Origin of the sequence: Humibacillus xanthopallidus (assembly GCF_006717145.1) — a bacterium.
GTDB lineage: Bacteria > Actinomycetota > Actinomycetes > Actinomycetales > Dermatophilaceae > Humibacillus > Humibacillus xanthopallidus.
The window spans coordinates 344742-401298 of record NZ_VFQF01000001.1; the positions used below are offsets into that span (position 1 = coordinate 344742).

Below are 56557 nucleotides of genomic sequence, written 5' to 3' on the forward strand. Positions count from 1 at the left end.
GTGCCGCTGGGGTTCGCACCGGAGACCGCGTCGGCATCCGCGCCCCGTCGGGCACGCACGACCTCTACGTCGCCATCCTCGGCATCATGCGGGCCGGCGCGGCCTACGTCCCCGTCGACGCCGACGACCCGCAGGAGCGGGCCGACCTCGTCTTCGGTGAGGCGGAGGTCGCCGCAGTCGTCGGCGCCGGACGCTCCGTCACGAGCCCGCCGTCACCCGCACGACCCACCGAGCCGTATGCCGTGACGCCCGGCCCGCTCGCCGACGTCCAGCCGAGCGACGACGCGTGGATCATCTTCACCTCCGGCTCGACCGGTGTGCCGAAGGGCGTCGCCGTGACCCACCGTTCGGCTGCGGCGTTCGTCGACGCGGAGTCTCGGATCTTCTTGCGGCAGAGCCCGATCGGGCCCGGCGACCGGGTGCTCGCGGGCCTTTCCGTGGCCTTCGACGCGTCGTGCGAGGAGATGTGGCTCGCCTGGGCACACGGCGCCTGCCTCGTGCCTGCTCCCCGGGCGCTCGTCCGCACCGGCATGGACCTCGGCCCGTGGCTCGTGGCCCAGGGCATCACCGTCGTGTCGACGGTGCCGACCCTGGCAGCACTGTGGCCGGCCGAGGCGCTCGAGCCGGTGCGCCTGCTCATCTTCGGCGGGGAGGCCTGCCCGCCCGAGCTCGCCGCCCGCCTCGCGACGCCGGACCGCGAGGTGTGGAACACCTACGGCCCGACCGAGGCCACGGTCGTGGCCTGCGGGGCCCTGATGACGGGCGAAGGGCCCGTGCGGATCGGGCTGCCCCTCGACGGCTGGGACCTCGTCGTCGTCGACGAGCACGAGCAGCCCGTGGCGCCCGGTGCCACGGGGCAGCTGATCATCGGGGGAGTGGGGCTGGCCCGCTACCTCGACCCGGCCAAGGACGCCGAGAAGTTCGCGCCCATGCCGACCCTCGGCTGGGAGCGGGCCTACCGGTCGGGCGACCTCGTCGTCAACGACCCCGCGGGGCTCGTCTTCATGGGACGTGGCGACGAGCAGGTCAAGCTCGGCGGCCGACGGATCGAGCTCGGCGAGGTCGACGCCGCCCTCCAGTCGCTCCCCACGGTGACCGGAGCTGCTGCTGCGGTCAAGACGACCCCGGCCGGCACCCAGGTGCTCGTCGGCTACGTCGTGCCCGACGACGCCACGACGTTCGACACGGAGGCAGCCCGCACGAGACTGCGCGAGGAGCTGCCTGCCGCCCTCGTGCCGCTTCTCGCGCTCGTCGACGAGCTGCCGACGCGCACCTCGGGCAAGGTCGACCGGGCCGCCCTGCCCTGGCCGCTGCCCGGAGCCGAGGCGGGCGGCGACGAGGACGACCTCCAGGGCCTCGAGGGCTGGCTCGCCCAGCAGTGGACGAGCGTGCTCGGCGCCCGGGTCGCCTCGACCGACGCCGACTTCTTCTCGCTCGGTGGCGGCAGCCTCTCGGCCGCCCAGCTCGTGTCGCTGCTGCGTCAGCGGGTGCCCACCGTGACGGTCGCCGACGTCTACGACCGCCCCCGCCTCGGCGCGCAGGCCGAGCTCCTCGAGGCCGCTGAGCCGGCGGCCGACCCGCAGCCGCCGCGGCACGTGCGCCGCATCCCACGCCACATCCAGCTGCTCCAGACGGTCGTCTCGCTCCTGCTGCTCACCGTCAAGGGGATGCAGTGGGTCGTGGGCCTCGTCACCGCGACCGAGCTGCTGCGGGCCCTCGGCCTCGCACCGTGGGCCCCGCCGACGTCGTGGTGGGTGCTCGGCATCGGCTGGCTCGCCTTCATCACCCCGGTCGGACGGATGGGCATCTCGGCCCTCGGCGCCCGCATCCTGCTCGCCGGCGTGCGGCCCGGCACCTACCCCCGGGGTGGCCACGTTCAGCTGCGGCTCTGGGCGGCCGAGCGCTTCACGGAGTCGATGGGCGCGGTGTCCCTCGCCGGCGCGCCATGGATCCTCGCCTACGCCCGGGCCCTCGGCGCCAGTGTCGGCCCCGGCGTCGACCTGCACAGCGTGCCGCCCGTGACGGGCATGCTGACGATCGGCGACGGCGCGAGCGTCGAGCCCGAGGTCGACCTCTCCGGCTACTGGATGGACGGCGACGTGGTCCACGTCGGCACCATCTCGATCGGAGCCGGGGCCACGGTTGCCGCCCGCAGCACGATCGGACCGGACGTCTCCATCGGGCACGACGCCCTCGTCGAGGCCGGCGCCACCGTGCTGTCCGACGTCGCCGCAGGCACGACCGTCGCAGGGTCCCCGGCCACGCGCGTGGGCTTCGGCGGCAGCGGCTCCGGCCGGTGGCCCTCGCAGCGTCCGGCGCGCCGCTCGGCCTGGGTGCCCGTCTACGGGGTCTCCTCCATCGTGCTGGCCGTCATCCCCCTCATCGCCCTCCTGCCCGGCCTGCTCGTGCTCGCGAACAGGCTGCGCGACGCAGCGTCCTACGGCGACGCGGCCCGGGCGGCATACCTCGTCGTGCCGGCGGTGACGGTGCTGGCCCTCCTCAGCCTCGCGCTCCTGACGATCGTCGTCGTGCGCCTGCTCGGCCTCGGGCTCAGCGAGGGGTTCCACCCCGTGCGCAGCCGCGTCGGGTGGCAGGTGTGGGTGACCGAGCGGCTCCTCGACCAGGCGCGCACGCTGCTCTTCCCGATCTATGCGAGCCTGCTGACCCCGTGGTGGCTGCGGGCCCTCGGGGCGCGGGTCGGCTCCGGCGTCGAGGCCTCGACTGTGCTGCTGCTCCCGAAGATGACGACCGTCGCCGACGGCGCCTTCCTCGCCGACGACACGCTCGTCGCCGGCTACGAGCTCGGTCGCGGCTGGATGCGCATCGCGAGGGCGAAGGTGGGCAAGCGCGCCTTCCTCGGCAACTCGGGCATGACCGCTCCCGGCCGCCGGGTGCCCCGTGACGGTCTCGTCGCCGTCCTCTCCGCGGCGCCGCAGAAGTCCAAGGCCGGCACGAGCTGGCTCGGCAGCCCTCCCGTCCGTCTGCGCCGCGCCGCGCCCAGTGGCGACCTCGAGCGCACCTACGCCCCGCCCATGCGGCTCAAGGTGATTCGCGGACTCGTCGAGCTCTGTCGCATCGTCCCAGTCATGGTGAGCGTCGCCCTCGGAGTCACCGTCTTCCTCGCCCTCGCGTGGGTCGTCGACCGCTTCGGCCTCTGGCAGGCCGCCGCGCTGTCGGGCGTCGTGCTCGCGGTCGTGGGGGCGCTCGCGGCAGCGATCACCACTGCCGCGAAGTGGGTCGTCGTCGGCCCGATCCGCGCCGTCGAGCATCCGCTGTGGAGCCCCTTCGTGTGGCGCAACGAGGTCGTCGACACCTTCGTCGAGATGGTCGCCGGCCCGTGGTTCGCGTGGACGGCGACCGGCACCCCGGCGATCAACATCTGGCTGCGCAGCCTCGGCGCCCGCATCGGCCACGGCGTCTGGTGCGAGACGTACTGGCTGCCCGAGGCCGACCTCATCACGCTGGGCGAGGGTGTCACGGTCAACCGCGGCTGCGTGCTCCAGACGCACCTCTTCCACGACCGCATCATGTCGATGGACACCGTCACCCTGGCCGACGGCGCCACGCTGGGGCCGAACGGCGTCATCCTGCCTGCAGCCTCGATCGGCCAGGGAGCCACGGTCGGCCCGGGCTCGCTCGTGCTGCGTGGGGAGTCCGTGCCGGCCGGCAGCCGCTGGACCGGCAACCCGATCGCACCCTGGCGCCAGCCCGCGAAGCGGTCCAAGGACAGGGTGGCCCCATGACGCGCCACGCCGCCGCGCTCCGCGGGCAGGCCGGGTGCGGCATAGTGTGGCCCCGTGCCCGTGACCTCTGGTGACCCCTATGTGCCCGGCCGTGGGGACGCCTCCTACGAGGTGCGCCACTACGACCTCGACCTCGACTACAAGGTGTCGTCCAACCGCCTCAGCGGGCGCGCCCGGCTCGACGTGGTCGCCACCGCGCACCTGACGCAGCTGCGCATCGACCTCGTCGGCCTGCGCGTCTCGAAGGTGAGCACGGGGCGTCTCACCACCCGTTGGACCCAGCGCGGCGGGCACGTCCTCGTCACGCTGCCCCGCCCCCTCGACCCCGGCGAGACCGCGAGCGTCACGCTGACGTATGCCGGCAACCCCGGTCCCGCGCGCTCCGTCTGGGGCGAGGTCGGCTGGGAGGAGCTCGACGACGGTGTCCTCGTCGCCAGCCAGCCGACGGGGGCTCCGACGTGGTTCCCGTGCAACGACCACCCGCGCTCCAAGGCCACCTACCGCATCGCGATCGAGTGCGACTCGCCGTACGCCGTGTGCGTGACGGGCACGCTCACCGGTCGCTACGTTCGGGGCAGCCGCACCCGGCACGTCTTCGACGAGGCCCACCCGATGGCGACCTACCTCGCCGCCGTGCACGTCGGCCAGTACGAGCAGGCCGTGCTCGCCGAGGCGCCGGTGCGCCAGGTCGTCGTGGCGCCCCCGCGCCTGCACCGTCAGGTGCTGGGCGAGCTCCAGCTCCAGCCGCGGATGATGGACCTCTTCGTCGAGCTCTTCGGGCGCTACCCGTTCGCCGACTACACGGTCGTCGTCACCCCTGACGAGCTCGAGATCCCGCTCGAGGCGCAGGGCATGGCCACCTTCGGGCCCAACTGGCTGAGCGGCCGTGGCGCCCACCAGCGCCTCATCGCCCACGAGCTCGCCCACCAGTGGTTCGGCAACAGCCTCACCGTGACGTCGTGGGCCGACATCTGGCTCAACGAAGGCTTCGCCTGCTACGCCGAGTGGCTGTGGTCGGAGGCGTCGGGGGGGCCGACGGCTGATGTGCTCGCGACGCAGCACAGGACCCGTCTCGCGGGGCTCGCCCAGGACTTCGTGCTCGCCAACCCCGGCCCCGACACGATGTTCGACGACCGCGTCTACAAGCGCGGCGCCCTCACCCTGCACGCGCTGCGCCTGCACCTCGGTGACGAGGCCTTCTGGTCGATGCTGCGCGCCTGGGTGTCCGACCACGAGCACGGCTCCGTGTCGACCGCCGAGTTCGTCGCGCACGTGGCGCAGTTCGAGCCCTCGGGTGAGGCCGAGCACCTGATCGAGGGCTGGCTCATGCAGCCGGCGCTGCCGGCGCTGCCCCGCCCGGCACGGCGCTGAGCAGGCTGACGGGGCTCCGGCGCTGTCAGGCGTCCGGCGCCTCGTGCGTGGTGATGTCGACCCTGCCGTATGCCGCCGCGAGCGCGAGCGCTGCCACGTGGTCGCTGTCACCGAGCGGGACGTCGACCACCGTCACCGGCGACCGGTCCGGCAGGACGAGGCCCGTGCGACCCGCTAGCGGTGTCGTGAGCGCGGCCGGGTCGACGACGAAGCCGGTGCCGAGCGCCTTGAGGGCCGCCTCCTTGCGCACCCAGCTGACGGCTCGCGCCCGGTCGTCGAGGTCGGGCGACCGCTCGCTCGGGTGCATCGCCACGCCGTCGAAGCCCTCGAACCGCGTGCCCGCCACCCGCTCGGCGTCGATGCCGACCGGCGCGTCGGTCGACACGGCGACGGCGACGAGGTCGGTCGTGCGCGTCAGCGACACGTGCAGATCCGGATGCCCGACGAGCCGTGGCGGGCCGTGCTGCTCACCGCACCGCGCGCACGTGCGGTCGACGACGAGCTGGTCGGGCCGGCAGCCGACCACCTGCCCGAGGACGTCACGAGCGAGCAGGTGGAGCACGGCATACGCCCTCGCCGTCGTGGGCTCCACGAGAGCGTCGAGACGGCGCCGCTCGTGCGCGTCGAGCGAGCCCTGTCGCTGCTCCCACCCGGCGGAGCGGGTCGGCCACGCGAACCACGCCTCGGCGCGGCCGACACCGGAGGCCGGGCTCGCATCAGGCGCCGGAGGCGGCACGGAGGGTGGCACCGCACCAGAATGGCGCACCGCCACTCGCGCGCCCGGGGTGACACGGCCGGTCGGGACGGGCAGTCTGTGAGGGTGCTTCGCCAACGTCTCCCCGTGCGGCCGCTGACGACCGCAGACCATGACGCTGCCCTGGAGTGCTGCGCCCGCGACCGCGCGGCCAACGTCTTCGTCGCGGCGCGCATCGTCGAGGGGTCGCTGCGGACCTCCCCGGGCGCCGTCCTGGGTCACTGGAACGGCAGCGAGCTGGCCGGGCTGGCCTGGGTCAGTGCCAACGTCGTGCCGGTCGAGCTCGACGACGACGGCGTGGCCGGGGTGGCGCAGAAGATCAGCCGGATGCGCCGTCAGGTCGCCTCGATCTTCGGCCCGTCGACGCAGGTGACCGGGCTGTGGGAGCGACTCGGGCCCGGGTGGGGGCCGGTGCGGGCGGTGCGCACGCACCAGCCCCTGCTCTCGACCTCCAAGCGCCCCTCGGACCTCGGGCTCGCGCTCGACGAGGGAGTGCGCCCAGCCACGCCCGGCGAGGTCGACATCGTGCTGCCCGCCGCGGCGCACATGTTCACCGAGGAGATCGGCTACCCGCCCTTCTACGGCTCCGACCGGGGCTACCGGGCGAGCATCGCGAGCCTCATCCGGGCCGGCCACACCTTCGTCAAGGTCGAGGACGGCGAGGTCGTCTTCAAGGCCGACGTCGGCTCGCTCGCGCTCGGCTGCGCCCAGGTGCAGGGCGTGTGGCTCCACCCGCGCCTGCGCGGGCAGGGGCTGTCGGTGCCGGCCATGGCGAGCGTCGTCGAGCAGGTGCTCGGCGGCGCCGCCGACGAGGTGTCGCTCTACGTCAACGACTTCAACGTGGCCGCGCGGGCGACCTACGCCCGCTGCGGGTTCCGCGAGGTCGGTGCGTTCACGACCGTCCTGCTCTAGGGCTCGCGGCCCCGCCTAGTGTGGGGGCATGAAGACGACGACGAACGCCCCGCTCGGCAAGGACGCCATCGCGCTCGCCGGCCTCTTCCTCGCCTCCGGCACGATGCACTTCGTCAAGCCCGAGCCGTTCGAGTCGATGGTGCCCCGGCAGCTGCCGCAGCGGCGGTTGCTCGTCTACGTGTCCGGCGCGGCTGAGCTCGCCTGCGCGGCCGGCCTGCTCTTCCCGCGCACGCGCCGCGTCGCTGGCATCGCGTCGGCCGTGCTGCTCGTGGCGGTCTTCCCGGCCAACGTCACGATGACGGCCAAGGCGGGCCGGCGCGTGTCGCGCGACCCCGAGAGCACGGCCAAGCAGGGCTACCTCGCCGCGACGGTCGCGCGGCTGCCCCTCCAGTGGCCGATGATCCGCACCGCCCTGCGTGCCGGTGGGGTCATCCGCTGAACGCGATGTGGACGGAGTCGCCGACGCGGCGATAGCCGATCGCCTCGTAGATGGCGTTGGACGTCGGGTTGGCGAGGTCGGTGTAGAGGATGCACTGCTCGCAGGCATCGAGCCGCGCGGTGCTGAGGGCGGCGACGACGCCGCTCGCGTAGCCGTGCCCCCGAAGCTCCGGGGGAGTCCAGACGCCCGAGATGCGGGTGACGCCGCCGTTGGCGGGCGATGCGTAGGCCATCGACACCGGTCGGCCGTCGACCTCCCACAACCCCACCCGGCCGGCAGCGACGTGCTCGGCCAGTGACGGGGCGGCTCGCCCACCACCCTCGATGACGTCCACGAAGTCCTGGTGCCACCCGTCGACGAGGCCCAGGTCCTCGCCGGTCGCCACGCGGAAGCGACCCTCGACCGCGAAGACGAGCCGCGGCGGCACCGGCAGGTCGAAGCGGCCCATCTCCATGGCGACCCGGGCCTGCCGACCCGTGCGCTCCACCCACTCGTCAGCGAAGGCCACGGCCGGTCCCCGCAGGCCCCCGACGCCCGGCAGGACGTCGTGCTCGCCGGCGAGACGGGCCGCGAGGTCGCGGGCCTGCGCCTCCGTGGCGAGCGCGATGTGGAGCGGGTGGGGCGGGGTGTGCATGAAGGCGGCGACCGCCGCACCGGCCGGGTCGGTGCCGACCCACCACCGCGCGCCGGGATACCGGCCGGGGTCGGCGATGATGCCGTCGGTGACGCTGGCGACGACGCTGAGGGCAGCCGGCTCGCGGGCGACGAGCCCGGCGAAGGCGGCCCGGGCCTGCGGGGCACGCGTGAGGAGCGAGAGGACGGTCGGCTGCGGCGGCATACGGCCACTCTGGCAAACCCCGCCCGCCCGGTGCGAGCCGATTGTCCGGAGGCTCCGACGATGCTGTGAAGGTCCTGCACTCCGGCGCCGAAGCTCCTCGGGGCGGCGGCTCGGCTGTCACCATCGACAGGTGCCCTTCACCCCGAGCCATGCCGTCGTCGCGATCCCGCTGCGCCGGCTCGGGCTGCCCCTCGGGGCCGTCGCCGTGGGTGCGATGTCGCCGGACACCGCGGTCTTCCTGCCGTGGGTGTTCGACTACATGCAGACCCACTCGCTCGTCGGGGTGGTGACGACCGACCTCGTCGTCGGGGTGCTCGTCGTGTCGGCGTGGTGGGCATGGCTGCGCGCGCCCGTCGTCGACCTGCTGCCCGACGACGTTCGTCGCCGGCTGCGGCTCGACCCGCCGCTCTGGCGCAGCGCGCGGTGGTGGCTCTCGGTCGTCGTCGGCGTGGCCCTCGGCGCGTTGACCCACGTGTGCTGGGACGCCTTCACCCACCCGGGGCAGTGGGGCTCGCAGGTCGTGCCCGCGCTGCGCGGCTCGTTCGGACCCTGGCTCGTGACGTCGTGGCTGCAGTATGCGTCGGGCGTGGTGGGCCTCGTCGGCATCGGCCTGTGGTGGCGCAGCGTGCTCCGGCAGCGCTCGCCCGACGACTCGGCTGCGCGTGTCCCTCGCCTCCGCTGGCCCCTCGGACTGCTGCCCGTCGCGGGCGCCGCGGCCGGCCTCGTGCTCTGGCTGGCGTCGGTCTCCTCGGGGGCCCTGCCCTCCGTGGTCATCGTGCGCGCGGTGACCCTGGGCGGGCTGGGCGCCGCGGTGGGGCTCGTCCTGCTCGCGCTCACCTGGCACGTCACCGTGCTCAGACGTGCGCGAGCACCTCGGCATGGGTCATCGCGAACCACGCGTCCGGGTGCGTCGACCACGCCCGCCAGGCCGCGCTGACCTCGGCGAGCTCCTCCGGTGTCGCGAGACCGCGCTCCATGGCCTGGGTCGCGAAGGTCGACTCGAGCGTGCGCCGCGCCCACACCCCGCCCCACCAGGCGGACTGCTCGGGTGTCGCGTACGTCCACAGCGACGCCGACGGTGTGAGCCGGGTCAGACCAGCGGCGTGTGCCCACGCGACAAGCTGGCGGCCCGCATCCGGCTCGGCATGGTTGAGGCGCGCGAGGCGACGGTAGAGCTCGAGCCAGCGGGTCATGCCGTCCGAGGCCGGGTGCCACACCATGGAGGCGTAGTCGACGTCGCGCACGGCGACGAGGCCACCCGCCCGCGTGACGCGCGCCATCTCGCGCAGCGCGCCCACGGGGTCGGTGAGGTGCTGGAGCACCTGGTGGGCGTGGACGACGTCGAAGGACCCGGCGGCATACGGCAGCGCCATGACGTCGGCGAGCTCGAACCGCGTGCGGTGGTCACCCCGGGCGGCGGCGCTGCGGCGGGCCTGCTCGAGCGGCCCCGGCACGTTCTCGACGCCGAGCACCGCACCCGACGGGCCGACCGCCTCGGCGAGGTCGAGGGTGATCGTGCCCGGCCCGCAGCCGACGTCGAGGACCCGCTGGCCCGCGCGCAGGTGGGGGAGCAGGTAGGCAGCCGAGTCCGCCGCCGTGCGCACGCCGTGCGAGGCGAGAACGCTCGTGTGGTGCCCGTGCAGGTAGACGTCGGCCATGGGGCGACGCTACGCCGACGACCTCGCGCCACCCGCTGACGTCCGCCTCGCGGTCGGCTCGCGGTCGCTCCGGACCGGTTGCGCGCACAACTGCGTCGCGTCACCCCCTCCGGACCCGGATATCCTTCCGGGGTTGCACAACCCCCAGCCGAAAGAGGAGTCCCCGGTGGCCCTGCACCTGTCGTCCCTGTTCCTGCGAACCCTTCGTGAGGACCCGGCGGACGCAGAGGTCCCGAGCCACCGCCTGCTCGTGCGCGCCGGCTACATCCGGCGCGTCAGCCCCGGCGTCTACACGTGGCTGCCGCTAGGCCTGCGCGTGCTGCGCAACGTCGAGAAGATCGTCCGCGAGGAGATGGACGCCATCGGCGCCCAGGAGCTGCTCTTCCCCGCCCTGCTGCCCAAGGAGCCCTTCGAGGCGACCGGCCGCTGGACGGAGTACGGCGACAACATCTTCCGCCTGAAGGACCGCAAGGGTGCTGACCACCTGCTCGGTCCGACCCACGAGGAGATGTTCACCCTCACGGTCAAGGACCTCTACAGCTCCTACAAGGACCTGCCGCTCTCGATCTACCAGATCCAGACGAAGTACCGCGACGAGGCACGTCCGCGCGCCGGCGTGCTCCGCGGCCGCGAGTTCGTCATGAAGGACTCCTACTCCTTCGACATCGACGCCGCGGGCCTCGACAAGAGCTACCAGCTCCACCGCGAGGCCTACATCCGCATCTTCGACCGCCTCGGCTTCCACTACGTCATCGTCGAGGCGATGGCCGGTGCCATGGGCGGCAGCAAGAGCGAGGAGTTCCTCGCGACCGCTGAGGTCGGCGAGGACACCTACGTCCACTGCACGAGCTGCGGGTATGCCGCCAACGTCGAGGCCGTGCGGGTGCCCACTCCCGACCCCGTCGGGTGGGAGGGCACCGCCGCGGCACACGCGGAGGACACGCCCGACACGCCCACCATCGAGACGCTCGTCGCGCACCTCAACGAGCGCTTCCCCCGTGAGGACCGGCCGTGGGCCGCCGGCGACACGCTGAAGAACGTCGTCGTCACGCTCGTGCACCCCGACGGCACGCGCGAGCCGCTCGCCATCGGCGTGCCCGGCGACCGCGAGGTCGACGAGAAGCGCCTCGGTGCCCAGGTCGAGCCGGCCGAGGTCGAGGCCTTCACCGAGGCTGACTTCGCCGCCAACCCGGCGCTCGTCAAGGGCTACATCGGCCCCGGCGCGCTCGGGCTCGAGGGCAGCTCGGGCATCCGCTACCTGCTCGACCCCCGCATCGGCCAGGGCACGCGGTGGGTCACCGGGGCCAACGTGGCCGGCCAGCACGTCATCGACCTCGTCGCGGGCCGCGACTTCACCGCCGACGGGATCATCGAGGCCGCCGAGGTGCGCCCCGGCGACGCCTGCCCCAACTGCGACCACACCCTCTCCGCCGCCCGCGGCATCGAGATGGGCCACGTCTTCCAGCTCGGCACGAAGTACGCCGAGGCCCTCGACCTCCAGGTCCTCGACCAGAACGGCAAGCTCGTCACGGTCGTCATGGGCTCCTACGGCGTCGGCGTCTCGCGCGCCGTCGCCGCCGTCGTCGAGGGCAACCACGACGGGTCCGGCATCATCTGGCCGCGCGAGCTCGCCCCTGCCGACGTGCACATCGTCGCCGCAGGCAAGGACGCGACCCTCTTCGTCAAGGCCGAGGAGATCGCCCGCGAGCTCGAGATCCAGGGCCTCACGGTCATCGTCGACGACCGCAAGGGCGTCAGCCCCGGCGTGAAGTTCAAGGACTCCGAGCTCATCGGCGTGCCGACGATCCTCGTCATCGGCCGCGGCCTCGCCGACGGTTTGGTCGAGATCAAGGACCGCCGCACCGGTGAGCGCCGCGAGGTCGCGGTCGACGACGCCGTGGCAGTCCTCACCGCCGAGGTCACCGCGGAGGTCGAGCGCTCGTGACCTCCGCCGACCGCGGGGCAGGCCTCCCCGTGCGGGCGGTCCTCTTCGACTGGGGCGGCACGATCACGCCCTGGCACGAGGTCGACTTCCGCGCCACGTGGGGGGCGTATGCCGCCGCGCTCGGTCACACGGGCGACGCGCACACCGCCTTCGTCGCCGCCATCTGCGCGGCAGAGGACGCCGCCTGGAAGCGCGGCCGCAGCGGGGGCGGGAGTGCTCGCCTTCACGAGCTGCTCGAGTCGGTGGGCGTCACCGACGGCCACCCGGGTGCGGAGGAGGCGCTGACGGCATACCGTGAGCTGTGGGAGCCCCACACGCTCACCGCGCCGGACATCCGCCCGCTCTGGGAGGGCCTGCGCGACAAGGGGATCCGGGTCGGCGTCCTCTCCAACACGATCTGGGACCGTGACTACCACCGGTCGATCTTCGAGCGCGACGGCGTGCTCGACCTCATCGACGTCGATGTCTACTCCAGCGAGACCCCCTGGGTGAAGCCGCAGGCCGAGATCTTCGCCCACGCCGCCCGTGAGGCGGGGCTCGAGCCGCAGGAGTGCGCCTACGTCGGCGACCGGTCCTACGAGGACGTGCACGGCCCGCAGCAGGTCGGCATGCGCGCCATCTGGGTGCCGCACTCGACGATCCCGCAGGCCCAGCAGGTGTCGCACGACGCGACGCCCGACGCGGTCGCGCACGAGATCGGCGACGTGCTCACCATCGTCGAGTCCTGGAACGCGCGCGCGGGCGCTGACGGTGCAGGCGCGTGAGCGACCCGGCGCTCACCACCCTCCTCTTCCTCGGGCTCGCCGCCTTCGCCGCCGGCTGGATCGACGCCGTCGTCGGCGGGGGAGGGCTCATCCAGCTACCGGCCCTGCTCGTGGGGCTCCCCGGTGCCTCGCCCGCCCAGCTGCTCGCGACGAACAAGTTCGGCTCGATCTTCGGCACGGCGACGAGCTCGGTCACCTACTACCGCCGGGTGCACCCCGACCTGCGCACGGCGCTGCCCATGGCGGCCGTCGCCTACGTCGGGTCGATCGGCGGCGCGGTCATCGGGCTGCACATCCCGAAGTCGGCGTTCAACCCGATCATCCTCGTGCTGCTCGTCCTCGTCGGCGCCTACACGATCTTCAAGCCCGACCTCGGCAAGGAGTCGATCCGGCGCTACGACGGGGCGAGGCACACCGTCTTCGCGATGCTGACCGGCTTCGTCATCGGCGTCTACGACGGCGCGCTCGGGCCGGGCACCGGCAGCTTCCTCGTCTTCGCCCTCGTCGGGCTGCTCGGCTACAACTTCCTCGAGGCGAGCGCCAAGGCCAAGATCACGAACTTCGCGACGAACCTCGGCGCACTGACCGTCTTCCTGCCGATGGGGCTCGTCCTCTTCAAGGTCGGCTTCGTCATCGCGATCGCCAACCTCGTCGGCGGCTACGTCGGTGCCCGGACGGCGGTCGCGAAGGGGAGCGGCTTCGTGCGCGCCGTCTTCGTGCTCATCGTCAGCGCCTTCATCGTCAAGATCACCGGCAGCCTCCTCGGCTTCTGGGCCTGACTGCTCGGGGCTCAGACAGCGCGGCGGACGACGAGGCTGCGGTAGGTCGGGATGAGGACACGGCGGGCGGCCTGACGGTCGACGACCGTCCACGGGCCGGCCGCGGCGAGGGCGGCGATCACCTGGCGCAGCTCGGCCCGGGCGACGGCCGCGCCGAGGCAGAGGTGTCGGCCCGCGCCGAACCACAGGTGCCGGTTGCCCGGGAGGTAGGGACGGTCGAGGTCGAAGGCGCCCGGTGCGGTGTTCGCGACGTAGGTCAGGGCGAGCACCCGGTCGCCCGCCCTAAGGGTGCGGCCACCCACGCTGACATCGCGGGTGATGTGCCGGCCGATGACGGGCGCCGGTGTGGTGACGCGCAGCCCCTCGCGCACGGCGACCTCGACGAGGTCGTCGCGATCGCTCCCCGTCGCGGCGGCGAGGCGCGCGGCCTGGCCCGTGTCGGCGAGCAGGGCCGCGGTGCGGGCGATCGCACTCGCCGCCGTCTCCGTGCCGGCCACGAGAAGCAGGGAGGCGAGGCCGGTCGCCTCCTGCTCCGTGACCCCCAGCGCACGGCAGCGTCCGAGCACCGTCGACTCCGGTGCGGTGCGGTAGGCCCGGGGCACCCCTGCGGTGAGGTCGTCGAGGATCTGCCGCGCCCGGTCGATGGTCTCGGGCTGCAGGGTCGTGTCGGACTGCGTGCCCAGGGCGAGCGCAGCCAGCTCCTCACCACGGGCGAAGACGAGCCGGTAGGCGCCCCAGCCGTCGTCGTGGTCGAGCCCGGCCGCGCCGGCCGCGCCGGCCGCGTCGGTCTCGGCGGTCTCGGCGGTCTCGGCGGCGAGTGTCGTGACGTCGATGCCGAGCATGGCGACGACGATGCGGCCGACGAGCACGCGCGCGAGGTCGGCGACGTCGACGGTCGTCCCGGCCGTGAGCCGCTGCGTCATGAGGGTGGTGACCGGCGACGCCGCCGGGGCCACGAGGTCGTGCGCCGCCGCCTCCGTGAAGAGGTCGCGCGCCCGCGTGCGCAGGGAGTGGTGCCCGGCCCCGTCGAAGAGGTCCTCGACCCAGTCGCCCAGGACCTGCGACCACAGGTGCCCGACCCCGCCTTCGCCGAGCAGGGACGTGGAGCGGTGGTCGACGAGCAGCTCGCGGATGAGCAGCGGGTCGCGGACCACCCAGCCGAGCCGCGGCACCCGCACGATGCGCGGGCCCAGCCGGGCCGCCGCGACGAGCGCGCCGAGTGCCGGGCTGGCGGACCGGATGACGGCGCGTTCGTGGCGACCGGCGACGCCCGCTTGAGTACCTCGGCTCACCGCGGGCGTCATGGCGTCACCGTAGACTGCGCGGACCGAGTGCAGGGAGAGCCTCGTCGCCGAGCCAGGGAGGTCGCGGCCCCATGTCGCACCAGCGCATCGCCAGCCGGGTCACCGGGGTCAGTGCCCATGTCGCCGAGCACGCGATGACCGTCGAGCAGGTCGAGGCCCGCGTCGTCGCGTCGAGTGACGGCTTCACCCCTCCCACCGGGGTGCTCGGGCGCCTCACCGGGGTCCGACGCATCCACCATGCCGGCGCCGGCACGCAGGCGTCCGACCTGGCGGCCGCCGCAGGCTGGCGCACCCTCCACCACCTCGGACTCGAGCCTGCCGACGTCGACCTGCTCGTCTTCGCGTCGGCCTCGCAGGACCTCGTCGAGCCCGCCACCGCGCACATCGTCGCCGACCTGCTCGGCGCCCGCTGCCCCGTCATGGACGTGAAGAACGCCTGCAACTCGTGGCTCAACGGGGTGCAGGTCGCCGAGGCGCTCATCGGCACCGGCGTCTACCAGCGGGTCCTCGTCGTCACGGGCGAGATGCCCTCGCGCGCAGCTCGGTGGTCGGTGCGCGATGCCGCCCAGTTCGTCGAGTCGGTGCCCGGCTACACGATGAGCGACGCCGGTGCCGCCGGACTCGTCGAGCGCGCCGAGTCCGGCGCCCGCGGCGAGATCCTTCACCGGTGGTTCGGTGCCGAGTCGCGGCACTGGTCGGTGGGTCAGCTGCCGGCCGGGGGCACGCGACACCCGCGCGACCTCGACAAGACCTACTTCGTCATGGACGGCACCCGGTTGCGGCAGGCCTTCGACAGCGTCGACGTGGAGGAGATCCACCGGGCCCTCAAGGCCGACGGCCTCGGCGTCGAGGACTTCGCGGCCGTCGCCGTGCACCAGGTCGCGATGCCCTACCTCGACGTCTTCGCAGGCCGGCTCGGGCTGCGCCGTGACCTCGTCGTCGAGACCCTGCCCGACCACGGCAACTGCGCCTCGGCCACCCTGCCGCTCCAGTGGCAGCAGATCGAGCAGCGCGACCTCGCGCGCCCGGGTGACCCCGTGCTCCTCGTCGGCCTGGCGGGAGGCATCAGCGTCGGCACGATGGCGGTGCGCTGGTGACGCCGACCGCAGGTGCTCCTGCCTGTGGGCCAGGCTCCGACGCCGGCGGCATACGGCTGTGGGTCGTGGTGCCGGCGTTCAACGAGGAGAGCGGCATCGCCGCGACGATGAAGGCTCTCGCGGCCCAGCGCGACCGTGACTTCACGCTCCTCGTCGTCGACAACGCCAGCACCGACAGCACCATGGTCGAGATCGAGCGCGCTTGTGCCGCAAGCAGTCTCGCCGTCCAGATCATCACCGAGCCGCGCAAGGGCACCGGTGCGGCGGCGGACACCGGCGTGCGGCACGCCATCGCGCACGGGGCGACCCACGTCCTGCGCACCGACGCCGACACCCTGCCCGCCCCTGGGTGGAGTGCCGCGGGTCGGCGCGCCTTCGCCGGCGGAGCCGACCTCGTGACCGGCCCGATGCGAGCCCGCTCCGACGAGGTGCGGCTCAAGCTGTGGGAGCGAGCCGTGCTGCCTGCCGTCATCGGCGTCTGCCAGACGTTCGGCCGTCTGCGGCCGAGCAACCGGGCCCCCGGGCTGCACGGCCCCTACCGGATGAGCCCAGGCTGCAACCTCGGTGTGAGCGCGCGTGCCTACCTCGCGTCGGGCGGCTTCCCGCGAACGGCGATCGAGGAGGTCCACGAGGACCGCGAGCTCGTCAACCGCGTGCGGCGCGTCTCCGGCCGGGTCGAGCTGCACCGCGACCTCGTCGTGCACGCGTCGGTGCGCCGACTGCGGGCCTACGGACTCGTCGGCACGCTGCGGTGGTATCTCGACCACGGCCACCACCCCGACGTCGTCGACGTTCGAGGTGTTGCGTGAGGGCGCCCGCCCTCACGCGCCGCCCGGCGGCGACGGACGTCGGCCGTGCCTGGGAGTCGCGGCTCATCCGGTCCGCGCACCCTGTGGTGGCCCGCGTCGTCGACCTCGCCGTCGCCCGCCGATCGGTGACCCGGCTGCCGGGCGTGGGGCTGCTCGTCGCCGACCCCGAGGCGGCCCGCCGGGTGCTCACCGACACCGAGCACTTCACCAAGCAGGGCCCGGGGTCGTCCGGGGCGCTCTGGACCCCGGTCCTCGGCGAACGGGTCCTTCTCAACATGGACGGCTCCGAGCACGCCCTGCTGAGAAGGTCGCTCGCCGACCTCTTCTCCCCGCGAGTCGTCGACGAGGTATGCCGTGAAGCTGCCCAGCCCATCGTGGCTCGGGCGGCCGAGCAGCTGCGGGCAGGCGAGCCGGTCGACGTCGTGCGCCTCGCCCGTGAGGTCTCGGCTGCCGTGATCGGACAGGTGGTCGGCCTCTCGAGCGATGCCGACCTCGCCGACCTCCTCCGGTCGAGCGACGACATCGAGTCGATGGTCACCTGGCGCACGCGCACCTTCGACGAGGCGGGCGTCGACCACGCCCGCCGGGCGCTCGCCGTCGTCCAGGATGCAGCCGAGTCTGCTCACCGCGCGGCGCAGGCCGACACCGTGATGGGGCGGCTTGCCCTGCAAGGCGTTTCACTCGACGAAGCGCGTTCGCTCGCGGCGGCCCTCTTCCTCACCGGCGTCGGCACGGTGAGCAGCGCCCTGCCTCGCATCGTCGGCCAGCTCGCCGACGCAGGCTTCCTCGACCGGCCGGGCGCGGCGACCGCCGACCTCGACGCCGTCATCGCCGAGGGCCTGCGCATGACGACCCCCAGCCTGGCCACGCTCCGCCGCTGCGCGCGGCCGACCGAGCTGAACGGCATACGGCCGCGGCAGGACGAGCGGGTCGTCGTGCTCCTCTGGTGGGCCACACGGCTGTCGGGCGGCTTCGACCCCGGGCGCCGGGCGCCCGTCGCGATGCGCCACCTCTGGTTCGGGGCGGGATCACACTTCTGCCTCGGCGCGCCGCTCGCGCTCGCCGAGCTGCGCGCCATGACGGGCATGGTGCTCGAGGTCGCCGCCGAGCGCGGGCTGGTCGTCACGCGTCGGGTGGCCGCTCGGCGGGTGCTCGTGCCGCGCTATGCCGAGCTGTGGGTCAGCGCGGGAGCGCCCGGATGACGCTCACCTCGGCGCCCGAAGTCGTCAGTGCCCTGCTGGCTCGTGCCGACGACCACCCCACCCGCGTGGCGATCCGTGACCACCACGGACGCTCGGTGACCTACGGCGACCTCGGACGCGGCGTGAGGGCTGTCGCGGCGCACCTCGCCGGCGCGGGCAGCGCTCCGGGCGACGGGGTGCTGCTCGCGGTGCGCCCGTCGCCCCGCGCGGTGATGGCGGCGCTCGGCGTCGTGCTCGCTCGCGGGGTCGTGGTCGTCGCCGACCCCGGGGCGGGTGCAGCGCTGCGCGACGTGAGGCGACGCATCGTCCCCGTGCGTGCCGCGGTCGCCGACGCGGTGGTCCACGCGGCGACGAGGCGGCCGCTCTCGACCCTCCTGGCGCGCTGGCCGTCGACTGCGGGTCTCCAGCTGCCAGACCTGTCGGAGCCGCACCTCGTGCACGTCGTCACCGGCCCACGACTGCCGGGCGTGCCACGGCGGGCGACCCGGTGGGAGTCCCTGACCGAGGGAGAGGTGGTCCGGGCCCCCGGTGACCCGTCGCGCGACGCCCTCGTCGTCTTCACCTCCGGCTCGACGGCTGCCCCGCGCGCCGTCGTGCACAGCGTGCGATCGCTCTCCGCAGGGGTGCTCGCGGCCGTCGACGCGCTCGGCCTCGACGAGCACGTCGTCCTGCACACCGACCAGCTGATGATCGGCCTGCCCACCCTCGTCGCCGGTGGTCGGTGGTCGCTCCCGCCGGTGACCGCGACGACCGCCGGCTGGGTGCGCCAAGCGGCCCGCGAAGGCGCCACGCACCTGTATGCCGTGCCCGCCAAGCTGCTCGCGGCAGCCGAGCTCGGCCTGCCGCCGACCGTCTGGCACGTCGCGATGGGTGGGGCGCCGGTGCTCCCGACGGGCGTCCGTCGGATCATGCAGCTCGCCCCCGGGGTGACGGTGCGCGCGGTCTACGGGCTCACCGAGGCGCTGCCGGTCGCGGTCGCAACGGGGGAGCAGGTGCTCGGCTCGCCGCCCGGGCGCATCTGCCTCGGGTTTCCCCTCCCCGGGGTGTCGGTGCGCATCGACGGCCTCGACGAGAACGGCCCTTTGGACGGCGACGGCGAGGTCGTAGCTCGGGTCGGCGAGATCGTCGTTGTCGCTCCGCAGGGCCGGGACCGGATCGCCGGCGAGGAGCCGACGCGTGAGGTGCACACCGGCGACCTCGGGTCGCTCGCGCCCGACGGCTCGCTCCTGCTCGCGGGGCGCTCCAAGAGCATGATCATCCGCGGCCAGGCCAACATCTATCCCGACCTCGTCGAACCGCTCCTGCGCGAGCACACCGGGCTCGGGATCCACGACTGCGCCCTCGTGGGGATGGCCGACCCCGTGTCGGGCGACGAGCGCGTCGTGCTCGCCGTGGTGCCCGAGCACACGCCGGCGCGCTGGGCCACGGTCCAGGCCCTCGCGAGGGCGGTGCACCGGGCGTGGCCCGACCTCGCCGACGAGGGTTGGCGACCCGACGAGGTGGTCCTCGTCCAAGAGGTGCCGCGCCGCGGCCGCTCCGCTGCCGTCGACCTCGAGGCCCTGCGTGATCTCGTGGCCGCCGCGCGAGCGGCCGACAGGGCGTGAGGCCCAGGTGAGGGTCGCATGAGGGTTGCCGTGACCGGCGCCAGCGGCTTCGTCGGCGGGGCAGTCGTCTCGCACCTGCTCGAGGCAGGTCATGAGGTCGTCGCACTGTGCCGCCGCCCGGTCCGCGAGCGGGCCGGCCTCGTGCACCGGCCGTGGGACCTCACCACGGGCCGTCTCACCGATGCCCCGAGTGTCGACGCCGTCGTCCACGCCGGTGCCCACGTCGACGAGTGGGACCCGTGGTCCGTGCACGAGGCGGTCACCGTGTCGGGCACGAGGGCGGTGCTCGACACGTGGCCGGCGACGCAGGTGGTCCTCATCTCCTCCGCCAGCGTCTACCCACTGCGCGGAGCCGGCCGACCTCGGTGGGTCCTCACCGAGGACGACGCACCGACCCGGCGCCCGCTCTCGGCCTACACCCGGGCCAAGATCGCGCAGGAGCGCATCGTGCTCGCGCGGGGCGACGCGGTCGTGCTCAGACCGCACGCCGTGCACGGCACGGGTGACACGACCCTGCTGCCCCGACTCGCCCGGGCGCGCCGGGGTGGGCGACTCGTGTGTCCGGGGGGCGGCCGCACGCTCGTGCACCTCACCGACGTCCGCCTCGTGGCGTCCGCGGCCGCAAGGGCCTGCGAGAGCGACTGCGGCGCAACGGTGCTCAACGTCGCCGACGAGCGCCCGCTCGAGCTGCGCGACATCGTCGCCGGTGTCGCCGCGGCCAACGGCTGGCACGAGCGGCCCCTCTTCACGGGAGCGCCCGCCGCCTGGGCGGCAGCGCTTGTGTCGGAGGGCACCGCACGACTCCTGCGCTCGCGCACGGCACCACTGCTCACGGCATACGGCGTGTCCCATCTGGCGGTGAGTCGTGCCTTTGCCACGTCGCGGCTGCGCGAGCACCTCGGGATCACGCCGGCGGCCACCGATCTCACGAGGTGGACTGGCGGCGGCTGACTCACACGACGGTGCTGACGCGGCCACAGGTGACGCACAGCAACCGGCAGAAGGGTGAGACTCATGAGCGCAGCTGTCCTCCCCGAGGCCCATGACCTCCCGTCGGCCGGCACCACTGCCGCGCCCGCGATCGCCCGCCGGCTGCAGCCGACGCCGCGCTGGTGGCGCGACGCCACCGCCGCGGCCGGGTGGGCCCTCGTGCTCTTCGTCGTGGCGCTCTGGGTCGCCGGTGGCGGCATCAGCGACTTCACCTCGGTGGGGGAGTCGCTGACCAACGTCGGGCGCCTCACCGGGCTCGTCGCCTCGGTGCTCATCCTCATCCAGGTGCTGCTCATGGCGCGCATCCCGGTTCTCGAGCAGGCCTGGGGTCAGGACGAGCTCGCGCGCGTGCACCGCCTCGTCGGCTTCACCTCGTTCAACCTCATGATCGCCCACATCGTGCTGACGATCCTCGGCTACAGCGCCGGGACCGACCTCGGCGTCATCGGTACGTTCATCGACGAGACGCTCCACGCCCCGGGCATGCTGCTCGCCCTGGCCGGCACCGTCGCGCTCGTCATGGTCGTCGTGACGTCGGTCAAGAAGGCGCGGCGACGGCTGCGCTACGAGTCGTGGCACCTGCTGCACCTCTACGCCTACCTCGGCGCCGGGCTCGCCCTGCCGCACCAGCTGTGGACCGGGGCCGACTTCCGGTCGAGCACCGTCGCGACGGTCTTCTGGTGGGGCCTGTATGCCGCCGCGCTCGCGAGCGTCGTCGTCTACCGCGTCGCCCTGCCGCTCATCCGCTCCCGCAGGCACCGCCTCGTCGTGTCGCACGTGCAGGCCGAGTCGCCCACCGTGACCTCCGTCGTCGTCACGGGCCGACGCCTCGACCGTCTGCCCGTCCGCGCCGGCCAGTTCTTCCAGTGGCGCTTCCTCGACGGGGAGGGCGGCTCGCGGGCCAACCCCTACAGCATCTCGGCCGCGCCCGACGGCCGCAGCCTGCGCATCACGGCCGAGTCAGTCGGCGACTCGAGCAGCCGGCTCGCGACGCTCCGGCCGGGCACGCCCGTCCTCGTCGAGGGACCGTATGGGCGGCTCCACTCCGGGGTGCGCACCCGCGAGCGCACCGTGCTCATCGGGGCCGGCATCGGCATCACCCCCCTGCGCGCCCTCCTCGAGGAGCTGCCCCCCGGGCCCGACGCCACCGTCGTCATCTACCGCGTCGGGAGGCAGTCCGACATCGTCCTGGCCGACGAGCTGCTCGCCCTAGCCCGCGCCAAGGGCGCCCGGGTCGTCGCCGTCGTGGGCCATCGCCGCACGGATCGCGACAGCTGGCTGCCCGCCGACTCCGCCCACCTGGGCGAGGCGGAGGCGCTGCTGCGCATCGTGCCCGACATCGCCTACCGCGACGTCTACGTCTGCGGCAACCCTGCGTGGATGGACCACGTCATCGAGGCTGCCAAGGACGCCGGTGTGCCGACCGAGTCCATCCACCACGAGCGCTTCAGCTACTGACCCCGACCCTAACCCCCGACCCGAACCCCCGACCCCAGCTCCAGCCACGAGAACCCGAAACGAGACCCCCATGCGTCGCATCGTCACCTGGGCCATGAGCACCCTCACCGTCATCGTCCTGCTCTTCAGCTACCACACGTCGCGGTCCTCGGTCGTGGCCACGGCAGAGACCCGCCCCGCCACCACGACGTCCCAGAGCGCCCCCGGTACGACGACCGACTCGGCGTCGGGCTCCTCCGGCGGCACGGGTGGGAATGGCGACAGCTCCTCGTCCAGCAGCTCCAGCAGCTCCGGTAGCTCGTCGGGGTCCTCAGGGTCCTCAGGGTCCTCGGGCTCGTCGGGCTCGTCGGGCTCGTCGGGCTCGAGCGCATCGAGCGCCGCGAAGACGATCGCCGGTGACGCCGTCGACACGCGCTACGGCCCGGTGCAGGTCCAGATCACCGTCGCGAGCGGCAAGATCACGGCCGTCGACGTGCTCCAGGTTCCGATGTCCGACCGCCACGACCAGATGATCAACTCGCAGGCCGTCCCGATCTACAACGACGAGGCTGTCCAGGCGCAGTCGGCGAACATCGACGTCGTCTCCGGCGCCACCTACACCTGGGAGGGCTACACGCAGTCGCTCCAGTCCGCCATCGACCAGGCAGGTCTCTGAGGCGTTTCCGAGCCACACTGGGAAGCACGAAGCAAGGAGCCACGATGAACCTCGAGACGAGGACGCCCCCCGCGCGCAAGGCCTGGGTCGAGCAGATCATGGGTATGCCGATCAGCATCCACCTGCGCGGGGCATCGGCCCTCACGCCGGAGGGCGAGCAGGCGGTGCAGGAGGCCTTCGCGGTCCTGCGCGAGATGGACCGGATCTTCTCGACCTACCGCGACGACTCGGACCTCATGCGGCTGCGCCGAGAGGAGGTCGACGTCAGCGAGGTCAGCCCGCTCATCCAGGAGGCGCTGGCGATCGGGGAGCGCGCCGAGCGCGATACCCGTGGCGCCTTCACGACCCTTCTGCCGACGGGGGAGGGCGACCTCGCGTTCGACCCGACCGGGCTCGTCAAGGGCTGGGCGGTCGACCGAGCGGCGCAGTGCCTGCTCGACCTGTCGGGCACATCGTCGTGCATCAACGCCGGTGGTGACCTGCTCGTCGTGCCGTCCGGTGACCTGCCACGCGAGGGCGAGGGCAGCATCGCCTGGCGCGTCGGCATCGAGAACCCCCGCGACCGCTCGCAGATCGCGAGCACGGTCTCGCTCACCCACGGGGCCGTGGCGACCTCTGGCACTGCAGCGCGAGGCGCCCACCTCTACGACCCCCGCACCGGCGAGATGGTCGGCCGCAGCGGCTCCGTGACCGTGGTCGGCCCCACCCTGCTGTGGGCAGACATCTGGGCGACCGCCCTCTTCGTCGGCGACGCAGAGACGGCCGACGCCTTCGACCGTGCGGCCCCCGACTACCTCTCCACCGTGCTCTGAGCCGGACGGCATACTGTGCACTTGACTTAATTAAGTAGAAGCGCAAACAATAAGCGGGTGCACGCCTTCGACGTCCTCGGTGACCCGGTCCGTCGCCGCCTGCTGACCCTGCTCGCCGACGGCGAGCGGTCGTCTGGCGAGCTGGCCGAGGTCATCGCCGCCGAGTTCGGCATCTCGCACCCCGCGGTCTCGCAGCACCTCAAGGTCCTTCGCGACGCCGGCTTCACGTCGGTCCGCGCCGACGGCCAGCGGCGGCTGTATGCCGTGGAGCCCGGGCCGCTCGAGGAGGTCGACGCGTGGGTGGCGCAGTTCCGCCACTTCTGGACCCAGCGTCTCGACGCCCTCGGCACCGAGCTTCACAGGGGTGCGAGGGGCCGGGGGGCGCCGAAGCGTGCCGGAGCACCGTCCAGCACCTCACCCCACAGCAGCAGGAGGACCACCACATGAGCAGCACGAGCAGCACGAGCGCCACAGGGCCCGCAGAGCCGGCCCGGCACGCCGACCGTCTCGGGACCGTCGGCCGCACGGTGGCCAGCGGGAGTCGCGACGGCGCTGACACGAAGACCGTGACCGTCTCGCAGAGCTACCCGGTCGGCATCGACGAGCTGTGGTCGGCTGTCACCGACGGTGAGCGGATCTCGCGGTGGCTCATGCCGATCAGCGGCGACCTCCGGCTCGGTGGGCACTACCAGCTCGAGGGCAACGCGGGCGGCAGCATCGAGGAGTGCGTCCCCGGGGAGCGGATCGCCGTCACGTGGGAGTTCGCCGGCGAGGTGTCCTGGGTGGTCGCCACGCTCTCCGGCGGCGACACCGAGTCGGCCCTGCGCGTCGAGCACGTCGCTCATGTCGACGCCCAGCGGTGGGCGGAGTACGGACCGGGCGCCGTCGGCATCGGCTGGGACTCGATGCTGCTCGGCCTCACGCTGCACCTCGAGTCGGGCAGCGGCATGGACCGTGAGGAAGCGGCAGCCTGGGTCGCGAGCGACGACGGCCGCGCGTTCATGCGTGGCAGTGGCGAGGCGTGGTGTCGCGCCCAGGTGGATGCCGGCGAGGACGAGGCGGCGGCGCGCGCTGCGGCGGACCGGTGCATCGCGGCATACCTCGGGTGATGCGGCAGGGTGCCTGCGAACGGGCCGGCGTCAAGCCCGGGCGAGGGCGGCTTCCAGGTCGCGAACCGTGGTGACGGGGAGGTCGCACACGAAGCCATGGCATACGTATGCGGCCGGGCTCCCTTGCACGAGAGGGCGGTTCGCGAGCAGTGGTATGCCGTCCGCATCCGGGGAGCCGGCGACCACCACCGCGCCCGGGCTGGTGCTGCGCCGAGCGGTGGAGAGCAGCTCGTCGGCCTGCGGGCCCTCGCCGACGACGGCGACCTGCACCGGACCAGCGGCGATCGCCTCTGCGACGGCGAGCGACCACCCTGCGAACCGTGGGTCGCGCGCGGCGAGACCCAGGCCGGCCTCGGTGGCCCGGCGGCCCCTGTCGATCACCGAGGTGTCACCGGTGAGGGCGCCGAGCGTGACGAGCGCGCCGGCCAGGGCCGACTGCCCTGACGGCTCGGCGTTGTCAGCGGCGCTCCGGGGTCGGAGGTAGAGCGTTTCGGCATCGTCGGCCGTGTCGTGGAACCCGCCGTCGTCGGCGCCGAAACGGTCGACGGCGGGGTGCAGGAGACCCTCGGCCTCGCGCAGCCATCGGGCGTCGCCGGTGGCCTGGTGGAGGGCGAGGAGCCCTTCCGCGAGGTTGCCGTAGTCGTCGGCGACGGCCTCGGCACGACCTACGACACCGCTCCGGGAGGCCCGCCGCAGCCGGCCGTCGACGACGTGGACGGCGAGCACGTGGCTGGCGCACCGTTCGGCGGCCGTGACCCACTCGTCACGTCCGAGGACGGCGCCGGCTCCGGCGAGCGCGGCGATGGTGAGGCCGTTCCACGACGTCACGACCTTGTCGTCGCGTCCGGGCTGGGGCCGGGTGGCGCGGGCGGCCACCAGGCGTTGCCGCACCGCGTCGAACCAGGCCCGGTCGTCGGGATCCACCGGCAGCTGGAGCGTCGACGCCCCGTGCTCGAAGGTGCCCGCATCGGTGACGACGAGGAGCTCGGCTGCGCGGGCGCCCTCCGAGGCGCCGAGGACCTGCTCGAGCTGAGCCGGCGTCCATGCATAGGTGAGCCCCTCGACCCCTGCCGCATCGGCATCGAGGGAGGAGGCGAAGCCGCCCTCGGCGGTGGAGAGGTCGCGCAGGACGAACTCGGCCAGCTCCTCGACGACCCGGTGTGCCAGCGCCGAGCCGGTCGCACGCCACCAGGACGTGTAGGCCCGGAGCAGCAGCGCGTTGTCGTAGAGCATCTTCTCGAAGTGCGGCACGACCCAGTCGGCGTCGACGCTGTAGCGCGCGAAGCCACCGGCGAGCTGGTCGTACATGCCGCTCCGCGCCATGGCCTCGAGGGTGCGGTCGGCCATGCGGGCCGACAGGTCGTCACCCGAGCGGGCGTGGTGACGGAGCAGGAACTCGAGCACCATCGACGGAGGGAACTTCGGTGCGCGTCCGAATCCACCTGCGCGCGAGTCGAACTGGCTGGCAAGCGTTGTCACGGCACGGTCGAGCGCCGTGGTGTCGACGGTGGCCGCCGGCGGGGGAGCGAGCGCGTCGCACAGGGCGGTGGCGATGTGCCGCCCCGACTGGCGCACCTCCGCCTCACGGGTCCGCCAGGCGTCGTCGAGAGCAGTGAGCACCTGGAGGAAATGCTCGCGAGGGAAGTAGGTGCCGGCATAGAACGGGTCGCCCTCGGGCGTGAGGAAGACCGTCATCGGCCAGCCGCCGTGGCCGGTCGTCGCGGTCACGGCTGACATGTAGACGGCGTCGATGTCGGGACGCTCCTCGCGGTCGACCTTGACGGAGACGAAGTGCGCGTTGAGGGCCGCCGCCACCTCGTCGTCCTCGAACGACTCGTGCGCCATGACATGGCACCAGTGGCACGCGGCATACCCCACCGAGAGCAGGACGGGCACGTTGCGACGGCGCGCCTCCTCAAACGCCTCCGGCCCCCACTCCTGCCAGTCCACGGGGTTGTCGCGGTGCTGGAGGAGGTAGGGACTCGTGGCGGCGCCCAGGCGGTTGGTCATCGGTGGTCTCTCCGAAAGTGGTCGTGGTCGGGGGAGTAGGGGCGGCTTGGCACCACCTCTTGGCTACGTCAGGTCGGCGTCCAGCTCCTCATCCATCGCTTCCTCGCTCACGCTTGCCGCGTGCGATCTCGGTGTGCAGGGCGTCCAGCCGTTGGTCCCATGACGACAGGTACCCGGTCAACCAGTCGTTCACCTCGACCAACGGTTCGGGGCGGAGGGAGTAGATGCGGCGTTGGGCCTCCTGCCGGACCTCCACGAGGCCCGCCTCCCGCAGCACCCGCAGGTGGCGCGAGACGCCGGGGCGTGCGATCGGCAGCAGAGCGGCGAGCTCGCCCGCAGTGGCGGGGCCATCAGCAAGAGCCTCGAGCATGGTGCGCCGGCTGTCGTCCGCCAGCGCTCTGAGGGCTGCTTCCATGCGCTATGTGTATCAATCCAGATACATAACGGTCAAGGTACACAGGGAACCCTCACCTCCCCGCAATCGAAAGAGCAGTCCGTCGGCCGTCCGTCGACCCTCACTTCCCCAGCAATCGAAAGAGCAGTCCGTCGGCCGGCCGTCGACCCTCACCTCTGATCGGGAGCGGTCCGTCGACCCGCAGGAGGTGGGGCGGACTGTGCGACGTGGTCCGTGGTGACGTCGAGAGTCAGCTCGCGGCCTGCTGCGGGCCGAGCGTCGTCAGGAGCTAGACGAGCACGTGGACGCGCTCACCGCCAACCATCCGCCATCGGTTCGGAGGACTTCGACTCCCCAGCTCCCCGAAGCGTAGATCCGCCTTCCTGCATTGTCGTCGCTGAGCAGCTGCCACCCCGACCTCGGAAGACCGGGCAGATCGGCGTGCTCGGCAGCATGTTCCAGGGCCCGCTCAGCAGTGGCGAACGGCTCCACGCTCGGGACCCACTCCATGCTGCGCGACGGCTGGCATCCGATGGTGTACGGCGCGAGAGCGGCAGCCTCAGCAGGAGGCTCCTGGGGCGCCGAGCACGCCGCAAGGACCCCGACGGTGAGCATGGCGGCTGCCGCTGGCCACTTCATGGCAACGACGGTAGGGCAGGTGCCGCCGGGACCGGGCTCACGTGGCGAGCCGATCTCGGTTCACGTGTGGCAGGCTGCCCGGCGTGCCAGCCGACACCGTGGTTCTTCGCGACGATGATGAGCGCTACCCGTCCTTGACGACTCATGGCTGGTCGGTGACGGCCCGCTCGTGGGGTGCCCGCCTCGAGCTGACGGATGGGCACGAGCAGTGCTGGGTCGCGGCTCTCGATGGTCTTCCGCCCGAGGACGTGTGCCGGGAGCTCAGCGCTGCCGATGTCACTGCCGCACTGGCTCTGGATTCCGCAACGGCCCGCGACTACCCGGGAGGCGTGGCGACGGCACACGAGCGTCTGACGGCCGTGCGCGCGTCACCGGCTGCCGGCCGGCGCGGTTTCGGCGTTCTGGATGCAGATCAGAACCTCGTCGCGATGACCTTCGTCGACGTCGTCGACGTCGTCGGCGCTGAGGCGGAGGTGGACTTCACTGTCGTCGCCCGGCATCGGCGCGGCAGGGGGCTGGCCACGGCGGTCAAGGCGGCGTCGCTGCTGGCCCTGAAGCGCGCCGGCGTCACGACAGTTCGCACAGGTGGCTCCGACGAGAACTCCGGCATTCTCGCGGCGAACCAGGCGCTCGGCTTCCAGGTGGACGAGCACTGGCCCACCCTCACTGCCGCGAACGGCCCTGCCTCGGTGCCGTCCCACCCATGAGCAGCTCGCACGCGGTGACGATCCGTCGGGCAGTGCCCGATGACGCCGAGGCGCTCGCCCACCTGCACGTCCTCGTGTGGGAGGAGGCCTACACCTCGCTCATGCCGGCCAGCGTCTTCGAGGCGCGTCGGGCGACCCTCACGGATCGCATCGAGCGGTGGGGCGAGAACATCACCGGCTCCCCGGCTCGCACCATCGTCGCCGCCGACCCCTCCGGGCTGGTCGGGTTCGCGAGTGCCGGCCCAGCTCGAAGTGACGATGTCGATGTCGACGACGAGCTGTGGGCCCTGTACGTGCGGGCCTCGCGCTGGGGAACAGGCGTCGGCCATGCGCTGCTCACCGACTCGCTCGGGGACAGGCCCGCCTGCCTCTGGGTGCTGCGTGGCAACGACCGAGCCATCACCTTCTACGGCAGGCACGGCTTCGTCGCGGACGGCACGGCGCGGTCGGACGAGTACGGCACCGAGCTCCGCATGGTCCGCACGACGCCAGGGCTGGGACCCAGCCGTACGCCGTAGGCGCTCAGGGCAGGTCCCTAGAGCGCCTTGTACACGTCGGAGCGACTGGGGCGCGACGGCACTGCCGACTCTGTAGGAGACGTGGTCTCGGTCGCTGCGGCCATCCCGTCTGCGACCGGCCCCCTGCCCGAGGCGCTCGGACGGCCGGACGGCACGCCCTGGGGCGGGGCTGGCGCCCGCAGCGCCACGTGGTCGACCACCACGGACTTCTGCTCGCGGGTCGGGTAGAACCAGAGCTCGCGCGTCTGCATGTACCAGAAGGCGATGAACCCGACGATGACCACGAGCTCGACCACGAGGATCAGGTGCCGGCCACTGCGGAAGATCACGACGGCCGCCACGATCATGGCGATCGTGGCCCCCGCCGTGATGCCGTATCTGTTGGTCCAGACGTTCGAAGGCTGACCATCGGCTGCCCGAGTGGCGCGCTCGAAGCTGTAGGCGTTGGCGACCATGACACCGAGCACGCCCAGGACCATGGTCCCCGCAGAGATCCCGTGCGCGCTGTCCTTGAAGGTGTCCGGCCAGAAGATGAACAAGGCCAGCTCGACGAGCACGATGAACAGTGTCACCAGGCCAAGAACCCCTGCGAGCCTCAGCTTGCGGTGCCGGACGTCACGGAACCACGTGGCAAGCGGGCCGGACCAGCCCTCGTGTTCCTCGCTGTCCGGGGTAGCCGCCTGCAGTCCTCTCCGCGACGTGGAGCGGTGAACCTGCCGGGGCATGAAACCGTAGAGCAACAGGAACGCCACGGACACGATCAACAGGGTCAGCACGTTGTTTCGGACTGCGTCCGCGGTGTTGGCGTCGGCGACGACGTGTCCGTACTTCGTCGGACAGCTTCCATCGACCGTGGTCGGCACGAGGGCCACGAGAAACGCCATGAACCCGGCGAAGTTGAGCAGCACGTCCTCGACGGGGTCGTTTCCCTTGTAGACGATGAGGCACGCGCCAAGAGCAGCCAACGAGAACACGAACGCCCCCCGCACGGGCGTGTGGTAGTAGGCACTGATGGACCCCAGAAGGCAGTCGGTCCCACGGGTCGACTCGAGGGCCGTCGCAACGACCAGAATGAGGAGCAGCGGGATCATCGCCACCCGGAGCGAGCGATAGGTGGTCAGCACGTTGTGCTCGAAGCTCTTCGACATCTTTCCTCCCGGACGAGAAACGTCTCCTCACGTCAGACGCCGAAGGTAGGACCGTGATACTCGAGCGGTGAGTCCCCGCCAGCCGCTCACGGTCAGAGGAACGGGCGCACCTCGATCTTGCGGTTGCAGCACTTCGACGCCTCGGCGCCGAGCCTCAGCGCCACGTCGAGGTCCGGTGCCTCGATGATCCAGAAGCCGGCGAGGTACTCCTTCGACTCGAGGTAGGGGCCGTCGGTGATCAGCACCGTCTCGCCCCGGTTGTCGATGGTCGTCGCAGGGTCGGGCGAGCCGAGGCCGCCCGCGAAGATCCAGTAGCGCTCGGCGCGCAGCCGGTCGTTGAACGCGTCGATGTCGGCCTCCTCGGTGGGGGTGGCGCGGCCGGTGCCGTCGTCGATCACGGAAACCAGGTACTGCATCTCGGACCATCTCCTGTGTGTCGGGCTTCGGGCCGTCCCTCGTGGATGGCCGCTCACCTCTACGACGAACGCGTCGAGTCCGATCCGACACCGCGGTGGCGCGTTCTTCAACCCGGACCCCGCGCAGGCCCTGCTTCGTACGTCACAGCCGACCGGACGGCATACCCCCTGGGGTGTAGCGTCGACGACGTGGCACCGCAACACGCAACCGTCCGCGCCCTGCGCCTCACGCTCGCCGTCGCGGCGTCCGCAGCGCTGCTGGCCGGGTGCACGACGACCACCGTCATGGGGCGCGGCCCCATGGACGGCGGCTCCACCGCAGTGGGCGGGATGATGGGCGGCAACGGCAACGGCAACGGCAACGGCTTCGGCAACGGCGCAGGCAATGCGATGCTCGCGCCCCTGACCTGTGCCGCTCCGACCGACCTGCCGGGTGCGCGCGTCACCGTCACCCTTGCCGACATGGGGATGTCGCGGATGATGGGTGGCACTGCCCCGATGGGGGCCCGGATGTCGCTCACGGCCGAGCCGACGACGGTGCCGTCAGGGCAGGTGAGCCTCGTCGTGGACAACCGCGGATGGCGCACCCACGAGCTCGTGGTCCTGCCGCTGTCGGCGGGTGCCGCCGTGGGGGAGCGGGTGCCCGGTGCCGACAGCAAGGTCGACGAGGCGGGCAGCCTCGGTGAGGCGTCGAACTCGTGCGCCGCGGGCGCGGGGGAGGGCATCGCCTCGGGCGCCGCGGGCTGGGTCACTCTCACCCTCGCGCCCGGGCACTACGAGCTCGTCTGCAACCTGACGAACCACTACGCGAACGGCATGCGTCAGGAGCTCGTCGTCACCGGCTGACCCTGCTCAGGCCGGCAGGGGTGCCGTGCTGTCGACGAGGGCGTGCCAGCGGATACGGCGGGCGCGCCAGGTGAAGATGGCGAGCTTGACCGCCTCGTCGGCGATGCGCGCGAGGAAGATGCCCGCGAACCCGAGCGGGGTGTGCAGCCCGAGCACGATCGCGAGGGGGAGACCCACGACGAAGGCGCCCACGGCATCGCCCATGATGACGCCGCGCACGTCGTTGCCGCTCGGCAGCACCCCGGCGCCGATGATCATGTTGCGCACCTTGATCACCTGGAAGGCGGCGTTGATGAGGATGCCGACGCTCGCCATGACCCGCACGTCTCGGCCGGCCTCGCCGAACAGGGTGTCGAGGAAGAGCACCGACGTGGCGAAGAGCACGCCGAAGACCGCGGCCGTGCCGATGCCCGCCCGGGTCACGCGACGCACCCACGCCATGGCCGCGTCGACGTCGCCGCTGCCGACCGAGCGCCCGACGAGGGTCGTCGTCGCCGCCATGAGCCCGATGCTGCCGACGATGAAGATGCCCTCGAGGGTCGTGACGATCTGTGCCGCCGCGAGCGCCTCGTCGCCGAGCTGCTGGAAGACGACGTTGTAGAGGAAGGTGCCGACCGTCCAGAAGAGCTCGGTGACGCCGAGGGGCAGCGCGAGGACGAAGAGCGGCACGACCACGGCGCGCCACTGGCGCAGGCTGTCGGGCAGGCTCCAGCCGATCACCTTGCGGCCGTAGGCCATCCACAGCAGGATCAGCGTCTTGGCCACGGCCGTGATGAGGGTCGCCCAGCCTGCGCCGGCCACCCCGAGCGTCGGGAACGGGCCGAAGCCCGTGACGAGGGCGTAGGCGAGGACGGCGTTGGCGACGACGGTGATCATCGTCGCCACCATCGGCCGCGTCGGCTGGCCGACCGAGCGGAGCACGCCCGACATGATCGCGCTGAGCATGATCGGCAGCGTGGCGAGCACCGTGAGGCGGAAGTAGTCCGTGCCCGCTGCTGCCACCGCGGGCGACGCGCCGACGAGGCCCATGATCCGGTCGGAGAAGAACCAGGGCACGAACGACACGACGGCGCCGAGCACGAGCGCCGTGAGGACGGCCGCCGTGACGGTGTGGTCGAGATCCCCGCGCCGGTCGGCACCGTACGCGCGAGCCACGAGGATGCTCACCGAGGTGCCGAGGGCGCCCAGGGTGACCGCGAGGATGAAGGTGAGGCTGTTCGAAAAGCCCACGGCCGCAATGGCCGTCGCGCCCAGGCCGCCGACCACGATCTGGTTGACGAAGTTGAGCACGAGCATGAGCACGAACTCCATGCTCACCGGGACGGCGATGCGCGCGATCTCTCGGCCAGGGGTCGGCGGAGCCGATCTCAGGGTGCGGAGGCTGGGCACGGCGAGGCGAGGCATGAGCGAGCGACTTTCGAAATCGAAGGTTGGGGCTGCCCTAGGTTACGTCCTCCGAGCCTCTGAGTCGAAACGATTTGATTCCGTCTCGCCGAGGAGCGTGGATCAGTCGTTCATCGCCTTGATGATGGTGACCGCGAGACTGATCCGGTCGCGGCCTCCCGCATCGAGCGCTGCTCCCGCAGACGCGAGGTCGACGGCGTTGTCGGCCTCGCGGACGATCGTCCACGCGCGGGCGCGCCCCTCGTCGATGCCCGCCCCCTCGCAGATGATCTCGAGCCGCCGCCGCAGCGACCACCGCACCTGCGAGCCGGTGCCGAGCTCGTCGGCGCGGTTCCACAGGGCCGGGGCAACCTCGAACGCGACGTCGCCGCCCATCGGCTTGGGGTCGATCGCGAGCCACGGGGAGCGGTAGGCCCCGAGGACGTTGGTGTAGTGCAGGTCGGTGTGGAGCAGCCGGTCCTCGGACGGTGCCCGCGTCACGAGCTCGCCGGCGAGCGCGGCCGCCTGGTCGAGATAGCGCCGTGGCAGCACCGGAGGCGCCGCCCGCAGCTCCTCGGCCTGACGCTCGGCGTATGCCGTGAGGCTGGGGATGCGCGGGTGCGCGGGCCGCCGGAGCGTGGACAGCAGGTCACCGATGACCCCGCACGCCTCGTCGATCTCGACGCGTGCGAGGTCGCGGGTGTGGAGCCGCTCGAGCAGCATCGCGAACCGCGACGGGTCGGCCCGCACGAGGCGCACGGCGCCGTGGCCGTTCCACGTCTGCAGGGCCAGGGGCTCGGCGGCCGCCTCACGGTGCGGCCAGGTCACCTTGAGCACGCCCTCGCCGCTGACCCCGACGGTCTCTCGCCCGGCACCGAGCAGGCGCACCGGGACGACGACCGCGCAGACGCCGTGCAGGGGGCGCCCGATCGGCTCGAGCTCCCACTCGTCGAGGAGGCTGCCGAGGAGCGCGGGCAGGTCGTCGAGCCAGTCCTGGCCGGACATCCAGCCTTCCGCGGCATAGCCCGCGACCTCGTGGGCGAAGAGTGCGGGCACGAGGTCGTAGCGCGCTCCTCCGTCGCGGGGGCCGTGACCGTGCCCCGCAGCGGCTCCCTGGCCCGGCCGCGAGCTCACGCTGACGTCCCCGGGAAGGCGGCTAGCGGCATACCCCAGCCGGTGGCGAGCGCCTGAACGCGCCCGCTCCAACGGGCGGTGTCGTCGAGCGCCGGACCGTCGGGTTTGCCACCGGCGACGTCGACAGTCGCGTCGACGGCGGTGGCGAGCAGGTGGGTCGCGAGCCGCTGCGCCTCGTCGGGCGTCGTAACGGGGAAGGGCAGTGCCCACCCGCCGGGGGTCGAGGTCGTCGAACCCGCGACGGCGAGGTCGAGACGCCGCAGAGCGTCGAGCGTCGTGAGAGCCCGGGTGCGCCCTGCACCCGTCGACTGGGCTGCGGCCACCTCGAAGCCGTAGACGAGGGGCGAGGTCTGGTCGATGATCCGCGGGCGGGCCGCGCTGGGGGTGGCGGTGGGGTCGACCGCGGCTCCGAGGAGCGCGGCGGAGGCGAGTCGCGACGACCATGCGGCGAGCACGAGGTCGCGGGTGCCCGGCGTCGCGCCCGCGAGGGCTGTCCACCGGTCGGGGGAGATGGTGGCGAGGACCGCCGCGAGCTGCGCGACCGTCTGGACAGTGGCCACGCCGGACGGCGAACCCGTGCTCGGCTTGCTGCTCGGCGTGCCCGTGCTCGCGGAGGCGCCCGACGACGTCGGAGCCGTCACCGGTGTCACCGGCGTCACCGGCGCCGGTGCGGTGGCGGCGGTGATCTCGGCCGTCGGCACACCGGCGTTGGTGAGCCGGCCCGTGAGCACCGCGATCTGGCGGCGCTGCGCGGCGACGGTCTCGCGCAGGACGCCCCGTGCCTCGCCGCGCGGCTCGAGCGTGCCCGCGGCTCGCACGAGCGACCGGAGGTCCTTGATGACGGCGAGGATGAAGCGCTCATCGGGCGCGGGCTTGCGCGTCGGCACGGGTGGCGGGGGCTGGGGCAGGTCGAGGCGCAGCCCGCACCCGGCGAGGGCGGTCAGCGCCGCGGCGCCGCCGCCGAGCACGAGCAGCCGTCGCGTCGGGAGACCGGGCGCCGCTCCCTCCCGGGACCCGGGTCTCGGGGTGTCGCCGCTCATGCGGTGCATCCTCGCACGCGCGAGGATGCACCTCCCGGACCTCCCGGGGTGGCGCGGTCGTGGGCGGCGGCGGCCCGCGCGACCGATAGAGTTGTCCCACGCGGTCTCTCGCTGCCTGCCCGACGGGCGGGGCAGGAGAGCCCGGACATTCGAGAAGAGCAGGAGGCGTCGACGCATGAGCACGGCCCAGGACCTCAGGGCGACGCTCGAGCCGGTGCTGGTGGCGCTGGGGCTCGTCGTCGAGGACATCTCCGTCACCCCTGCCGGCAAGCGTCGCCTCGTCCGTGTCCTCGTCGACACCGACATCAGCGGGCTCGACGCCTCAGATACGGCGAGCGCCGTGCCCGCCCTCTCGCTCGACGACGTCGCCGAGGCGACCCGGGCGGTGAGCGACGCGCTCGACACGAGTGACGTCATGGGCGACGCGCCCTACGTGCTCGAGGTGTCCTCGCCCGGAGTCGGCCGCCGGCTGACGTCGCGCGAGCAGCTGCGCCGCCAGGTGGGCCGCCTCGTCGAGGTCGCGCACGCCGGCAGCAGCGACACGGGTCGCCTCCGCGAGGTGGGCGCCGACACGCTGACCCTCGAGGTGGCTGCCACGAAGAAGGAGCCGGCCCGCACGGTGACGCTCGAGCTCGACGGGGTCGAGCACGCGGTCGTGCAGGTCGAGTTCCGCAGGACGGGTGCCGATGAAGGTGCACCAGACGTTGACGAGGCGGGCTCCGACGAGCCCGCGACGGAAGGGGACATCTGATGGACATCGACCTGGCCGCCCTGCGCGCGCTCGAGCGGGAGCGGGACATCAGTCTCGACATTCTCATCCCGGCCATCGAGCAGGCACTGCTCGTGGCCTACCACCGCACCGACGGCAGCTACCGCGACGCGCGGGTCGAGCTCGACCGCAAGACGGGGCACGTCATCGTGTGGGCCCGCGAGGAGGGCGAGCTGCTCCCGGCGGTCGAGGGCGAGCGCCCCGAGCGGGGCGAACCCGGACCGGAGTTCGACGACACTCCCGAGGGCTTCGGTCGCATCGCGGCCTCGACCGCCCGCCAGGTCATCGTCCAGCGCCTGCGCGACCTCGAGGACGAGGCCATCCTCGGCGACTTCCGGGGCCGCGAGGGTGAGGTCATCTCGGGCATCATCCAGCAAAGCCAGGACCCCCGGAACGTGCTCGTCGACTTCGGCACCGTCGAGGGCATCCTGCCGATCTCGGAGCAGGTGCCGGGTGAGAAGTACGTCCACGGCGAGCGCCTGCGCTGCTTCGTCGTCAGCGTCAAGCGCGGCCCCAAGGGTCCGCAGGTCAGCCTCTCGCGCACCCACCCCAACCTCGTGCGCACCCTCTTCAAGTTCGAGGTGCCCGAGATCGCCGACGGCACGGTCGAGATCGCTGCGCTGGCCCGCGAGGCCGGCCACCGCACGAAGATCGCGGTCCACAGCCGGGTGCCCGGGGTCAACGCCAAGGGCGCCTGCATCGGCCCGATGGGCGCGCGTGTGCGGGCCGTCATGACGGAGCTGCGCGGCGAGAAGATCGACATCGTCGACTACGCCGACGACCCCGCCGTCTTCGTCGCCGCAGCCCTGTCGCCGGCGCGCGTGCAGTCCGTCGAGATCGTCGACGCCGCCGCCCGTGCCGCCCGGGTCATCGTCCCCGACTACCAGCTGAGCCTCGCCATCGGCAAGGAGGGCCAGAACGCCCGCCTCGCGGCCAAGCTCACCGGCTGGCGCATCGACATCCGTCCCGACACCGACGCGGGCAGCGCGCCCGCAGCGCCCCGGGCCTGAGGCTTCGCCCACCGAGGAGGTATGCCGTCCGCGTCCTGTGCCGGACGGCATACCTCCTCTGGTGCGTCCTGGGGAGGGGCAGGCCCCGTGGAGCGCGCGGCGCGCCCGACGCGGTAGACTGATGTGTGGCCGACCGGACTGGACTCCGTGCCGAGCCATCTCGCACCTGTGTGGGATGTCGCGGAACGGATAGCTGGTCGGCACTGTTGCGAGTGGTCGCGGCGACGGACAGAGATGCCGGGGATTCCTCCCCGGTGGTGCTCTGCCCGGACCCACGACACCGGATGCCGGGACGTGGTGCGTGGTTGCACCCGGTCCCGGGTTGCTTCGAGATGGCAGTGCGCCGCAAGGCGTTCGGACGTGCCCTGCGACTGCAGGCCGCGGTCGACGTCAGCGCGGTCGCCCAGCACCTCGACATCCAGCACGCGCAGCAGAACGGCGTCTGCCCCGCGGTCGGTCGCCATCAGTCAGAGATCAGTCAACGAACCAACAAGGCGGGTTGAAACGCTATGAGCACCCGATGAGTACTCAGCGATGAGCAAGCCCCAGCAATAACCCACGGTTCGGCCACTTCCTGTTCAGGCCGGACCAGGAACAGGAGAAATGTGGCTAAGGTCCGGGTCTACGAGCTCGCCAAGGAGCTCGGAGTCGAGAGCAAGACCCTGCTCGCACACTTGAAGAGCCAGGGAGAGTTCGTCCGGTCGGCATCGTCGACCATCGAGCCCCCCGTCGTGCGCAAGATCAAGGAGACGTTCCCCGCGGAACTGCGCTCCGGCGGCACGGCATCATCTGCGGCCCCCAAGGCCGTTCCGGCGCCCTCGGCGCCTCGATCGTCTGCGCCGGCTCCCTCGCCGGCCGCGTCGCCTGCGGCACCCGCCGCACGCGCCGCCTCCCCGTCGGCCCCGGCCCCCGCGGGTCCGGTCCGTCCGGCATCCCCGGCTCCGGCTGCGCCCGCCGCAGCGGCTCCGGCCGCGTCGGCTCCGGCCGGTCCGGCTGCCCGCCAGAGCACGCCCGGCCCGTCGGCACCGGCTTCGGCCGCTCCGTCGGCACCGTCGGCACCGTCCACTCCGTCGGCCCCTGCAGCGGCGACGCCGTCTGCTCCGGCCCCCAAGGCTCCGGCCGCTCCGGCGGCCTCGGCAACTCCCTCGGCGCCCTCGCGCGTCCAGTCCAGCCGCGACGGCGGGCAGCAGGGCTCCGGCGTGCCGGCATCCCCGCGGCCGGCACCTCGTCCCGGCCAGCCCCGTCCGGGCAACAACCCCTTCGCGCCGAGCCAGGGCATGGGTCAGTCCCGTGCGCCCCGCACCGGTGGCGACGGTGGTGCACCCCGTCCGGGCAACAACCCGTTCAGCTCGAGCCAGGGCATGCCCCGGCCGCAGCAGCGTCCGGGTGGCGCGGCTCCGGGGGGCGCTCCGCGTCCCGGCGGCGCTCCCCGCCCCGGCGGTGCCCCGCGTCCCGGCGGTGCCCCCGCCGGTGGCGCGCCGCGTCCCGGTGGCGTGCGTCCGAGCCCGGGCATGATGCCCGAGCGCAGCACCGTCGGTCGTCCGGGCCAGCGCCCGGCCGGTCCGGGTCGTGGTGGCCCGGGTGGCGGCGCCGGTGGTCGTGGCGGCTTCGGTGGCGGTCCCGGTGGCGGTGCCGCCGGTGGTGGTCGCCCCGGCGGCTTCGGCGGCGGTCCCCGCGGTGGTGGCGGTCGTGGTTCGACCGCCGGTGCCTTCGGCCGCGGTGGCGGTCGACCGGTCCGCGGACGCAAGTCCAAGCGCGCGAAGCGCCAGGAGTTCGAGCAGATGCAGGCGCCGTCGATCGGTGGCGTCACCGTCCCGCGCGGCAACGGCTCGACCGTCGTCCGCGTGCGTCGCGGCTCGTCGCTGAGCGACTTCGCCGACAAGATCAACGCCAACCCCGGTGCCCTCGTCACCGTGCTCTTCCACCTCGGTGAGATGGCCACGGCGACGCAGTCGCTCGACGAGGACACCTTCAAGGTGCTCGGTGCCGAGCTCGGCTACGACATCCAGGTCGTCTCCCCGGAGGAGGAGGAGAAGGAGCTCTTCGACTCCTTCAACATCGACCTCGAGACCGGTATCGAGGGCGAGGAGGACGAGGACCTCGAGGCCCGTCCGCCGGTCGTCACGGTCGTGGGTCACGTCGACCACGGAAAGACCCGCCTGCTCGACGCGATCCGCAACGAGGACGTCGTGGCCGGCGAGGCCGGTGGCATCACCCAGCACATCGGTGCCTACCAGGTCCACCGTGAGCACGAGGGCGTCGAGCGCGCGATCACCTTCATCGACACCCCCGGTCACGAGGCCTTCACGGCCATGCGTGCCCGTGGTGCCAAGGTGACCGACATCGCGATCCTCGTCGTGGCCGCCGACGACGGCGTCATGCCCCAGACGATCGAGGCGCTCAACCACATGCAGGCGGCCGACGTGCCGATCGTGGTGGCCGTCAACAAGATCGACGTCGAGGGTGCCAACCCGTCCAAGGTGCGCCAGCAGCTGACCGAGTACAACCTCGTCGCTGAGGAGTACGGCGGCGACACGATGTTCGTCGACGTCTCGGCCCGTCAGGGTCAGAACATCGACAGCCTCCTCGAGGCGGTCCTCCTCACGGCGGACGCAGCCCTCGACCTCCGGGCCAACCCGGACAAGGAGGCGCGTGGTGTCGCGATCGAGGCCAACCTCGACCGTGGCCGCGGTGCGACCGCGACGGTGCTCGTGCAGACCGGAACGCTCCACGTCGGTGACTCGATCGTCACGGGCTCGGCCTACGGCCGCGTGCGTGCCATGCTCGACGAGCACGGCCAGAACGTCTACGAGGCAGGCCCGTCCCGCCCCGTGCAGGTGCTCGGCCTCTCGTCGGTGCCGCGCGCCGGTGACACGTTCGTCGTGGCTCCGGACGACCGCACGGCTCGTCAGATCGCCGAGCGGCGTGAGGCTGCGGACCGTCAGGCCGTGCTCGCCAAGGCCCGCAAGCGCATCTCGCTCGAGGACCTCAACGAGGCGCTCGCCGCGGGCAAGGTCGAGACCCTCAACCTCATCCTCAAGGGTGACGTGTCGGGCTCGGTCGAGGCGCTCGAGGACGCCCTGCTCAAGATCGACGTCGGCGACGAGGTCGACCTGCGCATCATCGACCGCGGTGTCGGTGCCATCACGATGAACAACATCAACCTCGCGATGGCCAGCAACGCGATCATCATCGGCTACAACGTGCGTGCCGAGGGGCAGAACGCCGACTACGCCGAGCGCGAAGGCGTCGAGATCCGCTACTACTCGGTGATCTACCAGGCCATCGACGAGATCGAGGCGGCCCTCAAGGGCATGCTCAAGCCGGAGTACGAAGAGGTCGAGCTCGGCACGGCGGAGATCCGCGAGATCTTCCGCTCGAGCAAGTTCGGCAACATCGCCGGCTCGATCGTGCGCAGCGGCGAGATCAAGCGTGGCTCCCGCTCGAGGATCACCCGCAACGGTGTCGTCGTCTCGGAGAACGTCGAGATCGCCGGTCTGCGCCGCTTCAAGGACGATGTCACCGAGGTCCGCGAGGGCTTCGAGTGCGGCATCAACCTCGGGTCGTTCAACGACCTGCAGCTCGGTGACCTCATCGCCACCTACGAGATGCGCGAGAAGCCGCGGGCCTGACAGCCCGGGCACCAGCCCGCATCACGAGCAACAGACGCCACGGCGCCGGCCCCCACATGGGGACCGGCGCCGTGGCGTCTGTGCGTGCCGCCCGACCGGTTGCCCTCAACCGGTCGGAGCCGGGTCAGAGGCCGAGCAGGCGGTTGAGCAGGCCGGCGAGGTTCGTGAGGCCGGAGCCGTCGAGCAGACCGGCGACGGCGCAGAGGAGGTTGCCGAGCAGGTTGCCCGCACCGGACTGCGCGACGATGTTGAGGTTGACCTGGTTGAGGTCGACGACGAGACCGAGCAGGTCGAGGTGCAGCGGTCCGAGCACGAGGTTGAGGATCCTGCAGCCACCGGACGCCGTCGCGCCTGCCACGGTCGTCGTGACCGTCTGGCTGACCGGGACGACCGCACCGGTGAGGGTCGTCAGAGTGCCGGTGACGAGGCCGGTGACGGCGAGCCGGCCGTTCTGGTTGGTGAAGCCGGTCGGCGCGAAGGAGCCGACGAACGTCCCGATCCCGGGGATGACCTGGTTGATCGTCGAGGCGGCAGTGGCGGTGCTGCCCGTCGCGGCCGCGGGAGCGGCCACCGGCGCGGAGGCGGGAGCTGCTGACGCGCTGGCGGCAGGGGCGAGACCGAGCGCTCCGACGGTCAGCACGCTGACGGCGGCGGTGCACACCTTGGTGGTGAGGTTCATGGTTGAGCTCCTTCTTCATCGAGTGCATCGGCTCCCTCGTGGGCGACCGATCACCCCTGAAGAGGGCCGTGGGGCAGGTCCATGACGCGAGCCTTCTTCAGCGGGCAGAGGCCCCCGACCCGACGGCCGAGCACGCTCCAGACGGGGAGTCGCCTGCCTGGATTCCGGTTCGCCCGGGAACCCCGCGTCATGGCGAAGGGGTCGCGGCGTCCGGTCCCGGATGGGTCATGTCGTAGGCCGCCACGAGGTCGAGCAGCAGGTCGGCCCCCGCGCTCGCGACGGCGAGCTGCTCGGGGCCGGGGCAGTCGCGCATCACGGCGAGGACCGCGTCCTCGTGGGTGCGGCACACCTCGATCAGGCTGATGCCGCTCGTAAAGGCGCGCCGGCCCAGGTCGTAGGCGGCAGCACGCGCGGCCTCGTCGCGCCGCGGGAGGAAGCGCAGGAGGGTGGTGAGGTGGTCCTGGGCGAAGGCAGCCGTGCTCCCGGGGTCGTCACCCGTGCTCACGGCCGGCGCCGACCGTCGTCGACCCCGCCGGTCAGCAGCGCGAGCCCCTCCTCGAGGTCGAGCGCGGTGGGGATGCTGCCCGTCCCCATGCCGAGCCGCACCATGGTGAAGGCCACCTCGGGCTGGATGCCGACGATGACCGTGCGTGCGCCCCGCAGCCGCGCCATCTCCGCGATGGTGCGCAGCGTCAGCGCGGCGAAGGAGTCGATGACGTCGAGTGCAGCGACGTCGATGATGACCCCGCGGGAGCGGTGCTCACCGATCTGGGCGACGAGGTCGGTCCGGAAGCGCTCGAGCTCGGAGTCGTCCAGGGCAGTGTGGACCGATGCGATCAGGGTGCTTCCCTGTCGCAGGATCGACACGAGCGCTGGACCTGAGTTCACGAGAGCGTCGCATCCTCCTTCTTGGTGACGGCGTAGCCGAGCAGGCGCTCGGCCTCTTCGAGCCCGCCCTGCAGGTCGCCGATGGTGTTCATCTTGCTCAGGTCGACGCCGATCGTCACGAGCGTCTGCGCGATCTTGGGGGACAGTCCCGTGATGATGACGCTCGCACCCATGAGTCGTGACGCGTCGACCGTCTGCACGAGGTGGTTCGCGACGGCCACGTCGACGTCGGGGGCGCCGGTGATGTCGATGACGACGACCCGTGCCCGGTGTCTGCGGATGCCCGCGAGCAGCTGCTCGGTGAGCTGCCTGGCGCGGTCGCTGTCGAGCACCCCGATGATGGGCAGGATGAGGAGGCGCTCTCGCACTGGCAGCACCGGGGTCGAGAGCTCGCGGATGGCGTCCTGCTGCTGACGGATGACCCGCTCCCGCTCGTCGACGAAGCTGACGGCCACGGTGTTGGCGATCCGGTTGGCGGCCGGCTCGTAGGCGTCGAGCACCTGGTTGAGCAGTCCGAAGTCGCGCTGGTACTTCTCGAAGAGCGAGCGGGCGAGCACGTCGCGCAGGAGCAGGACGATGCCCACGACCTCGTGCGTCTCGACGCCCCGCGGGATGATCCGCTCCGACAGGTCGCGGGCGTAGTGCTGCAGAGCCTCGACACTGCCGGTCTCGAGCACCTCGACGTAGTTGTCGTAGACCGAGGTGGTCTCGGCCGCCATCTCCTGGGGGGTCATGGCCGCGAGCAGGTGCGCCTGCTGGATCCGCTCTGCCCACTCCTCGCGCAGCCTCGTGCGGTGCTCGCGCAGGTGTGCCACGAGCTCGGAGAGCAGGTGCTGCCCCGGTGTCGTCTGTGTCATGTCGATGGGTCCTTTCCCCAGATGGTGATGGTCACGGTGGTGCCGGCGCCCTGCTCGCTCGAGATGGCGAACTCGTCCATGAGCCTGCGCACCCCGGGCAGGCCGAGGCCCAGGCCGCCGTAGGTGCTGACGCCGTCGCGCATGGCGGCCTCGAGGTCAGCGATCCCCGGACCGCGGTCGCGCGCCGTCACGCGGACTCCGGGCCGCGGCTCGTCGAGCAGCTCGACGAGCAGCTCGCCGGACCCGGCGAAGCGGACGATGTTGCGGCAGAGCTCGGAGACGGCGGTGGCGAGGACGGTGAGGTCTGTTCGTGAGAAGCCGAGCCGCCCCGCCAGCTCGCGTGCCGACCCGCGGGCCTTGACGATGTCGGGGTCTGCGGCAACCGGGATGCGCAGCACACCGTCCTGGCGCTGGCCCCGGGCGAGCAGCGGCTCGCTGAGTCGGCCGCAGAAGTCGCAGGAGAAGAGATGGGTGGCGGCGTCGAGCTCGCGCTGGCGGCGCCGGTCTGCGGCGCTGAGCGCGAGGAGCACGGGCCGGCACCGGTCGGTGGGCGGGTCACCGGACTCGAGCCCGAGGACGTACTCGACGCGCAACCTCGCACGGGACCGGCTGAGCCGAGCGGCCACGGCGCCGGGCGTCGTGCCCTCCTCCTCCGCGATCGTGCGCGTGTCGGTGCCCCGCAGCTCGTGCTCGATGAGCAGGGCGCGCTCGTGCTCGTCCAGGCGCCCGAGCGCCGAGGCCATGGCCGAGCGCTCCTCGCCGAGCAGGGCCTGTGCCTCGGGCGACTCGGGCACGCGCAGGTCGGCCGCCCGGTGCTGGTTGCGCCGCTTCCGGGCGTCGTCGCGCCACATGGAGGCGACGAGGTTCTTGGCCGTGACGATCGCGTAGGGCTCGAGCAGACCGGGGTCGACGGACGGTGCGGCCGCCAGCACCCGGGTCAGCGTCTCCTGGACGAGGTCCTCGGCAGCCGGATGGGTGCCGACCCGGGCACCCACGACGCGCCGGACGATCGCCTGCAGCTCCGTGAGGTCGTCTGCCTCCTGCAGAGGTCCTGCGCTGGCCGTCGCGTCGGCACCATCAGCCGACTGCGGACGTGTCATCAGGGGTCTTCTCCGGGCAGAGTGGCAGGACGGCGAGCACGGACCCCACGCGCTCGCGGTGGACATACCCGCACAAGACCCCCCTGAACACTCGTTGCCGGTCGGCGTTGGGCACCTGGATGGGGCGTTGACTAGGGTTGGTCAGTCGGCCCCGCGCCGTCACCCCACCAACCAGAGAGAGGTAGTCATGGTTGACCACCCCCGCGCCCGCAAGGTCGCCGACCGGATCAAGGTCATCGTCGCTGAGTACCTCGAGTTCCGGATCAAGGACGACCGCCTCGGCTTCGTCACGATCACCGACTGTCGCGTGACGGGCGACCTGCAGCACGCGACCGTCTTCTACACCGTCTTCGGTACCGACGAGGAGCGTCAGGCGAGCGCTGAGGTGCTCGAGGCCAACAAGGGCCGCATCCGCTCCGCCGTGGGCAAGGGCATCGGCATCCGCCTCACGCCCTCGCTCGAGTTCATCGCCGATGCCCTGCCGGCCGACTCGGCCCACCTCGAGGACGTCCTCGCCCAGACCCGCGCCCGCGACGCCGAGCTCGCTCGTGCGTCCGCCGGCGCGACGTATGCCGGTGACGCCGACCCCTACAAGAAGCCCGCGGACGACGGTGACGCGGACGCGGCCGCGCCCTCCGCCGCGCCTGCCGGTGCCGTCGACCAGGACGCCCAGGCTCGATGACGGACGTGCTCGGCGGCCTGCTCGTCGTCGACAAGCCGGCTGGTTGGACGAGCCACGACGTCGTCGCCCGGGTGCGCCGGCTCGCGGGCACCCGGCGCGTCGGCCACGCGGGCACGCTCGACCCGATGGCGACCGGTGTGCTCGTGCTCGGTGTCGACCGCGGCACCAAGCTGCTCACCTTCCTCGTGGGCTGCGACAAGTCGTATGGCGCGACGATCCGTCTCGGGCAGTCCACGATCACCGACGACGCCGAGGGTGAGACGTCTGCGCTGCTCGGGGTTCCCGATGCGCGCGCGCTCGAGGCCGAGCTCCCGGCCGCCGTCGCACGTCTCACGGGTGACATAGAGCAGGTGCCGAGCTCGGTCAGCGCGATCAAGGTCGGCGGGGTGCGCAGCTATGCCCGGGTCCGCGCCGGCGACGACGTCGTGCTGCCCGCCCGCCCGGTCACGGTGAGCCGCTTCGACGTGCATGCCGTCCGTCCCGCACAGACCCAGGCCGAGGTCGGTCCTCCGGTCGACGTCGTCGACGTGGACGTCGAGGTCGACGTGTCGTCAGGCACCTACGTCCGCGCCCTCGCCCGCGACCTCGGCGACCTCCTCGGGGTCGGCGGCCACCTCACCGCCCTCCGCCGCACCCGGGTGGGTCGCTTCGACCTCGCGCAGGCGCACTCTCTCGAGGAGCTCGCCGCGGCGTCCGAGCGGGAGGGACGGGACGGCATACCCCTGCTGCCGGTGGCCGAGGCGGCGCGGGCGCAGCTGCCCGTGCACGAGGTGAGCACCGAGGAGGCCGTGCGGATCGGCCACGGCCAGCGCATCCGCAGCGGCTTCGAACGGGTCGGCGCCGTGGCGGCCATCGACCCGTCCGGTCGTCTCGTCGCCGTGCTCGACGAGACGGCGGAGCAGGCCCGCGCCAAGGTCGTCTTCGCCGCGGCCGGAGCGGGCGCCTGACCACCGTGCGCGACGACCGTTTTGCGGCCACTACAGTGGGCGCCGTGGATCGCTGGCACGGACTCGACGACATCCCGGCCGATCTCGGCCCCACCGTCGTCACGCTCGGCAACTTCGACGGTGTCCACCGCGGGCACCGCGAGGTCCTGACGCGCGTCGTGCGCGAGGCCGCTGCCCGCGGGGCGACGCCCGTGGCCGTGACATTCGAGCCGCACCCGATCGCCGTGCTCTACCCCGACCGCGCGCCTGCCGCCGTGATGTCGCTCGGCCAGCGGCTCGACGCGCTCGAGTCGGTGGGTCTCGCAACGCTCGTGCTCGACTTCACCCCGGAGTTCGCCCAGCAGACCCCGGAGGAGTTCGTCCAGGGCACCTTCGTCGAGGCGCTCGGGGCCGTGGCCGTCGTCGTCGGCAAGGACACCCGCTTCGGCGTGCGCAACTCCGGTGACGTCGACACGCTGCGCGAGCTCGGCGAGACGCACGGCTTCGAGGTGGTCGCGCTCGACGACATCGGCGAGGGCAGCATGACGACGCGGTGGAGCTCCACCCAGCTGCGGGCCGAGCTGCTCGAGGGCACGGTCGCGCACGCCGCGCAGATCCTCGGCCGACCGCACCGGGTCTCGGGCACCGTCGTGCACGGCGACCACCGCGGTCGCGAGCTCGGCTACCCGACGGCCAACCTCTCGCAGGACCACGAGGGCCTCGTGCCCGCCGACGGGGTGTATGCCGGGTGGCTCCTCAGGCTCGACCTCGCCCCTGACGCTGCCGACCGTTCCCTCCCGGCTGCGATCTCGGTCGGCACCAACCCGACCTTCGACGGTCACCAGCGCCGCGTCGAGGCCTACGTCCTCGACCGCACCGACCTCGACCTCTACGGAGAGCGTGTCGTCGTGGAGTTCGTCGACCGGCTGCGGCCGACGCTGCGCTTCGACGGCGTCGAGGCTCTCGTCGAGCAGATGGCCCTGGACGTGGACCGGTGTCGCGAGATCCTCTCGGCGTTCGTGCCGTCCTGACGCCCGCGCGGGGGAAGGGGCGCGGGCCCGGCTCACGCACGTCGTGGCTGCGGGTCGACCTCGGTCTCTTCATCGGGGCAGCGGGGCTCTCGCTCGTCGGTGTCGTGCTCGTCTGGTCGGCCACCCGTGAGACACACGGTGCCGGCCTGGCGCTCAAGCAGCTGCTCGCCGTCGCCATCGGCATGGCCTGCGCGGTGGGCCTGACGCGGCTCGACATCCGAGTCGTGCGAGCGCTCGCGCCGGTCGTCTACGTGCTCGCCGTCGTCGGTCTCGTCGCGGTCGTCTCGCCGCTCGGGTCGACCGTCAACGGGTCGCGGTCGTGGATCCGGCTGCCGGGCGGCTTCACCCTGCAGCCCTCCGAGCTGATGAAGGTGGCGCTCGCGATCGGCCTCGCCATGCTGCTGGCCGACCGGGCCGACCGTGGGCTGCGACAGCGGCACCGCGACGTCGCGCTCGCGTGGGTCGTCGCCGGCATACCGGTCGTGCTCGTGCTCGCCCAGCCCGACCTCGGCTCGGCCCTGGTGCTCGTCGCGATGGCCGTGGTCATCATCGCCGCTGCGGGGGCGCCCTGGCCGTGGACGGTGGGAGTCGTGCTCGCCGGGGCGGCCGTCACGGTCGCCGCCTTCACGACGTCGCTGCTCTCGACCTACCAGAGCAACCGGCTCAAGGCCTTCCTCGACCCGTCGCTCGACCCGCAGGGCATCGGCTACCAGACCCGGCAGGTGCGCCTCGCCATCGGCTCCGGCGGCCTCTCGGGTCAGGGGCTCTTCGCGGGGCCGCAGACCCAGGGCGGCTACATCCCCTTCCAGGAGACCGACTTCGTCTTCTCCGTGGCGGGTGAGGAGCTCGGGTTCGTCGGGGCCCTCGGGCTCGTGCTGCTCATCGCCTTCATCGTCGTGCGGGCCGCCGTCGTGGCCCGCCGGGCTGACACGTTCGGGCGACTCGTCACGCTCGGCATCGCGGTCTGGCTCGGCGTGCAGGCGTTCGAGAACATCGGGATGAACCTCGGCCTCACGCCCGTCACGGGGCTGCCGCTGCCCTTCGTGTCCTACGGCGGGTCCTCGATGATCGCGTCGTGGATCGCCGTGGGACTGGTCGGCACGGTCGCGTCGTCGTCGGTGCGAGGTGGGCTCCGCCCCGTCTGACGGTGCGCGTGAGGGCGCCGCGGGGGCCCGCGAGAGCAGCGGGACGGGGGCCGCGGCGGCGGTATGCCGCCCTCCCGCCTGTCGAGGTGATCCCGCCGCCCACGTGGGGCTCGGCATCACCTCCATCCAGCCGGATCGCCGCAGTTACCGACGGGTCACATTGCGGTGTCTTTCGGCGGTGGGGAGGTGACGTGCGCCCGTTCCTTTGGCATCATCCGGGCATGACGCGGCGCCCGCAGACGCCGATGACGGGTGCCGCAGCGACAAAGGAGTCCGCATGCCCCTGATCTCTCTCGCCGACCGAGCCGTCGACGAGTCGATCCTCGACCAGCGAGCCCCGAGCGTCGGAGCGCTCTTCCGCCAGCGCGTGGAAGCGACGCCCGACGCGCCGGCATACCTCTACTTCAGGGGCGACTCGACCGACCTCACGACCCTCACGTGGCGTGAGACGGACGCGATCGTCACCGAGTGGGCCGCCGGGCTCATCGCCATGGGCGTCCAGCTCGAGGACCGGGTCGCCATCGCCTCGACGACGCGCGTCGAGTGGATCCTCGCCGACCTCGCGATCATCTGCGCCGGGGGCGCGACGACGACCGTCTACCCGACGACGATCGCCGAGGACGTCGCCTACATCCTCACCGACTCGGGCAGCACGATCGTCTTCGCCGAGAATGCCGAGCAGGTCGCCAAGCTGCAGGCCGTGCGCAGCGAGATCCCCGGGGTCGCGCACGTCATCAACCTCACCGGCGAGGGCAGCGAGGACGGCTGGGTCATCACGACCGACGAGCTCGCCGCCAAGGGCCGGGAGTGGCTGGGCGCGACACCGGACCTCGTCGCATCGCGCGTCGACCAGCTCGGGCCCGACAGCCTCGCAGTCGTCATCTACACATCGGGCACGACCGGACGGCCCAAGGGCGTGCGCCTCGTGCAGGACAGCGTCGTCTACGAGGGCGCCGTCATCGAGGCGATGGGCACCCTCGGCAAGGACGACCTGCAGTTCCTCTGGCTGCCGCTCTCGCACGTCTTCGGCAAGATGCTCGTCGCCACCGGCCTGCAGATCGGCTTCCCGACCGCGGTCGACGGGCGGGTGGAGAAGATCGTCGACCACATGGCCGTCATCAAGCCGACCTTCATGGCCGGTCCGCCGCGCATCTTCGAGAAGGCGCACGGCCGTGTCGCGCTCATGTTCGCCCAGGAGAAGGGCCTCAAGAAGAAGCTCATCGACTGGGCGCTGTCGGTCGGCGGCGAGATGCGTGACGTGCTCGCCCGGGGCGAGGAGCCGTCGGCGTTGCTCGCGCGCAAGCACGGGCTGGCCGACAAGCTCGTGCTCCAGAAGGTGCAGGAGCGCTTCGGCGGCCGGGTCCGCTTCATGATCAGCGGCTCGGCCCCGCTCAACGCCGACGTGGCGCGCTGGTTCGGCTCGGTCGGGCTGCTCGTCCAGGAGGGCTACGGCCTCACCGAGACCTCCTCCGGCACGACCGTCAACACGCCGGAGCACGGCTCCTACCAGTACGGCTCGGTCGGGTGGCCGATGCCCGGCACCGAGGTGCGCATCGCCGAGGAGGACGGCGAGATCCTCGTGCGTGGCCCCGGCGTCATGCGCGGCTACCACAACAACCCCGAGGCGACCGCCGAGGTGCTCGACGAGGACGGCTGGTTCCACACCGGCGACATCGGGCGAATCGACGAACGCGGCTACCTCTTCGTCACCGACCGCAAGAAGGACCTCTTCAAGACCTCGGGCGGCAAGTACATCGCCCCGGCCGAGATCGAGGCCCGCTTCAAGGGTCTGTGCCCCTTCGTCAGCCAGTTCCTCGTGCACGGGGCCGGCCACAACTACGCGACCGCGCTCGTCACTCTCGACCCCGACGCCATCACGATGTGGGCGGCGACCGAGGGCCTCGCGGGCAAGTCCTACAGCGAGATCGTTACCTCGCCGCAGGCGCGCGCCCTCGTGCAGGGCTACGTCGACCAGCTCAACGCGGGGCTCAACCGCTGGGAGACGATCAAGAAGTTCACCATCCTCGAGAAGGACCTCACGATCGAGGAGGGCGACCTCACGCCGAGCATGAAGCTGCGCCGCCGCGCGGTCACCGAGAAGCACCTCGCCGAGATCGACGCCATGTACGAGGAGGGGTGACCACGCGGCACCCCGCGTGATCCAGGACGCCGGCCCCACGGCATACGTCGGGGGTCGGCGTTTCGGCGTTGCGCGGTGGCGCACGTAGCATGAGCGGATGCCTGGTGAATCCCTGTGGGCCGACCTCGAGCCGCTGCTGGAACGGGTCAACAAGCCCATCCAGTACGTCGGCGGTGAGCTGAACTCCACCGTCAAGGACTGGCACGTCGGTGGCTACGGCCCGACCGGCGAGGAGCTGACGACCCGCTGGGCGCTGATGTATCCCGACGCCTACGAGGTGGGCGTGCCCAACCAGGGCGTCATGATCCTCTACGAAGTCCTCAACGAGCGCGAGGACGCCCTCGCCGAGCGCACGTATGCCGTGTGGCCCGACATGGAGGCGCAGCTGCGGTCCGCCGGTCTGCCGCAGTTCACCGTCGACGGGCACCGCGCCGTGCGCGACTTCGACCTCTTCGGGCTGTCGTTCTCGACCGAGCTCGGCTACACGAACATGCTGAACGCGCTCGACCTCGCGGGCATGCCGTTGTATGCCGCGGACCGCGGTCTCGAGGACCCCATCGTCATCGCCGGTGGTCACGCGGCGTTCAACCCCGAGCCGATCGCCGCCTTCATCGACGCGGCCATCGTCGGCGACGGCGAGCAGGCCGTGCTCACGGTCACCGACATCGTGGGGGAGTGGAAGGCCGCGGGCCGACCCGGTGGCCGCCGCGAGGTGCTGCTGCGTCTGGCCCGCACCGGTGGTGTCTACGTGCCGGCGTTCTACGACGTCTCCTACCTTCCCGACGGCCGGATCAAGCGCGTGGCGCCCTCCTCCCACGCGGCGGGAGTGCCGTGGCGCGTCGCGAAGCACACCGTCATGGACCTCGACGCGTGGCCCTACCCGAAGCAGCCCCTCGTGCCCGTGGCCGAGTCGGTGCACGAGCGGATGTCGGTCGAGATCTTCCGCGGGTGCACGCGCGGCTGCCGCTTCTGCCAGGCGGGCATGATCACCCGCCCCGTTCGGGAGCGGTCGATCACCGGCATCGGCGAGATGGTCGAGCGCGGTCTTGCGGCAACGGGGTTCGAGGAGGTCGGGCTGCTGTCGCTGAGCTCGGCCGACCACTCCGAGATCGCCGACCTCACCAAGGGACTCGCCGACCGCTACGAGGGCACGCAGACCGGGCTCTCGTTGCCGTCGACCCGCGTCGACGCCTTCAACATCGACCTCGCCAACGAGCTGACCCGCAACGGTCGCCGCTCGGGGCTGACGTTCGCCCCGGAGGGGGGCTCCGAGCGGATCCGCAAGGTCATCAACAAGATGGTCTCGGAGGAGGACCTCATCAGCACGGTCGCGGCGGCATACGGCGCCGGGTGGAGGCAGGTGAAGCTCTACTTCATGTGCGGGCTGCCGACGGAGACCGACGAGGACGTCCTGCAGATCGCCGAGCTGGCCAAGAAGGTCATCGAGACGGGCCGGCAGGTGTCCGGCCGACGTGACATCCGCTGCACGGTGTCGATCGGCGGCTTCGTGCCCAAGCCGCACACACCGTTCCAGTGGGCCGCCCAGCTCGGCGCCGAGGAGACCGACGCGCGCCTGGCGAAGCTGCGCGAGGCGCTCCGGTCGGACCGGCGCTACGGCTCCTCGATCGGGTTCCGCTACCACGACGGCCAGCCCGGGGTCGTCGAGGGACTGCTCTCCCGCGGAGACCGCCGTGTCGGCAAGGTCATCGAGGCGGTGTGGCGCGACGGCGGACGCTTCGACGGGTGGAGCGAGCACTTCTCCTACGAGCGGTGGATGCGTGCGGCCGAGACGGCTCTCGCGGACGAGCCCGTCGACGTCGCGTGGTTCACGACGCGCGAGCGCGAGCAGAACGAGGTGCTCCCGTGGGACCACCTCGACTCGGGTCTCGACAAGGACTGGCTCTGGGAGGACTGGCAGGACGCGCTCGACGAGACCGAGGTCGACGACTGCCGGTGGACGCCGTGCTTCGACTGCGGCGTCTGCCCCCAGATGGGCACCGAGATCGAGATCGGCCCGACGGGCAAGACGCTGCTGCCGCTGACCGTGCTCGGGTCGGGCCGCCAGGAGCTGCTCGAGCACCAGCACTGAGGGGTCGGGGCCGGACGTCGCTGTGCGGCTGGCACCTCTCGCGTGTCAGAGGTGCGGACCGCACAGCTGGTCGCGCGGCTGACACCTCCGAGGACCCAGAGGTGCCAGCCGCACAGGTGGTGGTTGTGCCTGGGGCCTGGACCGCTCAGACGGCGAAGAAGACCCGTGACGTGTCCGGCACCGAGACACCGGTGCCGTTCGTCGTGTCGGTGAGCTGGATGTTGGTGTAGGAGACCGAGGCGAGGACGAGCCGCTGGCCGCTCGGGCAGCTGAAGCCGCCCGCCGAGATCGGGCCGGCGCTCAGGCTGGCCTGGACGCGACCGTTCTTCGGCTGGAAGGTGCCGCCGCCGGTCACATCGCCGTTGACGGTCTCCTTGTTGGCGGCCTTGGGGTGGTTTCCGCCGCCGTTGATGCACGCGTAGACGGCCGAAGCGTCAGCCGTCAGGGTGTAGTCGATGTCTCCGTTGCCGAGCCCCCGCTCGTCGAAGGAGACGACGAGGGCGCCAGAGCTGCCGACGGACGAGCTGACGCTGAAGAACTTCGCTGCGACCGCTGCTGCCGGGTTCGCCATGACGATGGCGACGCCGAAGGCGATCATCGCGACGAGGACAGACTTGACGACCTTCATGCTGGTACTTCTTTCCCTGGGTGGAGGTGCCCGACCCCCGACTCGGGTCTGTGACGCCGGCGGTCCTGGTCGGCCGCGTCGTCGTGTGAGAGGCGGAAAGTGGGTCCCTCGATACGGCTCCCGCCGGAGCGGCGGCATATGCCCGGAAAAGAGTCATGACCGGTCCGGGACACTCGCCCCGAACCGGTCATGCTCTTGTGATGTTGGGCGCCCCGAGGAGCCCTGTCGCGGTCCAGCCGCCCCCTCGGCCAGATCACGACGAGGTGTCAGCTCACGAGCTGGAGATCGTCCCTCCGTTCGTGACGGTGAGGGCCGACGTCTCGTGACAGCTGGCAGCGATGCTGCGCTGGGCCGGGTTGGTGCTCGTGTAGCTCACGCGCCACGAGAACGAGCCCGTCGCCGTCTGGGCGGGAGCGTTCCCCGACAGGACGGTCTGCGACGAGGCTCCTGCAACCGACTTCGTCGTCGAGAACGCCGATGAACCCGCGCAGGTGCCGTTGGTGAAGAACTCGAACGAGACGGTGCCCGCCAGGGGACCGCCGGCAGACGCCGAGACGGTCACGGAGTCGCTCGGCACCCACGTCTGGTCGCTCACCAGGGAGGACGGCACCGTGCTCACGGTCACGTCTTCTCCGGTTTCGCCGCAGGTGGCGTTGTGCGACGTCCCGGCCGTGTTCGGCGAGTCGCCGTTGTAGCTGGCCTTCCAGTGGTAGTCACCTGCGGAGGTCGGCGTGAACGAGGCCGGCCCGTACGACGTGTTGTCGCCGGTCACCGGGACGCTCTGTGTCGCGGCAGTCACCTGCGACCCGCAGCTGCCCGTGCTCGGGCCGAAGAGGGTGAAGGTGATCGACCCGCCGGCTGGGATGCGAGGGCCGACGGAGGCAGACGTGTGGATCACGGTCGACGTCGGCTCCGGGGCGGTACCGGTCAGCGACGCGGTGTCGGTGATCGCGGTGCCCAGGGTGACGTTGTTGCCGGCGTCAGTGGTCAGGAGCGGCGTCACCGGGTTGATCTTGAAGCACTCGCCCGTGCTGACGTCACTCGATCCGCCGATTCCGGCGCTGGAGACACCCGTGTACTCCGCCTTCCAGCAGTAGCGACCGGCAGCGGTCACCCAAGCACTCGGTGAAGTCACCGTGACCGGGTAAGCACCGTCAGGATCACTGACCACGACGTCATTGCCGACCAGCACTGACACCGGGTTGATGGTGTCGCAGGTGGCTGTGGCAGCAACGGGGGGAGTAGCCGACGGGTTGCCTGCCGAGTCGTTGGCCCTGCAGAGCGTGAAGTCGATGGTTCCGCCTGGGTTGGCGGAGCCACCCGTGAGGGCGATGAGAGCCGAGTCCTTGACCTGCACCACACCTGCCGTGGTGATGCTGACTCCAGTGGCCGGAATGGCGGCGCCGGCGGCATCCCGCGGCGTCGTCGTCGTGGTCGTCGTGCAGTTGCTCAAGGTTCGCCCGCTGGTGAGGATCGTGTCCTTGTAGTCAGCCGTGTCCGAGTTGCCGGTGACAGTACTCGGGATGATGTTGGCAAACGCCAGACACCGAGAGACGCCACCATAGATCGCGTCTGTGATGTTGATGGCAGCCTCGCCCCTGAAGCCGTCTGCGCTGTATGCAGCGGCCGACACGTTGGCGTCCAGCAGCTGCGGGGCGCCGAGGGTGAGATTGGGGGCCGTTCCGCTCCAGACCCGGAGGTAGAGATCACGACTGCCGCCTTGCTGGTCCCACAGGATCATGAAGTCCCCAGGGGCCGGAGGAGTCTGCGTCGCGTCGGGACCCGAACGGTTGGCCCACGGGTTGCAGTTCGCGATGAGCGCCGTGTCGTCCTGGGTAGGGCCGAACGCGCAGGCGGTCGGGGCGGCATTCTTCATGAACTCGTAGGCGATGAAGCCGCTGCCGCTGTTGGAGTCGCGTTCCCAGGCGAAGTAGATCCAGTCGTCCCCACTACTGTCCTTGGCCGTGTTGAGCCAGGCCTGGCGCAGGTCGACCTGTGCGTTCGGGTTGGTGAGACCGAGCGTCGGCGGGACGTCGTTGTGGATGACGCCGATCTTCGTCGTGTTCGAGTTCAGCGGACCAAGCTCCTTGACGCTCCCGAACAGATCCGTCAGTGGCGTCCCTCCGTCAGACCCGGGGACCACGGCCGAACCATTGGGGCCGATGTCGAAGGGTGGTGTTGAGCCTGCAAAGGCGTTCGGGGCAGTGAGGATCGCGAGCGGCAAAGCCACTGCGGCGATGAGGGAGACCCAACGAGTGCGGCTGCGGCCCGCCGGTCCTGGTGGTGGAACAGCTGGTGACTTCCCCCGAGACAAATGCCATGACAAATTCATGAATGTCTCCGTACATGAGCGGTTTGTCGGCCCCCGCACCGTTGGAGGTTGTGCGTCGACGATGACGGCACGATCGCGGCGAGCCCCCCGGCCCGCGTCCCCCGAGTGGTCGCCCCTTCAGGGCCCACCCACGTCCAGGTTCGACGGTAGGACGGCGTCACGGGCTGGGACGAAGATCACAGAAAGTCGTCCAGTTTGCCCGGCAAGTCCCGGAAGAAGTCCGAACATGGGACCCATATCCGGAAGATCTGCCGCAATCGACCGCCCTAGACGGGATATCCGACGTGTGCCAGCGCCTGGCGGACGAGCACCCCGTGCGATCCGGACATCTCCGGACCGGCAGCAATCGTGGCCGCCTCCTCGGGCGTCACCCACGACAGGTCGAGGGCGTCCTTCTGCGGCCGGCAGTCGCCCATGACGGTCACGACGAAGGCGAGCGATACGGCGTGCTGACGCGGGTCGTGGAAGGGCGTGACCCCGGGCGTCGGGAAGAACTCGGCGACAGTGAAGGGCTGTGGTGACAAGGGGATTCGCGGCAGCGCCACCGGACCGAGGTCGGTCTCGATGTGGCGCATCAGGGCGTCACGGACCTTCTCGTGGTAGAGCACGCGACCACCGACGACCTCCTGGCCGATGCCGCCGTCGCTGTCGGCGCGCAGCAGCAGACCGATGTGCGTGACGACACCCTTGTCGTCGGCGCGCACGGGGATGGCGTGGACGTAGAGGATGGGCAACCGGTCGCGGGCGTTGTCGAGGTCCTCGCGGCTCAGCCACGCTCCGGTCGTCTCCGTCTCGTTCATGACCTCATCCTGCCAAACGCCCGCCCGGGGGCGACGGCCACATCCAGTCCGGGTCCAGACTGGCGACCATGGACGACCACTCCGGCACGACGAGCCACGTCGACTTCGGCGGCAGAGCCGTCGCGGCGCCCTTCCCCGAGCGCTGGATCCACGGGGTGCCGCCACGGGCGAGCCGCGAGCTCCGCGAGGCGGACCCGCCACTCCAGGTCCACCGCCACGACGAGCACACCTACGTCCTGCGCCAGAGCCAGCGGCTGACCTTCGAGGGCCCCTTCCTCTACCTGCTCCTCGGCAACGAGCGGGCCCTCCTGCTCGACACCGGTGCCGTCGCCGACCCCGGCCGTATGCCGCTCCGATCGACCGTGGACGGCCTCCTCGACGAGTGGCTGGCAGGACACCCCCGCGATCGCTACCCCCTCGTCGTCGCCCACACGCACGGCCACGGCGACCACGTCGACGGAGACGGGCAGTTCGCCAATCGACCTGACACCACCGTGGTCGGCCGTGACGTCGACGCCGTCAGGAAGCACTTCGGCTTCACGGACTGGCCCCGCCAGACCGTCCCCTTCGACCTCGGTGGACGGGTGCTCGAGGTGACGGGCAGCCCCGGGCACCACAGTGCCGCCATCACGATCCGGGACCCGTGGACGGGCTGCCTCCTCACCGGCGACACGGTCTATCCCGGCCGGCTCTACGTCGAGGACGCCGCAGCATTCACCCAGACCCTCGAGGCCCTCGTCGAGATCGCCGACTCGCGCTGGGTCAGCGCGGTCATGGGCTGCCACGTCGAGATGACCCGGACCCCCGGCCGCGACTACCCCCTCGGCACGACGTACCAGCCCGACGAGGCGCCCCTGCCGATGACGGTCGGGCAGCTGCGGTCCGTCCGCGACGCCGCCCGCGAGGTCGAGGCCAGGCCCGGCGCTCACGTCCGCGACGACGTCATCATCTTCAACGGCCCGTGCCGGGGCGCCATGGTCCGCCAGGTCGCCCGACGCGCGGTGGCCGAGCTCGTCGGCCGGGTTAGGCGCTGAGGCCCTCCCTCACCGGGGGCATTCGAAGACCTTGCCGGGGTTCATGATCCCGCTCGGGTCGAAGACCGCCTTGAGGCGCCGCTGCCGCGCCAGCTCGGCAGCGCCCAGTTCGAGACCGAGCCACGGCACCTTGACCGAGCCGATGCCGTGCTCACCGGTGATCGTCCCCCCGAGCGAGAGGCCGAGCCGGATGACGTCGTCGAAGGCCTCCCACGCCCGGGCGAGGCTGTCGGGGTCGTCGTGGGCATAGACGATCGACGGGTGGAGGTTGCCGTCACCGCCGTGGCCGCTCACCGGCACGACGACAGAACGGCGCTCGCCGATCGCCTCGATGCCC

The 56557-nt window shown here is 71.9% G+C and carries 52 protein-coding genes (2 of these 52 only partly in view); 32 read left to right on the plus strand and 20 right to left on the minus strand.

The window, feature by feature from the left end:
- Positions 1-3743, plus strand: the 3' portion of a protein-coding gene (locus tag FHX52_RS01545) for a Pls/PosA family non-ribosomal peptide synthetase (protein WP_141819310.1). It extends 172 nt beyond the left edge of the window; only the last 3743 of its 3915 coding nucleotides appear in the window; its start codon lies off the left edge, out of view; it ends in the stop codon at positions 3741-3743.
- Between the two features lie 54 nt (positions 3744-3797).
- A complete protein-coding gene (locus tag FHX52_RS01550) occupies positions 3798-5114 on the plus strand; it encodes a M1 family metallopeptidase (RefSeq protein WP_141819312.1) in 1317 nt (438 codons plus the stop codon).
- 25 nt (positions 5115-5139) lie between these two features.
- Here the strand turns inward: FHX52_RS01550 and FHX52_RS01555 are convergent, their stop codons facing one another.
- Positions 5140-5862, minus strand: a complete 723-nt coding sequence (locus FHX52_RS01555; RefSeq protein WP_141819314.1) for a 4'-phosphopantetheinyl transferase family protein — start codon at positions 5860-5862, stop codon at positions 5140-5142.
- A gap of 72 nt (positions 5863-5934) precedes the next feature.
- Between FHX52_RS01555 and FHX52_RS01560 the strand changes: the two genes are divergently transcribed.
- Both FHX52_RS01560 and FHX52_RS01565 read left to right on the plus strand, forming a co-directional pair.
- Positions 5935-6780: a GNAT family N-acetyltransferase gene (locus tag FHX52_RS01560; protein ID WP_246069563.1), complete on the plus strand. Its 846-nt coding sequence runs from the start codon at positions 5935-5937 to the stop codon at positions 6778-6780.
- Positions 6781-6808: 28 nt separating this feature from the next.
- A complete protein-coding gene (locus tag FHX52_RS01565; protein WP_141819316.1) occupies positions 6809-7219 on the plus strand; it encodes a DoxX family protein in 411 nt (136 codons plus the stop codon).
- Here the strand turns inward: FHX52_RS01565 and FHX52_RS01570 are convergent.
- Positions 7209-8057 (minus strand): GNAT family N-acetyltransferase, encoded by an 849-nt coding sequence (locus FHX52_RS01570; protein ID WP_141819318.1) that lies wholly within the window; start codon positions 8055-8057, stop codon positions 7209-7211. The two genes, FHX52_RS01565 and FHX52_RS01570, sit on opposite strands and share 11 nt — an antisense overlap.
- A 130-nt stretch (positions 8058-8187) precedes the next feature.
- On the opposite strand from FHX52_RS01570, the gene FHX52_RS01575 reads away from it, so the two are divergent.
- Positions 8188-8994, plus strand: coding sequence for a DUF4184 family protein (locus FHX52_RS01575; protein ID WP_185747031.1), 807 nt, complete (start codon positions 8188-8190; stop codon positions 8992-8994).
- Here FHX52_RS01575 and FHX52_RS01580 read toward each other — a convergent pair.
- Positions 8912-9715: a methyltransferase domain-containing protein gene (locus tag FHX52_RS01580; RefSeq protein ID WP_141819322.1), complete on the minus strand. Its 804-nt coding sequence runs from the start codon at positions 9713-9715 to the stop codon at positions 8912-8914. The genes FHX52_RS01575 and FHX52_RS01580 overlap by 83 nt on opposite strands.
- A gap of 166 nt (positions 9716-9881) precedes the next feature.
- On the opposite strand from FHX52_RS01580, the gene FHX52_RS01585 reads away from it, so the two are divergent.
- The 3 genes from FHX52_RS01585 to FHX52_RS01595 are packed head-to-tail and all read left to right on the plus strand — an operon-like array spanning position 9882 to position 13203.
- Positions 9882-11660, plus strand: a complete 1779-nt coding sequence (locus FHX52_RS01585; protein WP_141819324.1) for a proline--tRNA ligase — start codon at positions 9882-9884, stop codon at positions 11658-11660.
- Positions 11657-12424 (plus strand): HAD family hydrolase, encoded by a 768-nt coding sequence (locus FHX52_RS01590; protein WP_141819326.1) that lies wholly within the window; start codon positions 11657-11659, stop codon positions 12422-12424. Before FHX52_RS01585 ends, FHX52_RS01590 begins: the two co-directional genes overlap by 4 nt.
- Positions 12421-13203, plus strand: a complete 783-nt coding sequence (locus FHX52_RS01595; RefSeq protein WP_141819328.1) for a TSUP family transporter — start codon at positions 12421-12423, stop codon at positions 13201-13203. The genes FHX52_RS01590 and FHX52_RS01595 overlap by 4 nt, the downstream gene beginning before the upstream one ends.
- 11 nt (positions 13204-13214) lie before the next feature.
- On the opposite strand, the gene FHX52_RS01600 is transcribed toward FHX52_RS01595, so the two are convergent.
- Positions 13215-14507: a cytochrome P450 gene (locus FHX52_RS01600; RefSeq protein WP_141819330.1), complete on the minus strand. Its 1293-nt coding sequence runs from the start codon at positions 14505-14507 to the stop codon at positions 13215-13217.
- Positions 14508-14578: 71 nt separating this feature from the next.
- On the opposite strand from FHX52_RS01600, the gene FHX52_RS01605 reads away from it, so the two are divergent.
- The 10 genes from FHX52_RS01605 (at position 14579) to FHX52_RS01650 (ending at position 24243) form a co-directional block, all read left to right on the plus strand.
- On the plus strand, positions 14579-15604 hold the full coding sequence (locus tag FHX52_RS01605; protein ID WP_141819332.1) for a 3-oxoacyl-ACP synthase III family protein: 1026 nt from the start codon (positions 14579-14581) through the stop codon (positions 15602-15604).
- Positions 15601-16413: a glycosyltransferase gene (locus FHX52_RS01610; RefSeq protein WP_221630428.1), complete on the plus strand. Its 813-nt coding sequence runs from the start codon at positions 15601-15603 to the stop codon at positions 16411-16413. The genes FHX52_RS01605 and FHX52_RS01610 overlap by 4 nt, the downstream gene beginning before the upstream one ends.
- Positions 16410-17615, plus strand: a complete 1206-nt coding sequence (locus FHX52_RS01615; RefSeq protein WP_141819334.1) for a cytochrome P450 — start codon at positions 16410-16412, stop codon at positions 17613-17615. Before FHX52_RS01610 ends, FHX52_RS01615 begins: the two co-directional genes overlap by 4 nt.
- A complete protein-coding gene (locus FHX52_RS01620) occupies positions 17612-19219 on the plus strand; it encodes a class I adenylate-forming enzyme family protein (RefSeq protein ID WP_141819336.1) in 1608 nt (535 codons plus the stop codon). The genes FHX52_RS01615 and FHX52_RS01620 overlap by 4 nt, the downstream gene beginning before the upstream one ends.
- Before the next feature lie 18 nt (positions 19220-19237).
- Positions 19238-20170, plus strand: a complete 933-nt coding sequence (locus FHX52_RS01625) for an NAD-dependent epimerase/dehydratase family protein (protein WP_141819338.1) — start codon at positions 19238-19240, stop codon at positions 20168-20170.
- A gap of 63 nt (positions 20171-20233) precedes the next feature.
- Positions 20234-21667, plus strand: a complete 1434-nt coding sequence (locus tag FHX52_RS01630; protein ID WP_141819340.1) for a ferredoxin reductase family protein — start codon at positions 20234-20236, stop codon at positions 21665-21667.
- 70 nt (positions 21668-21737) lie between these two features.
- Positions 21738-22322, plus strand: a complete 585-nt coding sequence (locus FHX52_RS01635; protein ID WP_141819342.1) for an FMN-binding protein — start codon at positions 21738-21740, stop codon at positions 22320-22322.
- Between the two features lie 44 nt (positions 22323-22366).
- Complete coding sequence (locus FHX52_RS01640) at positions 22367-23134, plus strand: FAD:protein FMN transferase (protein ID WP_141819345.1); 768 nt, start codon at positions 22367-22369, stop codon at positions 23132-23134.
- 57 nt (positions 23135-23191) lie between these two features.
- The gene (locus FHX52_RS01645) at positions 23192-23581 is read left to right on the plus strand and encodes an ArsR/SmtB family transcription factor (protein ID WP_141819347.1); all 390 of its coding nucleotides are present in this window, start codon (positions 23192-23194) and stop codon (positions 23579-23581) included.
- Positions 23578-24243 carry an SRPBCC domain-containing protein gene (locus tag FHX52_RS01650; protein WP_141819349.1) on the plus strand — a complete coding sequence of 222 codons (666 nt, stop codon included), beginning with the start codon at positions 23578-23580 and terminating at the stop codon, positions 24241-24243. The genes FHX52_RS01645 and FHX52_RS01650 overlap by 4 nt, the downstream gene beginning before the upstream one ends.
- Before the next feature lie 30 nt (positions 24244-24273).
- Here the strand turns inward: FHX52_RS01650 and FHX52_RS01655 are convergent, their stop codons facing one another.
- Entirely contained in the window at positions 24274-26253 is a 1980-nt protein-coding gene (locus tag FHX52_RS01655; RefSeq protein ID WP_141819351.1) for a thioredoxin domain-containing protein, read from the minus strand.
- 88 nt (positions 26254-26341) lie between these two features.
- Positions 26342-26668: an ArsR/SmtB family transcription factor gene (locus FHX52_RS01660; RefSeq protein ID WP_141819353.1), complete on the minus strand. Its 327-nt coding sequence runs from the start codon at positions 26666-26668 to the stop codon at positions 26342-26344.
- 701 nt (positions 26669-27369) lie between these two features.
- Between FHX52_RS01660 and FHX52_RS01665 the strand changes: the two genes are divergently transcribed.
- Complete coding sequence (locus FHX52_RS01665; protein ID WP_141819355.1) at positions 27370-27993, plus strand: GNAT family N-acetyltransferase; 624 nt, start codon at positions 27370-27372, stop codon at positions 27991-27993.
- Entirely contained in the window at positions 27990-28511 is a 522-nt protein-coding gene (locus FHX52_RS01670; protein ID WP_141819357.1) for a GNAT family N-acetyltransferase, read from the plus strand. The genes FHX52_RS01665 and FHX52_RS01670 overlap by 4 nt, the downstream gene beginning before the upstream one ends.
- Positions 28512-28528: 17 nt before the next feature.
- On the opposite strand, the gene FHX52_RS01675 is transcribed toward FHX52_RS01670, so the two are convergent.
- Together FHX52_RS01675 and FHX52_RS01680 are read right to left on the minus strand one after the other, a co-directional pair.
- Positions 28529-29659 carry a hypothetical protein gene (locus FHX52_RS01675; RefSeq protein WP_141819359.1) on the minus strand — a complete coding sequence of 377 codons (1131 nt, stop codon included), beginning with the start codon at positions 29657-29659 and terminating at the stop codon, positions 28529-28531.
- 92 nt (positions 29660-29751) lie between these two features.
- Positions 29752-30075 (minus strand): YciI family protein, encoded by a 324-nt coding sequence (locus FHX52_RS01680; protein ID WP_141819361.1) that lies wholly within the window; start codon positions 30073-30075, stop codon positions 29752-29754.
- 189 nt (positions 30076-30264) lie between these two features.
- Here FHX52_RS01680 and FHX52_RS01685 point away from each other — a divergent pair, with 189 nt between their 5' ends.
- Complete coding sequence (locus tag FHX52_RS01685) at positions 30265-30921, plus strand: hypothetical protein (RefSeq protein WP_141819363.1); 657 nt, start codon at positions 30265-30267, stop codon at positions 30919-30921.
- A gap of 6 nt (positions 30922-30927) precedes the next feature.
- Here the strand turns inward: FHX52_RS01685 and FHX52_RS01690 are convergent, their stop codons facing one another.
- From FHX52_RS01690 to FHX52_RS01700, 3 genes are all read right to left on the minus strand, one after another.
- Positions 30928-32325 carry an MATE family efflux transporter gene (locus FHX52_RS01690; RefSeq protein ID WP_185747032.1) on the minus strand — a complete coding sequence of 466 codons (1398 nt, stop codon included), beginning with the start codon at positions 32323-32325 and terminating at the stop codon, positions 30928-30930.
- A gap of 102 nt (positions 32326-32427) precedes the next feature.
- Complete coding sequence (locus FHX52_RS01695) at positions 32428-33438, minus strand: aminoglycoside phosphotransferase family protein (RefSeq protein WP_246069564.1); 1011 nt, start codon at positions 33436-33438, stop codon at positions 32428-32430.
- Positions 33435-34478: a hypothetical protein gene (locus tag FHX52_RS01700; RefSeq protein ID WP_185747033.1), complete on the minus strand. Its 1044-nt coding sequence runs from the start codon at positions 34476-34478 to the stop codon at positions 33435-33437. The genes FHX52_RS01695 and FHX52_RS01700 overlap by 4 nt, the downstream gene beginning before the upstream one ends.
- A 175-nt stretch (positions 34479-34653) precedes the next feature.
- Here FHX52_RS01700 and FHX52_RS01705 point away from each other — a divergent pair, with 175 nt between their 5' ends.
- The 4 genes from FHX52_RS01705 to infB all read left to right on the plus strand — a co-directional run bounded on the left by FHX52_RS01705 (position 34654) and on the right by infB (position 39889).
- Entirely contained in the window at positions 34654-35229 is a 576-nt protein-coding gene (locus tag FHX52_RS01705; protein WP_141819367.1) for a ribosome maturation factor RimP, read from the plus strand.
- Entirely contained in the window at positions 35229-36257 is a 1029-nt protein-coding gene (nusA, locus tag FHX52_RS01710) for a transcription termination factor NusA (protein ID WP_141819369.1), read from the plus strand. The genes FHX52_RS01705 and nusA overlap by 1 nt, the downstream gene beginning before the upstream one ends.
- A 170-nt stretch (positions 36258-36427) precedes the next feature.
- Positions 36428-36760: a YlxR family protein gene (locus FHX52_RS01715; RefSeq protein WP_281287994.1), complete on the plus strand. Its 333-nt coding sequence runs from the start codon at positions 36428-36430 to the stop codon at positions 36758-36760.
- A gap of 102 nt (positions 36761-36862) precedes the next feature.
- Positions 36863-39889, plus strand: a complete 3027-nt coding sequence (infB, locus tag FHX52_RS01720) for a translation initiation factor IF-2 (RefSeq protein WP_141819372.1) — start codon at positions 36863-36865, stop codon at positions 39887-39889.
- Between the two features lie 124 nt (positions 39890-40013).
- Here infB and FHX52_RS01725 read toward each other — a convergent pair whose 3' ends face one another.
- From FHX52_RS01725 to FHX52_RS01745, 5 genes are all read right to left on the minus strand, one after another.
- The gene (locus FHX52_RS01725; protein ID WP_246069566.1) at positions 40014-40568 is read right to left on the minus strand and encodes an ABC transporter substrate-binding protein; all 555 of its coding nucleotides are present in this window, start codon (positions 40566-40568) and stop codon (positions 40014-40016) included.
- Positions 40569-40755: 187 nt separating this feature from the next.
- Positions 40756-41073 carry a phosphatase RsbU N-terminal domain-containing protein gene (locus tag FHX52_RS01730; RefSeq protein ID WP_141819374.1) on the minus strand — a complete coding sequence of 106 codons (318 nt, stop codon included), beginning with the start codon at positions 41071-41073 and terminating at the stop codon, positions 40756-40758.
- On the minus strand, positions 41070-41456 hold the full coding sequence (locus FHX52_RS01735; protein WP_141819376.1) for an STAS domain-containing protein: 387 nt from the start codon (positions 41454-41456) through the stop codon (positions 41070-41072). The genes FHX52_RS01730 and FHX52_RS01735 overlap by 4 nt, the downstream gene beginning before the upstream one ends.
- Complete coding sequence (locus tag FHX52_RS01740; protein WP_141819378.1) at positions 41453-42313, minus strand: STAS domain-containing protein; 861 nt, start codon at positions 42311-42313, stop codon at positions 41453-41455. Before FHX52_RS01740 ends, FHX52_RS01735 begins: the two co-directional genes overlap by 4 nt.
- Positions 42310-43413, minus strand: coding sequence for a sigma-70 family RNA polymerase sigma factor (locus FHX52_RS01745; RefSeq protein WP_141819380.1), 1104 nt, complete (start codon positions 43411-43413; stop codon positions 42310-42312). The genes FHX52_RS01740 and FHX52_RS01745 overlap by 4 nt, the downstream gene beginning before the upstream one ends.
- Before the next feature lie 187 nt (positions 43414-43600).
- On the opposite strand from FHX52_RS01745, the gene rbfA reads away from it, so the two are divergent.
- From rbfA to FHX52_RS01775, 6 genes are all read left to right on the plus strand, one after another.
- Positions 43601-44095, plus strand: coding sequence for a 30S ribosome-binding factor RbfA (gene rbfA, locus FHX52_RS01750; RefSeq protein WP_141819382.1), 495 nt, complete (start codon positions 43601-43603; stop codon positions 44093-44095).
- Positions 44092-45042 carry a tRNA pseudouridine(55) synthase TruB gene (truB, locus tag FHX52_RS01755; RefSeq protein WP_141819384.1) on the plus strand — a complete coding sequence of 317 codons (951 nt, stop codon included), beginning with the start codon at positions 44092-44094 and terminating at the stop codon, positions 45040-45042. The genes rbfA and truB overlap by 4 nt, the downstream gene beginning before the upstream one ends.
- Before the next feature lie 44 nt (positions 45043-45086).
- Positions 45087-46052 (plus strand): bifunctional riboflavin kinase/FAD synthetase, encoded by a 966-nt coding sequence (locus tag FHX52_RS01760; protein WP_141819386.1) that lies wholly within the window; start codon positions 45087-45089, stop codon positions 46050-46052.
- Positions 46016-47197, plus strand: coding sequence for a rod shape-determining protein RodA (gene rodA / locus FHX52_RS01765; RefSeq protein ID WP_141819388.1), 1182 nt, complete (start codon positions 46016-46018; stop codon positions 47195-47197). The genes FHX52_RS01760 and rodA overlap by 37 nt, the downstream gene beginning before the upstream one ends.
- A 277-nt stretch (positions 47198-47474) precedes the next feature.
- The gene (locus tag FHX52_RS01770) at positions 47475-49337 is read left to right on the plus strand and encodes an AMP-dependent synthetase/ligase (protein ID WP_141819390.1); all 1863 of its coding nucleotides are present in this window, start codon (positions 47475-47477) and stop codon (positions 49335-49337) included.
- 97 nt (positions 49338-49434) lie between these two features.
- The gene (locus FHX52_RS01775; RefSeq protein WP_141819392.1) at positions 49435-51426 is read left to right on the plus strand and encodes a TIGR03960 family B12-binding radical SAM protein; all 1992 of its coding nucleotides are present in this window, start codon (positions 49435-49437) and stop codon (positions 51424-51426) included.
- Positions 51427-51571: 145 nt separating this feature from the next.
- Here the strand turns inward: FHX52_RS01775 and FHX52_RS01780 are convergent, their stop codons facing one another.
- The 3 genes from FHX52_RS01780 to FHX52_RS01790 form a co-directional block, all read right to left on the minus strand.
- Positions 51572-52054: a hypothetical protein gene (locus tag FHX52_RS01780; protein ID WP_185747034.1), complete on the minus strand. Its 483-nt coding sequence runs from the start codon at positions 52052-52054 to the stop codon at positions 51572-51574.
- 271 nt (positions 52055-52325) lie between these two features.
- Positions 52326-54197: a serine-rich family protein gene (locus tag FHX52_RS01785; protein WP_141819394.1), complete on the minus strand. Its 1872-nt coding sequence runs from the start codon at positions 54195-54197 to the stop codon at positions 52326-52328.
- A 455-nt stretch (positions 54198-54652) separates the two neighbouring features.
- Positions 54653-55186 carry an NUDIX hydrolase family protein gene (locus FHX52_RS01790; RefSeq protein WP_141819396.1) on the minus strand — a complete coding sequence of 178 codons (534 nt, stop codon included), beginning with the start codon at positions 55184-55186 and terminating at the stop codon, positions 54653-54655.
- A 68-nt stretch (positions 55187-55254) separates the two neighbouring features.
- On the opposite strand from FHX52_RS01790, the gene FHX52_RS01795 reads away from it, so the two are divergent.
- Entirely contained in the window at positions 55255-56220 is a 966-nt protein-coding gene (locus FHX52_RS01795; RefSeq protein WP_141819398.1) for an MBL fold metallo-hydrolase, read from the plus strand.
- Positions 56221-56229: 9 nt separating this feature from the next.
- Here the strand turns inward: FHX52_RS01795 and FHX52_RS01800 are convergent, their stop codons facing one another.
- Positions 56230-56557: the final stretch of an FAD-binding oxidoreductase gene (locus FHX52_RS01800; protein ID WP_141819400.1), read on the minus strand. The gene runs 1040 nt beyond the window's last position; the window shows 328 of its 1368 coding nt (coding positions 1041-1368); its start codon lies off the right edge, out of view; it ends in the stop codon at positions 56230-56232.

Excerpts from the sequence above, each read along its gene's own strand:
- FHX52_RS01565 (WP_141819316.1), top strand. The coding sequence starts at position 6,809 with ATGAAGACGACGACGAACGCCCCGCTCGGCAAGGACGCCATCGCGCTC.
- FHX52_RS01745 (WP_141819380.1), bottom strand. The coding sequence starts at position 43,413 with ATGACACGTCCGCAGTCGGCTGATGGTGCCGACGCGACGGCCAGCGCA.
- nusA (WP_141819369.1), top strand. The coding sequence starts at position 35,229 with ATGGACATCGACCTGGCCGCCCTGCGCGCGCTCGAGCGGGAGCGGGAC.
- FHX52_RS01790 (WP_141819396.1), bottom strand. The coding sequence starts at position 55,186 with ATGAACGAGACGGAGACGACCGGAGCGTGGCTGAGCCGCGAGGACCTC.
- rbfA (WP_141819382.1), top strand. The coding sequence starts at position 43,601 with ATGGTTGACCACCCCCGCGCCCGCAAGGTCGCCGACCGGATCAAGGTC.
- FHX52_RS01680 (WP_141819361.1), bottom strand. The coding sequence starts at position 30,075 with ATGCAGTACCTGGTTTCCGTGATCGACGACGGCACCGGCCGCGCCACC.
- FHX52_RS01650 (WP_141819349.1), top strand. The coding sequence starts at position 23,578 with ATGAGCAGCACGAGCAGCACGAGCGCCACAGGGCCCGCAGAGCCGGCC.
- FHX52_RS01670 (WP_141819357.1), top strand. The coding sequence starts at position 27,990 with ATGAGCAGCTCGCACGCGGTGACGATCCGTCGGGCAGTGCCCGATGAC.
- truB (WP_141819384.1), top strand. The coding sequence starts at position 44,092 with ATGACGGACGTGCTCGGCGGCCTGCTCGTCGTCGACAAGCCGGCTGGT.
- FHX52_RS01630 (WP_141819340.1), top strand. The coding sequence starts at position 20,234 with ATGAGCGCAGCTGTCCTCCCCGAGGCCCATGACCTCCCGTCGGCCGGC.
- FHX52_RS01780 (WP_185747034.1), bottom strand. The coding sequence starts at position 52,054 with ATGAAGGTCGTCAAGTCTGTCCTCGTCGCGATGATCGCCTTCGGCGTC.
- FHX52_RS01640 (WP_141819345.1), top strand. The coding sequence starts at position 22,367 with ATGAACCTCGAGACGAGGACGCCCCCCGCGCGCAAGGCCTGGGTCGAG.
- FHX52_RS01600 (WP_141819330.1), bottom strand. The coding sequence starts at position 14,507 with ATGACGCCCGCGGTGAGCCGAGGTACTCAAGCGGGCGTCGCCGGTCGC.
- FHX52_RS01690 (WP_185747032.1), bottom strand. The coding sequence starts at position 32,325 with ATGCCTCGCCTCGCCGTGCCCAGCCTCCGCACCCTGAGATCGGCTCCG.
- FHX52_RS01580 (WP_141819322.1), bottom strand. The coding sequence starts at position 9,715 with ATGGCCGACGTCTACCTGCACGGGCACCACACGAGCGTTCTCGCCTCG.
- FHX52_RS01795 (WP_141819398.1), top strand. The coding sequence starts at position 55,255 with ATGGACGACCACTCCGGCACGACGAGCCACGTCGACTTCGGCGGCAGA.
- FHX52_RS01740 (WP_141819378.1), bottom strand. The coding sequence starts at position 42,313 with ATGACACAGACGACACCGGGGCAGCACCTGCTCTCCGAGCTCGTGGCA.
- FHX52_RS01660 (WP_141819353.1), bottom strand. The coding sequence starts at position 26,668 with ATGGAAGCAGCCCTCAGAGCGCTGGCGGACGACAGCCGGCGCACCATG.
- FHX52_RS01570 (WP_141819318.1), bottom strand. The coding sequence starts at position 8,057 with ATGCCGCCGCAGCCGACCGTCCTCTCGCTCCTCACGCGTGCCCCGCAG.
- FHX52_RS01620 (WP_141819336.1), top strand. The coding sequence starts at position 17,612 with ATGACGCTCACCTCGGCGCCCGAAGTCGTCAGTGCCCTGCTGGCTCGT.
- FHX52_RS01635 (WP_141819342.1), top strand. The coding sequence starts at position 21,738 with ATGCGTCGCATCGTCACCTGGGCCATGAGCACCCTCACCGTCATCGTC.
- FHX52_RS01770 (WP_141819390.1), top strand. The coding sequence starts at position 47,475 with ATGCCCCTGATCTCTCTCGCCGACCGAGCCGTCGACGAGTCGATCCTC.
- FHX52_RS01625 (WP_141819338.1), top strand. The coding sequence starts at position 19,238 with ATGAGGGTTGCCGTGACCGGCGCCAGCGGCTTCGTCGGCGGGGCAGTC.
- FHX52_RS01605 (WP_141819332.1), top strand. The coding sequence starts at position 14,579 with ATGTCGCACCAGCGCATCGCCAGCCGGGTCACCGGGGTCAGTGCCCAT.
- FHX52_RS01725 (WP_246069566.1), bottom strand. The coding sequence starts at position 40,568 with ATGAACCTCACCACCAAGGTGTGCACCGCCGCCGTCAGCGTGCTGACC.
- FHX52_RS01700 (WP_185747033.1), bottom strand. The coding sequence starts at position 34,478 with ATGAGCGGCGACACCCCGAGACCCGGGTCCCGGGAGGGAGCGGCGCCC.
- FHX52_RS01655 (WP_141819351.1), bottom strand. The coding sequence starts at position 26,253 with ATGACCAACCGCCTGGGCGCCGCCACGAGTCCCTACCTCCTCCAGCAC.
- FHX52_RS01705 (WP_141819367.1), top strand. The coding sequence starts at position 34,654 with ATGAGCACGGCCCAGGACCTCAGGGCGACGCTCGAGCCGGTGCTGGTG.
- FHX52_RS01775 (WP_141819392.1), top strand. The coding sequence starts at position 49,435 with ATGCCTGGTGAATCCCTGTGGGCCGACCTCGAGCCGCTGCTGGAACGG.
- FHX52_RS01675 (WP_141819359.1), bottom strand. The coding sequence starts at position 29,659 with ATGTCGAAGAGCTTCGAGCACAACGTGCTGACCACCTATCGCTCGCTC.